This is a genomic window from Asanoa iriomotensis, assembly GCF_016862515.1.
GTDB lineage: Bacteria > Actinomycetota > Actinomycetes > Mycobacteriales > Micromonosporaceae > Asanoa > Asanoa iriomotensis.
This window is the reverse complement of record NZ_BONC01000036.1, coordinates 1-56,917: the sequence shown is the minus strand read 5'-3', so window position 1 is coordinate 56,917 and position 56,917 is coordinate 1. Positions and strand designations below refer to the sequence as shown.

Here is a 56,917-nt window from a genome sequence, read left to right as displayed (position 1 = left end):
CGCGGTGCGGTTCGCGTACGCGCAGCTCGGCAAGCCCTACGAGTGGGGCGCCTCGGGGCCGCGGGGTTACGACTGCTCCGGACTCACCGCGGCCGCCTGGCGGGCCGCCGGCGTCAACCTGCCGCACAACGCGCGGGCACAGTACGGCGCGGTCGCGCACATCGGACGCGGCCAGCTCCGCCCCGGCGACCTGGTGTTCTACTACGGCAACATCCAGCACGTCGGGCTCTACGTCGGCGGCGGCCGGATCATCCACGCACCGCAGCACGGTGAGCGCATCCGCTTCGACCGCGCCGACTACCAACCCGTCCACGGGTACGGGCGACCGCGGCGTTGAGCTGGTTAGGAACGGTCCGTTCCAATCGGATTCCGATTGGAACGGACCGTTCCTTACGTTCTAGCCGGCGACGCCCAGCGCGAACGGCAGCACGGCGGGTGCGCCCGCGGTGCGCAGCTCCCGGGCGACGATCGTCATCGTCCAGCCCGAGTCGACCAGGTCGTCCACGAGCAGGACCGGGCCGGTCACCGCCGACAGCGCGGCCGCCAGGTCCGACGGGATCTCGAAGGCGCCGTGCAGGGCGCGGACGCGCTGCGCGCTGTTGCCGCGGGCGCCGCCGCCGGACGGCGGTGCCTGCGGACCCGGCTCCACCAGCCCGAGCAGCGGCAGCCGCCCGATCTCGGCGATCCGGGCGGCCAGCGAACGGACCAACTCGGGTCGGCCCCGGGAGGCGACGCCGACGACGCCGACCGGGCGCTGCGGCCAGGGGTCGTCGCCGCGTGACCAGTCCTTGAGCACCTCGACCACCGCGCCGGTGACGTCGTCGGGCACCGGGCCGTCCGGCGCGTCCGGGCCGAGCAGGCCACGCAGCGCGGCGCCCCAGCCGAGGTCCGACAGGCGCCCGACCGCCCGGCCGGGCGCGGCCTGCTCGTCGGCGCTCAGCTTGCCGCGGACCTCGGGCAGCCCGGTCGGCCATAGCTTCTTCGGCGCGATCGTCACGCCGGCCCGGCCGAGGAACGCGTTGGCCGCCGCCAGTGCCGGCGCCGACACCTCGGCCGCGACGAACGGACCCGCGCAGTTGTCACAGCGTCCGCACGGCGCCGCGCCGGGGTCGTCGAGGCTGCGGCGCAGGTACTCCATCCGGCAGCCGGTCGTCGCGACGTACTCCCGCATGCTGTCCTGCTCGTGCGTCCGGGCGGCGGCGACCCGGCGCAGCCGCGCGGTGTCGTAGACCCACGGCTCGCCGGTGGCCACCCAGCCGCCGCGGACCCGGCGCACCGCGCCGTCGACGTCGAGCACCTTGAGCATCATCTCGAGCCGGGTGCGGCGCAGGTCGACGATCGGCTCCAGCGCCTGGGTCGACAGTGGTCGGCCGGCCGCGTCGAGCGCGTGCAGCACGTCGCGCACCTGCTGCTCGGGCGGGAAGGCCAGCGAGGCGAAGTAGCGCCAGATCGCCGCGTCCTCGCGGCCCGGCAGCAGCAGCACGTCGGCGTTGCGCACGGCCCGCCCGGCCCGGCCGACCTGCTGGTAGTAGGCGATCGGGGACGGCGGCGCGCCCAGATGGACCACGAAGCCGAGGTCGGGCTTGTCGAAGCCCATGCCCAGCGCCGACGTGGCGACCAGTGCCTTGAGCTTGTTGTCGAGCAGGTCCTGCTCGGCCTGCTGCCGGTCGACGTCGTCCGCCTGGCCGGAGTAGGAGGCGACGGCGTAACCGCGCTGGCGGAGGAACGCCGCGGTCTCGGTCGCCGCCGCGACGGTCAGCGTGTAGACGATGCCCGACCCCGGCAGCGCGTCCAGGTGGTCGGCCAGCCACGCAAGCCGCGAAGCCGGCGACTCCAGCGAGAGGACGCCCAGGCGCAGCGAGTCGCGCTCCAGCGGGCCGCGCAGCACGAGCGCGTCGCCCAACTGCTCGGCCACGTCGTCGGTGACCCGCTGGTTTGCGGTCGCGGTGGTCGCCAGCACCGGGGTGCCGGGTGGCAGGTCGGCGAGGAACGTGCGCAGCCGCCGGTAGTCGGGCCGGAAGTCGTGGCCCCAGTCGGAGACGCAGTGTGCCTCGTCGACCACCAGCAGGCCGGTGGTCGAGGCGAGCTTGGGCAGCACGTTGTCGCGGAAGTCGGGGTTGTTGAGCCGCTCGGGGCTGATCAGCAGCACGTCGACCGCGCCGGACGCGATGTCGGCGTGGATCACGTCCCACTCGTCGAGGTTCGCTGAATTGATCGTGTGGGCCCGGATGCCGGCCCGCTCGGCCGCGGCGACCTGGTTGCGCATCAGCGCGAGCAGCGGCGAGACGATCACCGTGGGGCCGGCCACCCCGCTCGACCGCAGCAACGCCGTCGCCACGAAGTAGACCGCCGACTTGCCCCAGCCCGTGCGCTGCACGCAGAGCACCCGGCGCTTCTCCTCGACCAACGCCGAGATGGCCGTCCACTGGTCGTCGCGCAGTCTCGCGTGGTCCCCCGCGAGCCGGCGCAGGATCTCCTCAGCCCGCTCCCTCACCCGGTCAGTTCTACCAGTGGTGCGGGAGCGGGCGCGAAGGTCAGTACGGCGCCCGGCCGCCAGTGAACCAGCGGAGGGCTCCCGCGAAGTCGCGGGCGTGCTCCATCAGCGTGTAGTCCTGCCGCACGGCCGACTCGCGGATCGCCGCGTCCAGGTCGTTGTCGCACTTCATCAGGACGTGGTCGAAGTCTCGCCGGAGCGGTTCGAGCAGGCCGTACCCGAATGCGTGGTGCGCCCGGGCGAACCGCGCCTTGTAGAGCCGGGCCCGTTCGTGCAGCCCGGACGAGTACGACATCGGGTTCTTCGGCCGCTGGCGGATGTAGTCGGGCAGGATGTCCGCGAACGCCTCCCGCACGATCCACTTCTCCTTGCCGTTGCGCATCTTCAGCGACAGCGGCATCCGCATCGCGAGCTCCACGAGGGCCAGGTCGAGGAACGGCACGCGCGCCTCGACGCCCTGACCCATGCTGGTGCGGTCGACCCGCTGCAGCTCCGTACGACACAGGTTGCGGATCTTGTGCAGGAACAGCCGGCGGGCCGCGGCCGGGCCGACCTCGTGATACATCGGGTAGCCGCCGAACAGCTCGTCGGAGCCGTCGCCGGTGAGCACCACCTTGACGCCGGTCTCGTGCACCCGCCGGAACAGCGGCACCGAGACCACCGCGTTGATAATGTCGCCGTACTCGGACAGCTCGCCCATCCGAATCGCTTCCCGGATCTCGCCCATCCGGATGTCCCGCGGCCGCAGCTCCACCACCTCGTGGTGCACCCCGAGGTCGCGGGTCAGCCGCTTGGCGTAGTCGAGGTCCGGGCTGCCCGGCGCGCCGACCGTGAACGCGACGCAGTCCGGGTGCATCTCGCGCACCTGGAGCAGCGTCAGCGAGCTGTCGAGCCCGCCGGAGAGCACCACGCCGACGGTGAGGTCGGTGTCGACGCGGATCCGGATGCTGTCCTGCAGGGCGGCGCGGACCAGCTTCGCCGCCTCGTCCGGGTCCTCGATCGGCACTTGGTCCTCGCCGAGCCGGAGCAGGTCGACGTACGGCGCCAGGCGCGGCCCGGTGACCGGCGTCGCCCAGCCGTGGTGGCCCGGCGGCACCTCGGTGACCCGCGCGCCGACCGGCACCAGCGCCTTGACCTCCGACGCGATGTGGATCCGCCCGCCGCGGCGCGACCAGTAGAGCGGCTTGACGCCGAGCGGGTCACGGGCCAGGAACACGCGGCCCGTGGCCCGCTCGACGATCGCGAACGCGAACTCGCCGCGCAGCTTGCCGACGGCCGCCTCGCCCCACTCCAGGAAGGCTTCGAGCACGACCTCGGTGTCGCTCTCGCTGCGCAGCTCACGCCCCGCCGCGCCGAGCTCGGCACGCAGCTCCCGGTAGTTGAAGACCTCGCCGTTGTAACAGAGCACCCACGCCTCGTCGGGCGAGACCCAGGGCTGCACCGCCCGGTCCCGGTCGACGATCCGCAGCCGCTGGGTGCCGGCGAGCAGTCCTGTCGCCGGCCCCCCACCGATGGTCCGCAGCTCCTCCGGCAGCTCCTCCTGCACGTCGCCACGCGGCGTCAGGGATTCGAGCATCCGCCGGAAGAGAGCGGGATCCGCGTCGTTGCCGACGATGAGCGCGATACCGCACAAAGTGTCGGGTCACCTTCTCCCGGTCTCGAACCGTGTAGCGAACTCCCGCTGCAGCTCCGCGACGGCGACCGGGCTGACGCAGACGTGCCAGGCCTGCCCTTCGTCGATCACGTTGACGTCGCCCGCGGTCTGCCGTTCGAGCAGGACGGTCTCCAGCGCGGCGCGCGCCGAGAACCGCTCGAACCAGGCCATCTCGACGTCGACCGCCCAGCCCACACAGTGCGCGCTCGGCGACATCGCGGCGTACCCGAGGTCGCGCAGGTGCTGCTGGTGCCGGACGCTGCGGGTCATGCTGGTCACCCAGAGCGCCGGCGTGCCGTGCGGCGCCTGCCGCTGGAAGTCGGCCGCGATCTGCCCGAGCAGCGCGATCGTCTCCGGCCGGCTGTAGGTGAACCGCAGGCCGGCCGTCCGTGGCCAGCGGTCCGGCGCGACCCGCCGGGCGACCGCCCGCACCGCCCGCGTCGCGAACGTGCGCGGCTGCCGCCGGTAGCGGAACGGCAGCAGACCTGCCCGCCGCAGCTTCTCGATGTCGACCAGGTCGGGCGAGGTGAGCACGTCGGTGGTCGTGGCGAACGGCGTCGTCTGCCCCCACCACATCGCCTCGACCTGTGCGAGCAGGAAGATCCGCACCTGGGCCGCCAGGTCGGCGGCGGAGCTGCGGGTGCTGGGCTTGTAGTTGCGGACCTCGTTGAGCAGCCATTCCACCGTTCCGGTGAGCCCGCGTGGCGTCACCGAAAGCACAGCCGAGAAGTTAGGCTCGACGAGGCGTTCGATCAGGATGGTCTCGGCCTTGGCGGTGTCACCGGGCGTGACACCTGGTCCACTGTGGCCGGCCAGTTCGATGAGCAGGCTCTCCACCGCTTCGCGGTAAGCGACCAGATCGGGCCCGTTGACCGCCGGCCGCGGCGTGGGCAACCGTTTTCGCTGTTCGTTCTTGACGGCGTTCGCGGGTATTCGAGTCGTCATGTGGGCCCCCCGTCTTTCCCCCGTAACAGGCGGGTATTCCGGATCCGAGCCTAATGACGCTTTCGTCCACAGGAGGGCGAATGATGCTTATGAGACCGTTTCATCCTTTCTGCGCCGGCCGAGCGCGGCGCTGACCAGGGCGACCCTGCCGCGAAGGCTGGCCAGACCGCCCGGGAAGAAGTAGACGGCGAGGATGAAGATGGCGCCCAGGACGAACAAGGGCTGACCCAGTGGGCCGGGCAGGTCGGCGGCCAGGGAGGTCAGGCGGTGGTCCAGGTACATGTAGAGGATGCCGCCCAGGACCGGGCCCCAGCGCGTGCCGGGGCCGCCGAGGACGACCATCACCAGCAGCGACAGGGTCAGCTCCGAGCTCGTCACGTGCGGGTTGGCGCCACCGAGGATCAGCACGTAGACCACGCCGCCGAGGGACGCGAGCCCGCCGGCCAGCGTGAAGGCGACGAGCTTGTACCGGTACGGGTCCAGGCCGAGCACCCCGACCCGGCGCTCGTCGTCGCGCAGGCCGGCGAGCACCCGGCCGGTCGGCGACCCGGCCACGCGGGCGATCACGAAGACCACGAGCGCGACGTACGCCAGCGCGAGCCAGTACAGGTTGACCGTGTTGCCGACGCCGAGCAGGAAGTCGGGCAGGCGCTCGCCGTCGATCGGCAGACCCTCCTCGCCGCCGGTCAGGCCGCCGAAGTCGCGAGCCACCAGGATCGCGCCCACCTGGGCGAACGCCAGCGTCACCATGGCGAAGGCGATGCCGGTCGTACGCAGCGCGATCGCACCGAGCAGCGCGGCCAGGATCGTGGCGCCGACCAGGGTGAACACCGCCGCCTGCCAGAGCGGCAGGTGCGCGCGGGTGACCAGCACGTCGGTGCCGTACATGCCGGCCGCGAAGTAGAGGGCGTGGCCGAACGAGAGCAGACCCGTGCGGCCGAACAGCAGGTCGTAGCTCGCGGCCAGACCGCCGAAGACCAGGCAGGTCGCGAACAGTTGGAGGTTGCCGTACGTGTTGAACGGGCCGTCGAGGATGCCGGGCAGTGGGAGCTGGAGGTAGGGCAGCAAGGCGGCCACGACCAGCGCGACCAGCGGTCCGAGGACGAGCAGCCGGCGCCAGCCCGGGCGGCGGGGTGTCTTGCCGAGCTCCGGCGGGGTCGCCGCGGGCGGCGCCTCGGCGCTCAACGGGACAGCCTGGGTCATGCCGTGACCGCCCTTCCGGCGATGCCTTGCGGCCGGACCAGCAGCACGATCGCCAGCAGCGCGACCACGCAGATGTCGCCGAGCCCGGCGGTGCCGTAGTAGTTGACGAACTGCTGCAGCAGACCCACCGCGACCGCCGCGTACGCGGAGCCGACCACCGAGCCCATCCCGCCGATCACCACGACGATGAACGCGAAGATCAGCAAAGAGCCGCCCTGCCCGGGCGACACGGATCCGAAGTAGACGCCGCCGAGCGCGCCGGCCAGCGCTGCCGCCGCGCCGCCGATCGCGAAGACCAGCGTGAACGCCTTGCGCACGTCGATGCCGAGCGCGGTGACCATCTCGCGGTTCTCGACGCCGGCCCGGATCACCAGGCCGACGCGGGTGAACCGGAGGAAGAGCAGCAGCAGCGCGAGCACGGCCGCCGCGGCGAGGATCAGCAGCAGCGACGCATTGGGGATCTGGGCGCCGAGGATGCCGGTCACGTTCCGGGTCCACTCCGGGCGCGGGAACGGTCGCGGGTCGGCACCCCAGGTCGCCTGGAGCAGCGCGACGCCGGCCAGCGAGAGGCCGACGGTGACCAGCACCTGCTCGATCGTGCGGCTGTAGAGCGGCCGGATCAGCACCAGCTCGACGACGGCCGCGACCAGCGCGCCGGCGACCACGCCGCAGGCGGCGGCGAGCACGAAGCCGAACCCGGTCGGGCCCGCGCCGGGCACGTGGCCGGCCGCCCACCAGGTGGCGTACGCGCCGACGGACAGGAACAGCCCGTGCGCGAAGTTGAGCACGTCGGCCAGGCCGAAGACCAGCGAGAGCCCGGAGGCGACCAGGAAGTAGAGCGCGGCGAGACCGAGCCCGGTCAGCGTGAGCAGCACGAACGTGGACATCAGGCGTGCACCCCTTGACTGCCGACACCCAGCAGCGCCTTGGTCAGCTCCGGCTCGCCGAGCAGCTTGTCGGCAGCGCCCGTCCAGGCCACCCGCCCGGCGGCCAGCACCACCGCGTCGCGGGCCAGCCGGCGGACGACCGCCAGGTTCTGCTCGACCAGCAGCACCGGCACCTCCTCGGCGACCGCCGCGAGCGCCTCCGCCACCTCCGTCACCACCTTGGGCGCCAGGCCCTTCGTCGGCTCGTCGACCAGCAGCAGCGTGTTGTCAGCCAACAGCACCCGGCCGATCGCGAGCATCTGCTGCTGTCCGCCGGAGAGCGTGCCCGCCCGTTGACGGGACCGCTTGTCCAGCTCGGGGAAGAGCGCGTAGACCCGGTCGTACGCGGGCGCCGCGCCGGGCCGCTCGGCCAGCCGCAGGTTCTCGGCCACCGTCAGGCCGGCGAACACGCAGCGGTCCTCGGGCACGTACCCGAGCCCGGCGCGGACCAGCCGGTGGGTCGGTGTGTGCAGCGCGTCGCGGTCGCCGAAGCGCGCCGACCCCGACACCTCGCCGCCGCGCGGGGTCAGGCCGACCAGCGCGCGCAACGTGGTGGTCTTGCCGACGCCGTTGCGGCCGAGCAGCGCGGTCACCCCGGTCGGCGCCACCGTGAACGAGACACCTTGGAGGATGTGCAGGCCGGCGATCCGTACGCTCAAATCGGTCACGGACAAGATCGGGTCGCTCATAGCCCCTCACCCAGATAAGCCTCCTGGACACCCTTGTGCGCCATCACGGCGTCGGGGGTGTCGCAGGCGAGCAGGGCGCCGTGGTGCATGACCGCGATGCGGTCGGCCAGCTCCAGGATCACGTCCATGTGGTGCTCCACCATGAGGACCGACCGCCCAGTGGCTTCCGCACCCCGGGTCAGCCCGCGGATCACCGCGACCAGCTCCGGCACGTCCTCGGCGCTGACGCCGGCCATCGGCTCGTCGAGCAGCAGCACCGTGGGCTCGGCGGCGAGCAGCAGGGCGATCTCCAGCTTGCGCTTCTCGCCGTGCGCGAGAGTGCCGGCCAGCGCCTCGCCCCGGCCGGCCAGGCCGACCGTCGCCAGCGCCTCGTCCGCGGCCGAGGCCACGTCCCGGAACGAGGCGGCCCGGCGCCACAGCGCCATCGAGCCGCCCTTGTGCGCCTGGACCGCCAGCCGGACGTTCTCGCGTACCGACAGCGAACCGAACACCGACGACGACTGGAACGTCCGCCCGAGACCGCGCCGGGCGCGGCGGTGTGGCGGCAGGGCGGTGATGTCGTCGCCGCCCAGCCACACCGTGCCCGAGGTCGCCTTGCGCAGCCCGCTGACCAGGTTGAACAGCGACGTCTTGCCCGCGCCGTTGGGCCCGATGACGCCGAGGAACTCGCCGGGGGCGAGGGCGATGTCGACACCGTCGACGATCGCTACCTCGCCCACCCGCCAGGTCAGCCCCTCGGTGCGGAGCACGGACAAGTTGGTCAGCCCTTCATCGCGGCCGCCGGCGGGGCGACCTCCTCGGCGGTGAGCGCCTTCTCGAGCTTCGCGGTGAGCTGGTCGCCGCTGCCGGTCAGGGTCGCCTGGTACATGGGCTGCAGCAGCGCGTGGTCCTCGGCGCGGACCGTCAGCTTGCCCTTGACACCGTCGAAGCTCCAGCCCTCCAGCGCGGTGACCATCTTGTCGACGTCGTCGCCGCCCTCCTGGACCGCCCGCACGACCATCTGGGCCGCGGTGAAGCCGTCCGGGTTGAACAGGTCGAGCGTGCCGCCGACCGCGCTGCGGGCCGCCTGCGCCGCCGGGTTGTCGCTGGCGCCGTCGAAGTAGTGCGACAGGAACGAGATCTTCGTGCCGGCCGCGCCGAAGGTGGGCCAGGACGCCCGGATGTCCAGGCCCGTCACGACCGTGGTCGAGGCGAGGATGCCCTGCTGGTCGAGGGTCTGCCACATGGCCGGCGCGGTGGTGCCCGCCCAGGCCACGAACAGCAGGTCCGGCTTGGCCGCCTTGAGCTGGCTCGCGAACGGCGTGAAGTCGGTGGCGCTGGCCGGGGCGAGCACGCTGCTCACGGTCGCGCCGGCGCCGCCGATGACCGCCTTGACCGCGCCCTCGTTGCTCTTGCCGAACGCGCTGTCCTGCGCGAAGACCACGACCTTCTTGCCGGCCGCGTCGCCGATGAACGACTTGGCGGTCATCACGTCCTGGTACGACTGCCGCCCGGACCGGAACGTGTACTTGTTGACCCCGGTGACCGCGTCGGTCGCGGCCGGGCCCGAGATGAACAGCACCTTGTTCTGCGCGGCCAGCGGCGCGACCTGGAGCGCGACGCCCGAGGCGGTCGAGCCCGCGATGATCTTCGTGCCCTTGCCGATCAGGTCCTTGACCGCGGACACCGCCTTGGCCGGGTCACCGGCGTCGTCGACCTCGGTCACCTCGATGGCCCGGTCGCCGACCTTGTTGGTCCCGTCGGTGGCGTACGCGAGCCCGGCCTTGAAGCCGTCGATGTACTGCTTGCCGTAGGACGCCAGTGGGCCGGTCTGCGAGTGGACGATGCCGACCTTCACGGGCGCCGCGGCGTCGCCGCCACCGGTTGCCGTCTCCTGCGGGCTGCCGCAGGCCGTGGCGGCTGCCGCCACGGCTATCACTGTCGCGGCGGTGACGAACGCCCGCCGCATCGCCTTTACCGTCATGGCGACACACGGTATGTGGGTCGATGTGACCCAGGCCATGTGGCCCGCGCCCATATATGTGCCGTGGAGATGTAAGGAACGGACCGTTCTTAACACTCGATGTTAAGAACGGACCGTTCCTCTGCGGAAAGCGTTAAGAACGGACCGTTCCTTAACGCTCCGGGCGGGCCGCGCGGGCGGCGACGGCGGTGTCCGGCTGGTCGCTGAAGACACCGTCGAGGCCGAGCGAGAAGAACAGCTCGTACTCGGCCGTGATGTCACCGCGGGCGTTCGGGTCAGTGCCGATCCGGTGGTCCGCGGCGAGGAACTGGTTCTCCACGCGGAACGTCCAGGCGTGCACGACCAGGCCGTTGCGGTGCGCGTCCCGGATCACGTTGGTCGGGGCGAGCAGCTTGCCGGTCGCGTCCCGGGGCACCAGCAGGTTCTTGTTGGCGCCGATGCCGTCGGCGTACGAGGAGATCCACTTCAGGTTGGCCGGCGAGACCAGGTCCTGGTAGGTGCGCGGGTCACCGGCCACGACGAAGTCGTAGGGCTTGCCGGCGGCGTCCAGGAGCTGGGCCAGCCGCACGTCGGTCATCCTGGCCAGCTTCCGCAGGTTGGCCGTCTCGAACGACTGGATGATCACCGGGGAGCTCTTCCGGGTGAGCCCGTTGGCGCGCAGGACGCGGACCAGCGGCTCCTCGAGCGCGAGCCCGATCGACTGGAAGTAGGTCGGGTGCTTGGTCTCCGGGTAGATGCCGATCTCCCGGCCGGTCCGCTTGCTCTCGGCCCGCGCCAGGTCGATGACCTCCTGCAGGGTCGGGATCGGCAGCTGGCCGTCGAACGCGGTGTTGGTGACCCGCACCTGCGGCAGCCGCTCCTTGGCCCGCAGCGTCTTGAGCTCGGCGAGCGTGAAGTCCTCGGTGAACCAGCCGGTGATCGCGTTGCCGTCGATCGTCTTCGTGGTGCGGCGGCCGGCGAACTCGGGGTGCGCGGCCACGTCGGTCGTGCCCGAGATCTCGTTCTCGTGCCGGGCGACCAGGTGGCCGTCCTTGGTGGACACCAGGTCGGGCTCGATGAAGTCGGCGCCCTGCCGGACGGCCAGGCGGTAGGACTCGAGCGTGTGCTCGGGCCGGTAGCCGCTGGCGCCGCGGTGGCCGATCACCAAGGGTGTGGCGTCATCCGAGCGGCCCTTGGCGGACGCGGCGGCGGGCGCGAGGCCCGGTGCCGCGATCGCGCCGGCTCCGGCCAGGGTGAGCGAAAGTGCAGTACGTCGTCGCATGCGCCGCAGTCAATCGATGTCTCACGACGGGGGCTTGGCCAGGCGGTGAACGTGGTAAGAAATGCCTGATGCGCCGCACCCTGCAGCACCCCGCCCGGCTCGTGCCGTTGGCGTTCCTCGGCGCCGTGGTGATCGGCACGCTCCTGATGATGATGCCGGCGGCGCGGGTGGAGCCGGGAGCGACGCCGTTCGTCACGGCCCTGTTCACCGCGACCTCCGCCGTCTGCGTGACCGGGCTGGCCGTGGTCGACACCGCGACCTACTGGACCGGTTTCGGTCAGGTGCTGATCACCGTGCTGAGCCAGATCGGCGGTTTCGGCATCATGGCCATGGCCACGCTGCTGGCGCTGCTGGTCTCGCAGCGGTTGGGACTGCGCAGCCGGTTGATGGCCCAGGCCGAGGACTCCGCGCTGGGGCTCGGCGACGTGCGATCGTTGCTGGCGCGGATCGCGCTGACCATGGCCGTCTTCGAGTCGGCCATCGCGGTGATCGTGGGCGGGCGGTTCTGGCTCGGGTACGACTACCCGGTCGGCAAGGCCGCCTGGTACGGCGTGTTCCACGCGGTCCAGGCGTTCAACAACGCCGGCTTCGCGCTGTTCAGCAACTCGCTCGTCGATTTCGTCGACGACGGGTGGATCTGCGTGCCGCTGACCATCGGGGTGATCGCGGGCAGCATCGGCTATCCGGTCTTGTTCGAGCTGTTCCGCCGGGCCGGCAAGCCGTCCACCTGGTCGACGCACACCCGGCTCACCGTGTGGGGCGGGGTCGTGCTGCTGGTCTTCGGCTTCGTGTCGCTGCTCGGGCTCGAGTGGGACAACCCAGGCACCCTGGGCCCGCTCGGGGTGCCCGAGAAGATGCTGGCGGCGTTCTTCCAAGACGCGATGACCCGGTCGGGCGGGTTCAACACGGTCGACGTGGGCGCCTTCCACACCGAGACGCTCGCGTTGTCGACCGCGCTCATGTTCATCGGCGGCGGCAGCGCGAGCACCGCCGGCGGCATCAAGCTGACCACGTTCTTCCTGCTCGCGTTCGTGATCCTGGCCGAGCTGCGGGGTGAGCCGGACGTGGTGATCGGCAAGCGGCGGATCGCGGAGACCACCCAGCGCCAGGCGCTCACGGTGGCGCTGCTCGGCGTCGGCCTGGTCGCGACCGGCACGTTCGCCCTGCTGGAGGCGACCGAGGGCGTCTCGTTCGAGGCGGCGCTCTTCGAGGTGACGTCCGCCTTCGCCACGGTCGGGTTGTCGACGGGCATCACTCCCGGTCTGCCCGGCACCGCGCAGGTCATTCTGGTGGTTCTGATGTTCATCGGCCGCGTGGGGACGATCGCGGTAGGGTCGGCCATCGCCCTCAACACCCAGCGCCGGCTGTACCGATACCCGGAGGAGCGACCCATCGTTGGCTGACATCGGAGGCGACGACAACGTCGTGGTGATCGGGCTCGGGCGGTTCGGCGGCGCGGTCGCCGGCTCGCTGCAGCAGCTCGGTCACGAGGTGCTGGGCATCGACATCGATCCCAAGCTCGTGCAGGAGTGGTCGGAGCGGCTGACCCACGTGGCCGAGGCCGACGCGACCGACGAGGACGCCCTCCGCCAGCTCGGGGTGCCCGATTTCACCCACGCGGTGGTCGGCATCGGCACGCACATGGAGCACAGCATCCTGACCGTGCTCGCGCTGGTCGAGCTCGGAGTGCCGCACATCTGGGCCAAGGCGATCTCGACGAAGCACGGCAAGATCCTGGCCTCCGTCGGCGCGACGAAGGTGATCTACCCGGAGTCGACGATGGGCGAGCGGGTGGCACACCTGATCGGCAGCCGGATGATCGACTTCATCGAGTTCGACGACGACTTCGCGATCGCCAAGACCCGGGTCCCACGGGGAGTGGTGGGGCAGACCCTCGCGCAGCTCGGGCTGCGCCGGAAATACGGCGTCACCGTGGTCGGCGTGAAGGAGCCGGGCAAGGAGTTCGCCTTCGCGACCCCCGACACGGTCATCCCCGAGAACGCCACCCTGATCGTTTCCGGCAAGGCGACCAAAGTGGAGAAGTTCGCCGCGACGACCTAGTCGTGGTCGCCCTTCTTGCCCTTGCCCTTGTCACCCTTGGATCCAGGGCCCTTGCCGCTCGAGTCGCCGGCCTTCGGCGGCTTGGGCTTGGGTGCCGCCGACGGCTCGCTCGTGGTGACGGTCGAGAGCTGGGGTGAGCAGTACGCGCCGTCGAGGCGGAACTCGACCGGGAACGCGTTGGAACGCGCGTAGCTGCCGGTCAGCCGCACGCCCGCCGAGCCACCGGCCGGCACCGCGGCCTTGCTGGCCGGGCGGAGCACGACCGTGCTCCCCTGTTGGTCGACGGTCGCGGAGGCGGCTCGCGTCACCTTCTGGTCGCCCGGGAAGGTGAACGCCAGCGACCAGTCGGTGACCGGCGCCGAGCCCGCGTTGACCACGGTCAGGTCGGCGTCGAAGGCCTTTCCCGAGTCGCGGCGCAGGGCGTAGCGGACCTCGCAGGCCGGTGTCTCCGCCACCCCGGCGGCCGGTGCGGCCAGCGTCGTGGTCTCGGTGGCGCCGGCCGGGTCGGCGCCCCGGCCGAAGGCCAGTCCCCCGCCCGCCACGCCGAGCAACACCACCGCCGCGGCGGTGCCGATCACCTGGCGGCGCCGGCCGGCCAGCAGGTCGCGCGCCACGATGCCGGCGGCAGGCGCGACACCGCGGGCCGGGCCCGTCAACGGGTCGCCCGTCCGCGGCAGGATGGTGGTGTTGCCGGTCTCCGCGCCGACGGCGACCGGCACCGGCGACACCGGTCGCGGCACGAACCCGCCCTCCGCGCCGAGCAGCACGACCACCTCGGCGCTGGACGGCCGCTCGCCCGGCTCTTTGGCCAGGCAGCGCATGCACAGGTCGGCCACTTCCGGCGGCAGGCCGTCGATCTCGGGCAGCGGTGCGGGCTCGGCGTAGAGGTGCGCCTTGAGCAGCTCGACGCGAGTCGTGGCGGGCCAGGGCAGGTGGCCGCTGAGGCAGCGGTAGAGCAGCAGGCCGAGGCCGTACACGTCGGCGGCCGCCGAGACCTGGCCGCCGACGAGGCGTTCCGGCGCGATGTAGGCCGGCGTGCCGAGCAGCGAACCGTCCGGGCCGACCTCCTGCTCGCCCACCACGCCCGAGATGCCGAAGTCGACGACCTTGGCACCCGTCGCGGTCAGCAGCACGTTGCCGGGCGCGACGTCCCGGTGCACCACGCCCCGGTCGTGCGCGGCGGCCAGTGCCGAGCCGATCTCGGCGCAGATCGCGATCGCGTCCCGCCACGGCATGGGCATGGTGACCGCGTTCAGCGGCACACCGTCGACGAGCTCCATCACCACGTACGGTGCGCCGCCGGACTCGCCGTAGTCGTAGACGGAAATGATGTGTGGATGGCTGAGCCGGGCGGCGGCCTGCGCCTCGGCCCGGATCCGCTCGCGGAACAGCCTGTCCTCGGCCAGCGACGGTGCCAGCACCTTGACCGCGACCTGGCGCCCGAGCACCTCGTCGTACCCGCGCCAGACCACCGACATGCCGCCCGCGCCGAGTCGTTCGACCAGCCGGTAGCGCCCACCAACCGCTGCCATGCGAGTTGTCTTGCCCGCTGAGCTGCGGTTGGAACCTGATACGTCAGATTCGGTTGGCCGAACAAGCTAGCTGAGCCGGTCAGCCACCAGTGGCCAGCAGTTGGTCCACGGGGGCGTACTCGTCGGTCAGCGGTTTCGCGTCGTCGACGAACGCGGCCAGCTCCGCGCCGCTGATGATCGTGGTCGCACCGCCGTCGTCGTCCTCGGTCAGCCGCATCCGCAGCTGGTCCATCGGCAGCGGTGCGGGCGAGGCCACGATGACGAAGTTGGAACCCTGCTCGCCGGCCAGCGACCGCTCGGGCGCGATCAGTGCGACGTGCGCGAACTCGGCCGCGACGGTGGCCACCTCGGCCTTGATGAACCGCAGCGGCGGGTAGTCGATGACGTTCTGCGCGTAGATGCCCTCGGGCCGGACCACCCGGCGGATGTCGGCCGCCATCTCCCGGGTCGCCAGGTGCCACGGCACCACGAGGTGGCCGAACGCGTCGCCGATCACCAGGTCCGCGCTGGCCGAGGCGCGCTGCCCGAGCAGCATCCGGGCGTCGCCGACCTTGGTGGTCAGGTCCGGACCCTGTCGTACGCCCAGCTCACGCTCGTCCAGCTCGACCAGCGCGCCGTCGAGCTCGTACACCTCGTTGGCGCTGCCGGGCCGGGTGGCGGTGACGTAGCGCGGCATGGTGAACCCGCCGCCGCCGAGGTGGACCGCGTCGATCCGCTCGGTGCCGGGTTTGACCACACCCGCGACCGCGCCGAGCCAGCGGGTGTACGCGAACTCCAGGTACGTCGGGTCGTCGAGGTCCACGAACGAGTGCCGGGCGGAGTTGAGGAACAGCGTGCGGCCGCCGTCCCGCGCCGGGTCGGCCTCGACCGCGGCGCAGTGGTAGGCGGTCTCGACGTCACACGGCGTGGGCGCCGCCGCGGAGAGCCCGGCGCCGGCCAGCCCGACGATCGCGAGCACCGCGCCCGCCCGGCTCGTGCCCGCCAGCGCGAGCTTGTCGGTGCGCCGCAGGTACCAGCCGATGCCGAGGCCGGCCAGGCCCAGCGCGGCCGCCAGCGCGATCAGGATGACCGAGGTGGGCAGCGCCGCCACGAGGATGAAGCCGGTGACCAGCGTGGCGGTGACCGCGCCGAGCGTGCCGACGCTGGACAGCTTGCCGACCACCTGCCCGGTGTTGCGCAGGTCGCCGAGTTGGAGTTTGACCACCAGCGGGGTGACCGCGGAGAGCAGGAACGCCGGCACGAACACCGCCAGCGCGGTGAGCAGCAGGATGCCGCTGACCGCACCGCCGCGCAGCGCCTCGCCCGCGTACCTGACCACCGGCAGCGTCACCGCGGTCGCGATGCCGGCGAGCACCAGCGCGCCCGGCAGCAGCGTGCGGGGGTCGCGCTTGTCGGCGACGCGGCCGCCCGTCCAGGCGCCGTAGGCGATCGCCGCCAGCGCGACGCCGATCACGGCGCTGGTCACCTGCAGGGTCACGCCCAGGTAGGGACCGACCAGCCGCAACGCGACGGTCTCCAGCACCAGGACGGCGCCGCTCGACAGGAACACGAGGAAGGCGGCCAGGCCGCCGGGCAGTGGGCGGCGTTCGGGCACGTCGACCGCTGTCGCGGTGGTCTGTTCCATCCGGTCAGGGTACGGGGGTCAAAGCATGGACAGGTGCACGTGGTTGGTGTGGTCGGCGGCCGGGTCGCCACCGCCGCTGTAGGACTTCCAGCCCGTGCCAGGCATCCAGATTCGTCGATACCAGATGACGTACATGACCCCGAGCGCGTTGGCGTTCTTGATGAAGTAGGACGCCAGGTTGTCGCCGTAGGCCTTGTCGCCGCCGGTGGCGCTCTTGTTCTCGAAGCCGCCCGCGGCGGCGGAGAAGTCGCAGGCCCGGCCCTTGGGATGTTCGCCGCCGCCGCCAGAGCGGAAGCACGAGACGTAGCGCTTGAAGCCGTCGGACTGTGCCTGCTGCAGCGCGTGCAGCGTGCGCGGGGTGATGCAGCCGCTGGCCGGCGTCGGGTCGTCGACCGAGCACGACTCGGACGGCCACGAGCCGTCGGAGTTGCGCGGTGCCGGCTTGGCGGCCGGCGAGTTCGGGTTGATGTAGCCGGCGGTGGTCGTGCCGCCGCCGACGCTGCGCAGCGCCCGCTCGGCGTCTTCCTTGCGCTTGGCCAGGGTGGCGACCTGCCTTGCCTGCTCACGCACCTCGTGGTCGAGCTTCGCCTTGGCCTCCTGGGCGGCCTCGTGCGCCTCGGCGTAGCCGCGCAGGGCACCGGCGTCGCGCTGCGCCATCATGTCGAGGCTGCCCGCGCGGGCCAGGAAGTCATCCGGTGAGGCGCTGCCGAGCAGAGCGGACAGCCCGGTCAGCCGGCCGGTGCGATAGGACTCGACGGCGAACGCGCCGACCTGCGCGCGCATGACCTCGACCTTCGTCTCCAACTGGTTGACCTGCGTGGTGAGGGTCACGGCGCGCTTCTTCGACGCCGCGAGCTTGCGCTGCGCCTCGACCTGTCCCTTGGCGGCGGCCTCGAGGTTGTCGCGCAACTTCTTCTCGTCGTTTTCCTTGGGGGCGGGATTCGGCGCTGCGTACGCGCCCGTGACCGGAGCACCGACTGCGACCGTCACGGCCGCGAGCAGTGCGACGAGCAAGGCTCGCCACCGGTGTCGCGTCACCGTACGAGGCACTACGATTCCCTTCCGTCACAATGGATCCCCCGCTGGCCGCCGGACAGCGTACCCGATCTGGAGTGGTCCGGCGTGCCCGCGAGAATCGCTCACGGACGGTCACGGTATGAGTGCGTCGGACACCGCCTGCCAGGTCGGTTCGTCGATGGCCGCCAAGAGCCCCTGACCCGGGTCGGGGACCACGGTGTATTCGCCGCCGTTGAGCCGGCGGACCACGCCGCCCGCCTCGCGGACCAGCAGGGCGCCCGGGGCGTGGTCCCACGGCCAGGTGCGCCAGAACATCGAGAACTGCTGGCGACCGGCGACCAGGTCGAGGTACTCGCGACCGGCGCAGTGCTGCCCGCCGGTGACCTCGCCCAGGCTGCCCCGGCCGTCGAGCACCTTGGCCCGCAGGTCGGCCGGGTAGTAGGTGGCCGGTGCGACGCCGCGCACCTGGTCCGGCGGGAGCGGGGCGGCCGGCTCGACCCGCACGTCGTTGAGGAACGCGCCGCCGCCCGCGACGGCGTACCCCATCAGGTCGTCGATCGGGTCGTAGATCCACGCCGCGGCCAGGCCCTCGGGGCGGACGAGCGCCACCATCAGGCAGAACGGCCCGCGGCCGGCGGCGTAGTTGGCGGTGCCGTCGATCGGGTCGACGATCCAGGACGGTGCCGCGCCGCCGATGCGACCGAGCACGGTCGGGTCCGCCGCGTAGGCCTCCTCGCCGACCACGACCGAGCCGGGCAGCAGTTCGCGCAGGCCCGCGGTGAGCGCCTCCTCGGACCGGCGGTCGGCGACGGTGACGAGCTCGCCGGGGCCCTTCTCGCTGATTTCCGATGCCTTCAGGTGCTGGTATGACGGCAGGACGACGGTGGCGGCGGTCTGCCGCACCAGCGCGCCGACCCGGCCGCCTAGTTGTGCGTCGATCACAAATTCGCTTTCAGTTGCGCGGGGGGAGCTTGACCACACTGACGAAGAACTCGTCGATTTGCCGTACGACCGAGATGAAGCGTTCGAAGTCGACGGGCTTGGTGACATAGGCGTTGGCGTGCAGCTGGTAGCTGCGCAGGATGTCCTCGTCGGCGGCGGAGGTGGTCAGCACCACCACCGGGATCCGGCAGAGCTCGTCGTCCTTCTTGATCTCGGCGAGCACCTCGCGACCGTCCCGGCGGGGCAGGTTGAGGTCGAGCAGGATCAGGTCGGGTGCGACCGCGTCCGCGTACTGGCCCTCGCGCCGCAGGTAGGCCAGCGCCTCCGCGCCGTCCGACACGACGGTCAGGCGGTTGCGCAGCTTGTGCTCCTCGAACGCCTCCTGCGTCATGAGCACGTCGCCCGGGTCGTCCTCGACAAGGAGCACCTCGATGGGGCTCTTGCCGTCGGCAGGTGCCGTCATGCCGCCACTTCCTTCGCCTCGGTCGTGTCATGGGTGGGTTCGGCCTGTGCCGGTGGCTGGTCTCCGCCGGGCGGGTCCTCCGCCAGCACCGGAAGGGTGAAGCGGATGACCGTGCCCTCGGCGGTGTCCACGTCGACCCAGATCCGGCCACCGTGATATTCGACGATCTTCTTGGCGATGGCCAGCCCGATGCCGGTGCCGGGGTACGCGTCCTTGGAGTGCAACCGCTGGAAGATCACGAAGATCTTGTCGGCGAACTCGGGCTCGACGCCGATGCCGTTGTCGGCACAGCTGATCTCCCACTCGTCGCCGACCCGGCGCGCGGAGACCTCGACCCGGGGCGGCACACCCGGGCGCCGGAACTTGATCGAGTTGCTGACCAGGTTGGTCAGCAGGTTCGTCAGCAAGGCTTCTTCGCCCAGCACCGTCGGGAGGTCGTGGAAGACCAGCTCACCCTCGGCGTACTCGCGTGCGCTCTCGGTCTGGCTGCTCACCTCGGCCATCACCCGGTCGAGGTCGACCTCGACGAAGCCGGTGTTGACCCGGCCGATGCGGGAGAACGCCAGCAGGTCGTTGATCAGCCGCTGCATCCGCTGCGCGCCGTCGACCGCGAACGCGATGTACTGGTCCGCCCGCTCGTCGAGCTGGCCGGCGTAGCGGCGCTGGAGCAGCTGGCAGAAGCTGGCCACCTTGCGCAGCGGCTCCTGCAGGTCGTGCGACGCGACGTAGGCGAACTGCTCCAGGTCACGGTTGGACCGGATGAGCTCCTCGGCCTGGCGCTGAAGCTGGTTGTTGACCCACTCGACGCGCTCGCGCGCCGCGCCCACCTCGGCCAGGTCGGCGGCGATCTGCTGGCGCATCGCGTCGATGTCGGCGGCGAGCCGGCTCAGCTCCGGCGGCCCGACGCCGGTGATCTTCCGCTGGTAGTCGCCCGCGCGCACGTCGCGCACCTGGTCGGCCAGGTCGGTGACGGGGCCGATCACCGCCCGGTTGAGCGACAACAGCAGGGCGACGCCCGCCACGACGATCACTGCGGCGGCCACGACCAGCAGGAACACCAGGGTGTTGCCGGTGTCACGGGCCTTGTCGGCGGCGTTGTCGCGGAGCACCAGCATCTGCCGCTGCAGCTCGTCGAGCGAGGTGCGCAGCTCGTCGAAGCGCACCCGCGCCTCGTCGTCGATGTAGCCGCGGGCGGTGGTGATGTCGGGCGCCGACAGCACCGGCTGGGCGACGCTCGACCGCCACGCGGCGGCCTGCTCCTCGACCCGCTGGAGCTGGCCGGCGATCTCCGGGTCGTCGCGCAGCAGCGGCCGCATGAACTCGACCAACTCGCGCTCGGACGCGAGACCTCTGGTGTAGGGCTCGAGGTCGCTGCGGTTGCCGCTGACGGCGTACCCGCGGATGCCGGTCTCTTGGTTGACGAGCGCGGTCTGCAGGCCGGCCGTGCTGGTCCGCAGCGGGCCGGTCTTGTCGAGCAGCGTGTCGAGATGGTTGCGGTTCTGCGCGGCGACCCCGGCGGCGACCACGGCGATCAGCACCAGCAGGACGCCGACCACGGCGGTGAGGGCCACCAACCGGCGGCGCAGGGTCCACGTCTTCACCGGCCACCGCCGGCGCTGACCAGGAGCATCGCGACGTCGTCGGCGAACGGGCCACCGTTGGCGTCCTCGGCGCGGCCGACCAGCCAGGCGGGCAGGTCGACGAGCGGCACACCGCGCGCCGCCTGGACCAGCTCGACCAGGCCCGCCACGTCGAGGCGCTCGTCGCCGGCGCCGACGCGCCCTTCGATGAGGCCGTCGGTGTACATCAGCAGGGACCAGTCATCGCTGTCGAGCTCCAGTTCGTAGGCGCGCGGCGGGCGCGGCGCGACGCCGAGCACCAGCCCGCCGGGGGCGGGCACCGGGGTGACAGTACCGTTGCTCAACAGCAAGGGTGGCGGATGGCCGGCGAGCCGCACGGTCGCCCGGTTGGCCGCCAGGTCGACCCGCACGGTGGCCACGGTAGTGAACGTCTCCGGCAGCCGGCGCTCGCTGATCAGCACCTGCTCCAGCGCGGGCAGCACGGCGTCGTCCGGCACCCGGGCCAGCACCAGCGCGCGCCAGGCGACCCTGAGCATCACGCCGAGCGCGGCCTCGTCGGCACCGTGGCCACAGACGTCGCCGACGATCAGGTCGACACGGTCGGGCGTGCTCTGCACGACGTCGTAGAAGTCGCCGCCGATCAACGCCGCGTGCCGGCCGGGCCGGTAGAACGGGTGGACCGTGATCCGGTCTGTCTCCATCAGCGGGCGGGGCAGCAGCCCGCGTTCGAGGCGGGCCGACTCGGCCTGGCGCAGCTCGACCTCGCGCAGCCGCAGCGCGTCGTCGTCGGCCCGCTTGCGCTCGACCGCGTAGCGCAGCGCGCGGGTCAGCAGCACGCCGTCGACCTGGCCCTTGACCAGGTAGTCCTGGGCGCCTTCCGCGACCGCGACGACACCGAGGTGCTCGTCCTGGCGGCCGGTGAGCACACAGACCGCGGCACCGCCGGACTGCGCGAGCACCTGGCGCAAACCGTCGAGGCCCTGCGCGTCGGGGAGCCCGAGGTCGAGCAGCACACAGTCGGCGCCGGCCATCAGCGGGCGGGCCTCGGCCAGGCTCTTGGCGTTGACCAGGTCGACGGCCGCGTCGGCCTCGTCGAGCAGCTCGCCGACCAGGAAGGCGTCGGCGTCGTCGTCCTCGATGAGCAGCACGCGCAGGCGCCGCACGGAGCGTTCGCGCCCCGTGCCGGCAGCCTGGGGCGGCACCGCGACGGCTGCCACCCTGTGGTCGGTCACGTCACCACCCTCTCGTACCGCTGCTTGCCCCCACTCAACTGACCCTGCGGTGTGCAACCGTATGGCACCGTGCACCCACCGTGCCAGGCAGACCCGCCCGCGGTTCACGCCGTGGATCTAAGGTGTTCTCACTTTGGGCGAAGGAGACGTGGGTGTCCGCAGAAACGCAGGAGCCGAGCGCGCCGGCCGCACCGGTCCGCGAGGCGGCCGACCGGGCGTTCGCCCGGCCCGCACGGCGCGCGCTGACCGCGCTCGTGGCCGTGGTTGTCCTCGCCGCCATCGGCGTCGCCTCGTTGCTCGACATCCGCCCACCCGCCCCGGCACCGGCGTCGGCGCCTCCCTCGACGTTCAGCGCCACGCGCGCCGCTACGCACATCGACACCATCGCGCGGCGGACGCACGTCGCGGGCAGCACCGCTAACGACACGGTGCGTGACTACCTGGTGCGTACGCTGTCAGGTTTCGGACTGCGCACGTCGGTGCAGGACACGGTCGGCGGCGAGGCCGGTGACCTCAGCGGCAGCTCCGGCGCGGCGGCCGTCGCGCGGGTTCGCAACGTGGTCGCCGAGTGGCCCGGCACGAACCCGACCGGCACGGTCTTCCTGGTCGCGCACTACGACTCGGTGCAGGTCGGCCCGGGCGGCAACGACGACGGCGCGGGCACGTCGTCGATCGTCGAGGTCGCTCGCGCGCTGAGCGCCGGCGTGCCGCTGCGCAACAACGTGGTGTTCGTGTTGACCGACGCGGAGGAGGCGTGCCTGTGCGGCGCGCTCGTGTTCGCCTCGGCGCACCCGTTGGCCTCCGACGGCGGGGTCGTGCTCAACCTCGAAGCCCGCGGCAGCACCGGCCCGGTGATCATGTTCGAGACCTCGCGGGACAACGCCAAGCTGGTCGACGTCTTCGCGCGCTCGGCGCCGCACCCGGTCGGCACGTCGTTCGCCGTCGAGGTCTACCGGCTGCTGCCCAACGACACCGACTTCACCGCGTTCCTGGGCAACGACTTCGTCGGCCTCAACTCGGCCTACATCGACGGCGGCGCGATCTACCACACGCCGCTGGACACACCGGCCTCCGTCGACCGGCGCACGCTGCAACAGCACGGCGAGAACGCGTTGGGGCTGGCGCGGGCGTTCGGCGGGACCGACCTCGCCGACCTGCGGGCCGGCGGCGACGCCACCTACTTCCCTGTGCCGGGCACGCTGGTCGTCTACCCGGGCTGGCTGACCTGGCCGTTGGCGGCCGTCGCGCTGCTGCTCGTGCTCGGGCTGGCGGTGCTCACCGTGCGCAGCGGGCGGGCGTCGTGGGGTCGCGTGGCGGGCGGCTTCGGGCTGGGTCTGGTGCCGATCGTGCTGGCGCCGCTGGCCGCCCAGTTGCTCTGGGTGCTGGTGACCGCGCTGCGGCCTGGGTACGCGTCGCTGCTCGATCCCTATCGGCCCGGTTTGTGGCGGCTCACCGTCGTGCTGCTCGCCGCGACCGTTCTGATCAGTTGGTACGCGTTGCTGCGGCGGCGGATCGGCCCGGCCGCGCTGGCCGTTGGCGGGCTGGCGTGGCTGGCCGTGCTCGGGTTGGTGCTGGCGGCGCTCACGCCTGGTGGGTCTTATCTCGCGGCTCTGCCGGCGCTGGCGGGGGCTCTCGGCGGCATCGTGGCGCTGCGGCTGCGCGGTGCGTTTTCGGTGGTCCCGCTGACTCTGGGCGCGGCGGTCGGCGTCGTGATCCTGGTGCCGACGGTGGTCCTGCTCTTCCCGGCGCTCGGGATGGCGATGGGCGGGGTCGGCGCGCTGTTCGCGACGCTGCTCGGCCTGGCCGCCTTGCCGGTGCTCGACCTGCTGCTGCCGGAGGGCGGCGGGCAGCGCGGGCTGGTGGCGCTGCACGCCCGCCGGATCGGCCTCGGTGTGCCGGTGCTGGCCCTGGTGGCGACGCTGGCGGTGGGTGGTTCGGCGTTCGCGGTCGACCGGTTCGACGCGGCGCACCCGATCCCGACCCATCTCATGTACGCGCTGGACGCCGACAACGGGCAGGCGCGCTGGGTCAGCTACGAGACCTCGCCGCAGGAGTGGACCGCCGGTTATGTGGGGTCCACCGAGGACATCGGGAAGGCGTTCCCGGAGGTGGGCTCCGAGCCGGTGCGGACCGGGCCGGCGCAGGCGGCTTCCCTGCCGGCCGCGGCGGTGACCGTGGTGTCCGACGCGACGTCGGGCGGGGTGCGCACGCTGCGGTTGAAGGTCGTGCCGCAGCGGCAGGTCCGGCTGGCGGCGCTGCACGTCGACGGGGCTACGGCCACTGTGGAACGGGCGTCGACCGGCGGGTTCGCGTTGCCGGTCGAGCAGTCCGGGCCGTGGTCGTTCGGGTTGATCTTCCACGCACCGCCGGCGGACGGGTTCGAGGTCGAACTGGCCCTGCGCCCGACCGGCACCGGGCCGGTCCGGCTGCGGGTCGAGGACGGCAGCGACGGGCTGGAGAGCCTGCCCGGCTTCCGCCCCCGCCCGGCCGGCGTCGGCATCGTCGGCAGCCACAGCTCCGAACTCGTGCTGGTGGCCAAGACTTACTCCTTCTAGGCGGCGCGGTGGCGGCCCATCACGCGGGGTGTGCGCCGGCGCCGGAGGAGCAGGGCCATGGCGACTCCGGCGATCGCCAGGACGGTGGCCAGCGCGGCCAGGCCTAGGCCGCTGGTGAGCTTGCCGTCCTCGGCCTTGAGGGTGACCACGGCGGGTGCCGCGCTGGCGTCTGGGCCGCCGGCCGTGCCCGACTGCGGTTCGGAGGACCGCGGCTTCGGACCGTTCTCTGTGTCCGCCGAGGTGCCCGAGCCCCAGCCGCTGGCGTTCAGGCCCGTCGCGGGGTTGGTGGCCGCCGCGATCGGATTCCCGGTAGGGGCAGTCGTCGCGGTGTCGCCGCCATCGGCGAGGTCGCCGCGGTCGCCCATGGCGCCGCCGCTGCTGTAGCCGCCGCCGTCGCTGTAGCCGCCGCCGTCGCTGTAACCGCCACCGTCGCTGTAGCTGTCGCTGTAGCCTCCGCTGCTCGGGTAGCCGCCGCCGTCGCTGTAGCCGTAGCTGTCGCTGTAGGTGCCGCCGTTGTTGTAGGCGCCGCCGTCGCCGTAGAAGCCGCTGTCGCCGGGCAAGGGGCCTGGGTCGCTGTAGACCGTGCCGCTGCCGCCCGAGTATGCGTAGGGGTCGGTCGGCAGCGCGCCGCCGTCGCCGTAGCCCATTGTCGGGCCGCTGTCGGCCATGCCGCCGATCGGCAGCTCACCGTTGGGCACCGCGTAGTCCCCGCTGCTGGGTGGAAGCTCGTTGGCCGGTGGGACGACCGGCACCGGATCCGCGTGCGGCTCGGTCAGGTCGACGGACCCGGTCGGCAGCCGGCTGGCGGTCGGCGTCGGAGTGGGTGTGGGCGTCGGAGTCGGGGTCGGCGTCGGGCTCGGTGACCCGCGCCCGGGCGCGACCCAGCTCCCGGCCTCGACGAAGGTGGGCAGCTTGACGTGCATTGTCGCGCCGACGGCGGTCGGCACCGCGATGGCGAGCCCACCAACAGCCGCTGCCGCCAACGCGACCCGCAGCGATCGTCTCCTCATCCCGTTCCCCCGAATCAGACATGAGACGCACCCATGTCCGATGGTGCCCTACTCGCGGGCCAAATGGGGGAAATCGCTTATTTCCAGCGACTCTGCCTACTTCCACCTGAAGTGCACGAAAAGGCGGCCGAAGTTCTTCGAATCCTTCTCGACCCGGTGGTAGAGCTGCTTGACGTCCTTCTGGTCGAGGAACCGCAGCACCTTCTTCTTCAGCGCGCCGGAACCCTTGCCAGGAATGATCTCGACGAGGGTGGCCTTCTTGGCCACGGCCTCGTCGATGATCCCGCGGAGCGCCCGGTCGATGTCCGTGCCGCGGTTGTAGATGTCGTGCAGGTCGAGCTTGAGCTTCACCGGGGGTTGACCTTCGATTCGACCCGCTGCAGCGCCTCGGCATAGTCGCGGTGGTCGGCGTGCATCGCCGCGGCGATCCGCAGGTGGGTCAGCGCCTCCGCCTGCCGGCCCTGGCGCTCCAGGGTGCGGCCCAGCACGTGGTGCGCGTAGTGGTCGCTCGGGTCACGCTCCACCAGCGCCCGCAACTGCTCCTCGGCGCGACCCAACTGGGCCGTCTGGAAGTAGGCGCGGGCCAGCAACTGCCGCACGGACGCGTTGTCGGGCTCCGCCGCCACGATCGGCTCCAGCAGCCGCACCGCGCCGGTCGGGTCGCCGGCTTCGAAGAACAGGGTCGCCCGGCGGTACTCCTCCAGGAGATCCATTGTCACCTCCACCTTCTCACTCAGGGTCGCCGCAGCGACCACGACCGCACACCACCGAGGATGCCGGCAGTGTTCGGCACCACGACCACGTCGTCACCCATCCGGGCCAGCTGCTCCGGGCGGATCAGCCGGGAGTTGCCTCCGCCGAGGTAGAGCCGGTCCCAGAGGAAGACCGGCCGCAGTCCCTCGACCACGGTGCGGACCCGCCGCGACCAGAACGCGTCGCCCAGCCGGCGCCGTTCGTGCTCGCCGATGTACGTGTCGTAACTCATGCCCCAACGCACCGGTGCCTGGGAGAATTCCAGGTGCGGCGCGAGCGCGCCACCGTCGAAGAGGGCGCAGCCGAGCCCGGTGCCGAGCGTGATCACGAGCTCCAGACCTGCCCCGGCGACCACACCCGCACCGTGCACCTCGGCGTCGTTGAGCACGAGCACGGGCGTGCCGAACGCCTCGGCCAGCCCGGCCTGCGCGTCGAAACCACTCCAGTCGGCGACCAGGTCCGGGTCGACCTTCGTACGCGGACCGGATTTGGTCACATAGTGCGGCGTCGCCACGACCACGCCGTGCCGGATCATGCCCGGCATGCCCACCGTGACCCGGTCGGCCGTGGGCAGCCGCGCGCCAAGATCCAGAAGGGTCTTGACGAAGAGCGCGGTCGGCAGGGGGTACGGCGTCGGCACGCGCAGCGGCCTGGCGCGCATCGTGCCCGCCTCGTCGAGCACCGAGGCCTTGATCCCGCCGCCCCCGCAGTCGATCGCCAACGTCGTCACCACCCGCTCAGTCTGCCGGTCAGCGCCGCGTCGCGCCTAAACGGAGCGGAAGATCGGTGGATGACCGCAATTCACCGCGACGCGGCAGCATCGTGACGCCTGAGGACGAACAGAGACCCAGCCGGAAGCCATCGCGACGCGGCAGCGTCGTGATACCTGAGGACGGACAAGGCCCAGCCGGAAGGCATCGCGACGCGGCAGCATCGTGATATCTGAGGACCGACAGACACCCAGCCGGAAGCCATCCCGACGCCGCAGCATCGCGATACCTGAAGACTGACAGACACCCAGCCGGAAGCCATCCCGACGCCGCAGCATCGCGATACCTGAGGACCGACAAAGACCCAGCCGGAAGCCATCGCGACGCGGCAACGTCGTGATACCTGAGGACGGACAGAGAGTCAGCCGGATAACATTTCCGCGCCATGACCACGCTGATCGCCAAAGACCTTGCCGCCGGGCACCGCGACAAGGCCCTCTTCACCGACCTTTCCCTCGTTGTCGCTCCCGGCGACGTGATCGGCCTGGTCGGGCCCAACGGGGCCGGCAAGTCGACCTTGCTGCGGACGCTCGCCGGGCTGATCCCGGCCGAGCAGGGCACCATCGCGCTCAACCCGCCGACAGCGACGGTGGGCTATCTCCCCCAGGAGCCGGACCGGCGGCCGGGCGAAACGGTCGCCGCTTTCCTGGGTCGGCGCACCGGTGTGGCGGCGGCACAGTCGGCCCTCGACGAGGCGACCGCGGCGCTCACCGAGGGCCGGGTGGGCGCCGACGAGGCGTACACGATCGCCCTTGATCGTTGGCTTGCGTTGGGCGGCGCGGATCTCGACGAACGGCTCGCCGAGATTGATCTTGGCTTCTCTCCCGAGCTGCCGATGGCCGCGCTCTCCGGCGGCCAGGCGGCCCGGGCCGGGCTCGCGTCGCTGCTGCTCAGCCGCTACGACATCTTCCTGCTCGACGAGCCGACCAACGACCTCGACCTGGCGGGCCTGGCCCGGCTCGAGGAGTTCGTCACCGGGCTGCGCGCGGGCACCGTGCTGGTCAGCCACGACCGCGAGTTCCTCGCGCGCACGGTGACCGGGGTGCTCGAGCTCGACCTGCACCAGCAGCAGGTCAACTTCTTCGGCGGCGGCTACCAGTCGTATCTCGACGAGCGCGCCGTCGCCCGCCAGCACGCCCGGGACGCGTTCGAGGACTACGCGCAGACGAAGGCCAACCTGGAGGCGCGGGCGCGTACCCAGCGGAACTGGATGGAACACGGCGTCCGCAACGCCCGGCGCAAGTCCAAGGACAACGACAAGATCGGCCGCAAGTTCCGCGCCGAGGCGACCGAGAAGCAGGCCGCCAAGGCGCGGCAGACCGAGCGCCTGATCGAGCGCCTGGACGTCGTTGAGGAGCCGCGCAAGGAGTGGGAGCTGCGGATGACGATCGCCGCGGCGCCCCGGGCCGGCGCGGTGGTGGCCACGCTGCGCGGCGCGACCGTCCACCGTGGCTCGTTCACCCTCGGTCCCGTCGACCTGCAGATCGACTGGGCCGACCGGGTCGCGATCACGGGGCCCAACGGCTCCGGGAAGTCGACGCTGCTGGCCGCGCTGCTGGGCCGCCTGCCGGTGGACGCCGGCTCCGCGCATCTCGGGCCGGGCGTGGTGGTCGGCGAGGTCGACCAGGCCCGCGGCGCCTTCGTCGGTGCTTCGCCGCTGGTCGACGCGTTCCGGGCCGCCGTGCCGGACATGGCTCCCGAGGAGTCGCGGACCCTGCTGGCCAAGTTCGGGCTGCGCAGCGACCACGTGTTGCGCCCCGCGGCCACGCTCTCGCCGGGCGAGCGCACCCGGGCCGGGCTGGCCCTGCTGCAGGCCCGCGGGGTCAACCTGCTGGTGCTCGACGAGCCGACCAACCACCTTGATCTCCCGGCGATCGAGCAGCTCGAGTCGGCGCTGGAGGGCTACCCGGGCACGTTGCTGCTGGTCACGCACGACCGCCGGATGCTGGACGCGGTGCGGGTCAACCGTCGCCTGGCCGTGTCCGCCGGGCGCGTGTCCGAACTTTAGGCTTGACTTATATAACCCGCTGCTAGACAGTCGAGACGTGCACGCCTTCGACGTCCTCGGCGACCCCGTGCGGCGGCGGATCCTGGAGCTGCTGGCCGACGGGGAGCTGGCGGCCGGCGAGATCGGCGCCGTCGTTCAGGCGGAGTTCGGCATCTCGCAACCGGCCGTCTCGCAGCACCTGCGGGTGCTCCGCGACAACGGCTTCACCACCGTGCGCGCGGCCGGGACCCGGCGCCTGTACGCGGTCGACGCCACCCCGTTGCGCGAGGTGGACGCGTGGCTGGAGCGATACCGGGGGTTCTGGTCGCAACGGCTGGACGCGCTTTCGACCGAGCTGGCGCGCGGGCGGCGGGAGCGCCGTCCCTCTTCCGAGGATCGCTAGATCCGATCTAGCGGGGCGTCTCGCGCCTTCCTTCGTGAGAGGGGAGGTGGTCACCATGATCGAGGCGCCGTTGCGGTTGGCGGTGATCATCGGCAGCACCCGCGAGGGTCGGGTCGGTGACCGGGTGGCCGGGTGGTTCGTGGCACAGGCCGGGCTGCGCCGCGAGGTGTCGGCCGCCGTCGTCGATCTCGCGGACTACGCCTTCCCCGCCGACTACCCCGCTCGGGCCACGCCGCAGATGTCGGCGTTCACCGCCGAGGTCGACCGCGCCGACGCGTTCGTCGTGGTCACACCGGAGTACAACCACAGCTTTCCGGCCTCGCTCAAGCAGGCGATCGACTTCGCGTACGACGAGTGGCACGCCAAACCGGTCGGCTTCGTGTCGTACGGCTGCCGGTCGGTCGGGCAGCACGCGGTCGAGCAGCTCCGCACGGTCTTCACCGCTCTGCACGCGGTGACGGTGCGCGACTGGGTCGGCGTCGACCTGCTCGGCCACGACGACCTCGACCGGCGGCTGGCCGAGGACACACCCGTCCAGGCCGCGCAGGTGCTGCTCGACCAGCTCTGCTGGTGGGGCGTCACGCTGCGCGCCGGCCGGGCCGCCCGCCCCTATGTCTCTTAGGCAACTCAACACGGAGGGAACCACCATGAGCGACCACCCCAGCGCCCCCGCGATCGAAGCGAAGGGCTTGGTGAAGACGTTCGGCGATACCCGGGCACTCGACGGCATCGACCTGCTCGTACCCGCTGGCAGTGTCTATGGTTTGTTGGGCCCCAACGGTGCCGGCAAGACCACCGCCGTCCGGGTGTTGGCCACGTTGACCCGCCCCGATGGCGGTTCGGCGACGGTGTTCGGGCACGACGTGGTGCGCGAGGCCAGTGCCGTGCGCGCCAAGGTCAGCATGACCGGCCAGTACGCGTCGGTCGACGAGGACCTGACGGGCGTCGAGAACCTGATCCTGATCGGCCGGCTGCTCGGGCACCGCAAGCCGGCCGCGAAGGCCCGCGCGGACGAGCTGCTCGCCGCGTTCGGGCTGACCGAGGCCGCCGACCGGCAGGTCAAGAAGTACTCGGGCGGCATGCGGCGCCGGATCGACATCGCGGCCAGCATTCTCAACACGCCTGAGCTGCTGTTCCTCGACGAGCCGACGACCGGCCTCGACCCGCGCAGCCGCAATCAGGTGTGGGACATCATCCGCTCGGTCGTGGCGCACGGCACGACGGTGCTGTTGACCACGCAGTACCTGGACGAGGCCGACCGCCTCGCGTCCCGGATCGCCGTGGTGGACCACGGCAAGGTGATCGCCGACGGTACGCCCGGCGAGCTGAAGTCGTCGATCGGCTCGGGCACGGTCCACGTGCGACTGCGGGACGCCGCGACGCGGACCAAGGCACAGGAGGTGCTGGCCCGGGCGCTGGGCGCGGCGGTCGAGCCGGATGCGGACCCGGTGTCGCTGACGGCGCGGGTCGAGGGCTCCGACTTCGAGGCGAGCACGCAGGCCGCGCGGGCGCTGTCCGAGTTGGCCGCCGCCGGCATCGTCGTCGACGACTTCTCCCTCGGCCAGCCGAGCCTCGACGAGGTGTTCCTGGCGCTGACCGACCACCCCGCTTCTGCTGAATTGGAGACCGCCCGATGAGCACCGCAGCCACCTCTTCTGACCTGCAGACCGTCTACGTGCCGTCCCCGGAGACGCTGGGTGCGGTCCTCGCGCCCGGTGCCCGACCGCCAAGGCCAAGCGCCTGGTCGTCCTCGGTGACGTTCGGCTGGCGGGCGATGCTGAAGATCAAGCACGTACCGGAGCAGCTCTTCGACGTCACGGCGTTCCCGATCATCATGACGCTGATGTTCACCTATCTCTTTGGTGGCGCGATCGCCGGCAGCGCGTCCGCGTACCTCCAGTTCTTCCTGCCCGGCATCATGGTCACGAGCGTCGTGATGATCACGATGTACACAGGCATCGGCCTCAACACGGACATCGAGAAGGGCGTCTTCGACCGCTTCCGCACCCTGCCGGTCTGGCGCCCATCAGCCCTGGTCGGCATGATCTTCGGCGACGTCCTCCGCTACATCCTGGCGGCCCTGGTCATCCTGGGCGTGGGCTTGATCCTGGGCTTCCGCCCAGACGGCGGCGTGATCGGCGTACTGGCCGGCATCGGCCTGCTGGTGGTCTTCTCGTTCGCGTTCTCGTGGGTCTGGACGATGTTCGGCCTGATCCTCCGCAGCGAGAAGTCCGTCATGGGCGTCAGCATGCTGGTCCTGTTCCCACTGACCTTCCTGAGCAACGTCTTCGTCGAGCCGTCAACTATGCCGGGGTGGCTGCAGGCGTTCGTGAAGGTCAACCCGATCACTCACCTGGTGGACGCGATCCGCTCGGTGATGAGCGGCTCCCCGGACGCGACGAGCATCATGTGGACGTTCCTGTGGAGCGCCGGCTTCGTGGTGGTCTTCGGTTTCCTCACGATGTACCGCTACAACCGCCGCTGACCGGGCCCCTTGGAGCGGCCTCGCGCTTGGGCGCGGGGCCGCTCTTTGTTTGTCCGGTGGGGGTCCGCGGTAACCGGGACCGGTAGCCGCGCCGCCCACCGCCTTGGTCTGCCGGGTCCGCGTGGGCACGGCCCACGGCCGAGGCCGCTGGCCCGCATTCGCTTGCTTGCCGGGTCCGCGGAGGCCCGGACACACTCGCTTGCATGCCCGCTCCGCAGAGCCGAACCCACAACCCACCCGCCAGCCCACACCCAGTTATTCGCCCCGCACCGTAGAGGCCTGTACCCACAACCCACGCCGCCAGCACGCGCTCGCTTGGGCGTTCGGTCCGCGGAGGGCCGGGCCGACGACCGACGCGGCGACAGCCCGCGTTCGGCGTCTCTACAACCGCCAGGTGGTGGGGGTGGATGGGGCGTAGCGACAGGTTGAGCCCGTTGAGACCGCGTCGCGGAGGTGGAGGGCCAGGTCCGGGTGGCGTTCGTCGATCTTGCGTAGGGTGTCGCGGATGCGGGCCGTTACCGTTTTGCGGGCTCGTTCTGCCTCGTCGCCCAGGTTGCGGGTGCGGCCGCCCAACCCCGCCGCGGCGCGGAGTTCCTCGATCAGCGCCCGGCGTTCCCGGTCGAACAAGGCCAGCTTGGCGTTGTCGCCGCGGTCGGCGGCCAGGTCGATTGCCTCGTCGAGTTCGCTCAGGCGGCGCTTGTAGCGGGACTTCGCCTCCTCGTCGAGGATCGGGTCGCTGCCCATACGGCGGGCTGCCAGCAGCTCCGGGCCGGCTGCGGGGTCGAGCAGCACGACCGCGGCGATGTCTTCGCCTGGGTGGGTGAGCAGCTCGTGCAGGTCGCGCAAGCCCTTCGCGTCGGGCAGATGGACCACGCGGCCGGCGAACGCCAGGCGCCACACGTCGCCCTCCCGGCGGAACTCCGAAGCCGGCGCCGCTGCACGGCCGGCCGAGGAGGTTGCCGAGCCGCTACCGTCGCGAGCGCCGCCTGGATTTGAATCAGCGAGACCACCCCGATCCAGCTCAACCGGATCATCGCGGTGGCCGGCCCGAGCGTCGGCTCGGCTCAACCCGTCCGGGCCGACCCTGCGATCGCCGCTCGGGTCTTCCGCACCTTGGCCGTTGCCAACGGTTCGTTGGTCTGCGGGTTGCGATAGGTCGGCAGCGGAGGAGCCGACACCCGACCGCACGCCATGCGCGGAGGTCGGACGGCGGCTGGTCGTCGGTGGGTCGGCCTGGCCGTTCGCGCCCCGGTGGGCCGCCGGCAAGTCAAAGTCGTCCGCCGGCCGGTCCGAGCCGTCGGCAGGCCGATCCGAGCCCCCCGCAGGCCGATCCGAGCCATCCGCCACCTGGTCTACCGACGGCAGCGAAAACACCCCGCCCGCTCCCCGCGATGCCGCGGGAGTAGGCCGCGTGGCCAGTGCGCGAGCATCCTCGGCCACGTGCGGCATGTCCAGGGCCGTCGCCTCGCGCTCCACCTCGGACAGCAACCCCGCCGCCGGCTTGCCGCGGGCCAGCAGCGTCGCCGCCAGGTCCAGCCGGGCCAGGACCGACCACGGCCGCGCGCCCAACGCGTCAGCCGCCTGATAAGCCCTGGTGAAACCCTCCTCCGCCGACTCCCAGCGCTCCTCCGCCGCCTCGACGCGGGCCAGCCACAGCTCGACCGGGCCGCTCACGTCGCACCCGTACAACGCCACCAGCCACTCGGCCCGGTGCGGCGCGAACGCAGCGCGGGTCTGGGCGCACAGGTCCGGATCGCGGGTCAGCACCGCCAACTCTGCCACCAAACGCAGGTAGAGCGGCTCCAGCCACCGCTTGTAGGCGCCGTCGCGGTGATCCACCTCGGCCAGGAGGCGCAGGCCTGGGCCAGGGTCGCCCTGTGCCACCGCGGTCAGGGCCGTCACCAGCGGGTAGTAGGGCGCGTGCGCGGCCTCGCGGACCTCCAGCAACCGGGCCGCGTCCGCGAAGCGGCCCCGCAGCATCAGCAGCGCCCACTGCAGGTGTTGGCCCATGTAGGCGTTCTCGTCCTGCGAGCCGTCCATGAAAACCGACAGGTCGCGTTGCAGCGTGGCCGCCTCGGTGAACTCGCCGCGTAGCGTCGCGATGATGCTCCGGTCGATGTTGGACATCATCCGCGCCATCGCCACGTCGATCTGCTCGGTCATCGCGTGCAGCGCCTGCAACTGCTCGTAGTAGGCCGGGTCGCCCATCTCCAGCAGCGCGACCCACCGCAGCGACGCCGCGAAGGCTGCCGTCTGCCAGTCGCGGCTGCGCCGGGCGACGATTTCCATCTCGGACATCAGCGCCGCGCGCTCGCGGGCCGAGCCCAAACCCCAGATCGAGTCGTGCCGGCTCCACAGGCTGAACGCCAGCGCCTCGTCGTTCTGGTCGGCTCGGGCCGCCATCTCGGTGCGGGCGATCAGGTCGGCGACCAGGCGCTCCCGTGGCAGGTCAGCGTCGCTGTCGGCAGCTCCGTAGCCGGCGTGCGCCTCGCGGAGCACCGCCTCGATCTGTGGGCCACGGGTGCTGCGCGGGCCGCGGTGCCGCTCGGCGACCAGCGCCACCCGAGCGAGCGCGCCCGGGTCGTCCAGGGACCGCGCGACCTCGGCCGCGGCCCAGATCTGGGCCCACGCGTCTTCGCGGGTGATGCCGTGGAAGAGCTGCATCGCGAGGTCGAGGTGCAGCATCACCCGCCGCGCCGGGTCGTCGGCGGCGCGCTCGAGCGCGCGGCGGAAATGGTTGTGCGCCTCCTCCGGCGCCAGCCGGCCCGCCGCGTCGCGTGCCGCGGTCACCAGATGGTCGACGGCCAGCGAGGCCGGCACCGCGTCGCCGGCCGCGTAAGCGTGCCGGGCCAGGTCGGCCGGGAACAGGCGGCCGCGCAACCCCGAGGTCTCGTCGACCGCCAGCACCACCGCCGCGTGCCGCGTGCGCCGGGCCGGGTCGGAGAGCGCGTCGTAAAGCGTCTCGCGGACCAGGTCGTGCCCGAACGCGAACCGCCCACCGCCCCGGCCTACCACGAGCCGCGCCGCGATCGCCTGGTCGAGCAGGCGGTCGACCTGCGGCACCGGTGCGGCAACGACCGCGGCCAGCAACTGCCGGTGGAACTCGTGCCCGAGCACGGACGCTGCGGTCAACAGCTCGACCAGCGCTGACGGCAACAGCTCGAGCCGGCGGCGCACGGTGTCGCGTACACCTGGCGGAATGGCCGTCAAAGAACCGTCGACCCGCCACAGCCGGGCGGTCTGCTCCACGAAGAACGGGTTGCCCCCGGTGCGGCGGTGCACCTCGGCGACGACGTCGGCGCCGGCGCCGCGCCCGGCGACTCGCTCGATCAGCGTGCCCACCTCGGCGGGCTCCAGGCCGGTCAGCGTGACCGTGGTGGCCTTGGCCTGCAGCCCCGACAGCAGCGGGCGCAGCGGGTGGGCGGTCGACTCGACCTCGACGTCGCGGTAGGTGCCGATCAGCAGCAGCCGCTCGAACCACGTGTGCTGCGCCGCGAACTCGAGCAAGCGCAGCGACGCCGCGTCGGCCCAGTGCAGGTCGTCGAAGACGACCATGACCGGCGCCTGCTGGGAGGCGGCGACGAGCGCGGCGGTGACCTCGTCGTAGAGCGTGAACGCCTCGTCGTCGGCCTCGGTCGTCTTGCCGAGCAGCACCGCGAGCGCCCCGCCGCCCGCCTCCTGGATCGCCGCCCACTGGTCGGGGTCGACGTGCCGGCGCAGCGCACGCAGCGCCTGCACCCACGGCCAGTAGCCGGGCGCGCTCTCCGAATCCCAGCAGCGCCCGCCGATCACCGTCACGCCGCGCGCCCGGGCCTCGTCGACCGCGCCGGTCACCAGCGTGGTCTTGCCGATCCCCGCCTCGCCGGTGACCAGGACCAACCCGCCGTGGCTCTCCGTCACCCGGTCGATCTCGGCACGCAGCACCGCGGCGGGATGCTCCCGCCCGATGACCGTCTCCCCCACCCGGGTCCCCATGACCCATAGACGGTATCGGACCCCACCGACACTTTCGGTTACGCGAGGTGTCCGGGGTAGAGCAGGGCGAGCTGATGCGGGTACGCGGCGATGAGGCGCAGCTCGTCGTCGGTGAGCGGCCGCCCGGTCGCCGCGTTGCACAGCTGCACCAGCTTGAAGGTCAACTCCGGCTCCGTCACCTCGACGCCCAGCCCGTCCAGGACGTGCCGGAAGCCGGCCATCCCGCCGTACTCCCCCGTCAAGACGACCCGCCCGGCCGCCGCGTGCCAGTCCGAAGGGAACGGCCCGAGCACGTCCTCGTCGTACAACTCGTAGTTTCGATGGTCCTTGAGCGCCCCGTCCGCGTGGATGCCGGACTCGTGCGCGAAGGCGTTGCGCCCGACCCCCGGCTGGTTGATGGGCAAGGGCTGGCCGAACGCGTACGCGGCCCAGAAGGCGAACCGCCGCGCCCACGAGAGGTCCAACGAGTCGCCGATCTCCACCTCGTCGGCCACGCCGAAGCCGTTGCGCAACGCCAGGATCGTCGAGACCAGGTCGGCGTTGCCCGAGCGCTCGCCGATCCCGTTGACGCACGTGTTGATCCAGGCGTCCTGGCCCGCGTCAAGGTCGCCGAGCGCACCGGCAACGGAATTGGCAACGGCCATGCCGAGGTCGTTGTGGCAGTGCGTCTCGACCGGCATGCCGACCGCGGTGGCCAACTTGGCGAACCGCTCCCCGATCCGGCCCGGTGTCTCGCCGCCGATCGTGTCGCAGTAGCGCACCCGGTCGGCGCCCGCCTCCTTGGCCGCCAGCGCGAACTCGGTGAGGAAAGCGAAATCGGTGCGCGACCCGTCCTCGGCGTTGACGCCCACGGTCTCGACTCCGGCCTCCTTCGCGGCGCGGACCGCGGCGACCATCTCCGCGATCACGGCAGCGCGGTCGAACTTGCCGCGGAACTTGTTGCGCAACATCTGGTCGCTGGTCGAGATCGAGAGGTTGTAGTGCTTCAGCCCCAACGGCGCGGACGCCACCACGTCGCCGGCCACCGCCCGGGTCCAGCCCGACAGCCGCAGGTCGCCGAACGCGCCGGCCTCGGCCAGCGCCACCTGCGCCCGCACGTAGGGCACCTCGTGGAACAGGAACGGGAAGCCGATCTCGGACTGCGCGACGCCGAGCCGCGCCAGGTAGAAGTTGACCATCGTCTTGCCGAACTTGGACAGCCCGGTCCGGGCCGTCTGGACGCCGTCGCGGTTGGTGACGTCGAGGAAATGGATACGTGGCATAACCTCAGGTTGACATCACGGGTTGCGAACGGTCAACGTTGACTAAAATCAACATTCACGCTGGTACGGAGGCACGATGGAGCAGCTCACGGGCTGGTTGACGGCGACCGAGGCGGCCGAACGGCTGGGTGTGAAGCCAGCCACGCTGTACGCGTACGTCAGCCGCGGCGTGCTCGCCCGGCGGCGATCTCCAGCCGGCCAGAGCCTGTTCGACCCCGCCGAGGTGGAACTCCTGGCCCGGCGCGGCCGCCCACGCCGGGCCACGGGCGCCTCCGAGGTGGTGATCGAGTCGGGCATCACCGCGCTCGGCGCGGACCACCCGTTCTACCGCGGCCGCGACGCGCTCGACCTCGCCGCCCTCGCGTCGTTCGAGGAGGTCGCCGAAGGGCTCTGGACCGGTTCATTCGAAGCCGGTCCACGGAACTGGCGGGCCGGGCCCGCGGCAGTCGAGACCGGTCGGGCGGCCGCCGCCGCACTGCCTGCCAACGTGCTTCCGCTCGACCGGATCCAGGCGATCGTGCCGGCGCTCGCCGTCGCGGATCCGCTTCGCGGCAACCTCGATCCGGCGGCGGTGGTCGACATCGGCCGGGCGCTGATCGCCGGGATCGTCGACTGCCTGCCCGCGCGGGGTCCGGCCGCGGACGACAGCATCGCGGCCCGGCTCGCCGCGCGGCTGGGTGCGGAGAACCGGTTCATCGACGGCGTCCGCGCGGCCCTGGTGCTGCTCGCGGACCACGAGCTGGCCGCCTCGACGCTGGCCGCCCGGGTGGCCGCGTCGGTCCGCGCCGACCCGTATGCGGTGGTCGTCACGGGCCTGGCCACCGTCAGCGGCGCCCTGCACGGCGGCGCCTCGCTGGGCGCCGAGGCGCTGCTCGACGCCGTCACGGACCCGGGTGGGGCCGACGAGGCGATCGGACTGCGGCTGCGCCGTGGCGAGCGGATCCCCGGGTTCGGCCACTCGGTCTACAAGTCCGGCGACGGCCGGGCCGGCGCCCTGCTTAACCGGATCACCTCCGCCGCGCCGGACCATCCCGTGCTGGCCACCGCCACGGCCCTGCTCGATGCCGCCCGCCGGCGCCGCCTGCCGGCACCCAACATCGACTTCGCACTGGCCACGCTGACCCGGGCCGCCGGACTGCCCAAGGGATCCGGCGAGGCGATCTTCGCGGTCGCCCGCATCGCCGGGTGGCTCGCGCACGCGATGGAGGAATACGAGCGGCGCACGCCGTTGCGGCTCCGTGCCGTCTATATCGGACCGACGAGCTAGCGATCCCCGGCCCGGGCCGCACGGACTTAACCCCTTGGCGAACCGGTTGAGTCGGGTTACGGTGATCGCTCGGAACCAGACTGAGAGGGGCAGGCCGATGCGGATCTGAGGTTGTCGACGCTTTCCGACAACCCTGGAGGACCGCCATGTCTCCTGCCGTTCTTATTTCCGATCTCTCTTTCTCCTGGCCCGACGGCGAGCCCGTGTTCGACGGTCTCGACCTGACCATCGGCACCGGCCGCACCGCGCTGGTCGGCACCAACGGATCAGGCAAGTCCACATTGCTACGCCTGGTGACCGGGGCGCTCGCACCGAGCCGCGGCACCGTCCGGGTCGAGGGCACCCTCGGCTACCTGCCGCAGGACCTCACACTCGACGCCGCCCGGACGGTCGACGACGTGCTCGGCATCGCCGCCACGCGGAGGGCGCTCGCGGCGATCGAACGCGGCGGCGCCGACCCGGCGCTGTACGCGACCGTCGGCGACGACTGGAACGTCGACGACCGCGCCCGGGAGACGCTCGACCGCCTCGGACTCGGCCACGTCGGCTTGGACCGGCCCGTCGGCGCGCTCTCCGGCGGCGAGGCCGTGCTGCTCGGGCTCGCGGGCCAACTGTTGCGGCGGCCGCACGTACTCCTGCTCGACGAACCGACCAACAACCTCGACGTCGCCGGGCGGCGCCGCCTGTCCGAGACCGTGGCCGCGTGGTCCGGGGTCCTGCTCCTGGTCAGTCACGACCGCGAGTTGCTCGACCTGGTGGACCAGGTGGTCGACCTGCGGGACGGCGGGGTGCGGGTGTTCGGCGGCACGTTCAGCGAGTACGAGGTCGCGCTCGCCGTCGAACAGGAGGCCGCGCAGCGCGCCGTGCGGGCCGCCGAGGGCGATGTGCGGCGACAGCGGCGCGAGTTGGCCGACGCACACGTCAAGCTCGCGCGGCGGGTCCGCTACGGGCAGAAGATGTGGGACAACAAGCGCGAGCCGAAGGCGGTGATGTCCGAACGCAGGCGGCAGGCACAGGTGTCCGCCGGCAAGCACCGCGGCCTGCACGAGGACCGGCTCGCGGACGCCCGCGAGCGGCTGGCGTCGGCCGAGGAGGCGGTCCGCGACGACGCGCCGATCCGGATCGACCTCCCGGCGACGGCCGTACCCGGGGCGCGCCGGGTGCTCAGCATCCGCGACGCCGTTCTGCGCAATGGTGCACCGATCAACCTCGACGTGTACGGCCCGGAGCGGGTCGCGCTGCTCGGGACCAACGGGTCGGGCAAGACCACGCTGTTGTCCGCGCTCGCCGGCCGGTTGCCGGCCGACGCGGGCATGGTCGACGTGGCGGTGCCGGTGCGGTTGTTGCCGCAACGGCTCGACGTACTCGATGACGATCTGTCGATCGTTGCCAACGTGCGGCGGCTGGCGCCGACGGCGGACGAGAACGCGATCCGGGCGCGGCTGGCCCGGTTCCTGTTCCGTGGTGCGCGGGCCGAGCGTCCGGTGGGCACGCTTTCGGGTGGCGAGCGGTTCCGGGCGACGCTGGCGGCGCTGCTGCTGGCCGAGCCGGCGCCGCAGTTGCTGCTGCTCGACGAGCCGACGAACAACCTCGACCTGGCCAGCGTGCGGCAGCTGTCCGAGTCGCTGGCGGCCTATCGCGGTGCGCTGATGATCGCGAGCCACGACCTGGGCTTCCTTCGTACGCTCGGCATAAACCGCTGGTTGTACCTCGACGGCGTGTTGCGCAACGCCTCGCGATAGGGCTCGTCGTGAGCCAGGGTGGTGCTCGGCGGAGTGCCACCCTGGCCCGCGCGAGGGCCCCTAAGCTGGTGTGGTGATGCGGTTTCGAATCAGCGAGGCGGCCGAGCTGCTCGGGGTCAGCCCCGACACGGTGCGGCGGTGGATCGACGCCGGCCGGCTGCCCGCCGACCGGGACGAGCACGGTCACCGGCTGATCGACGGCGCGGAGCTGGCGGCGTTCGCCCGTGCGCAGCACGAGCAGGCCGAGGGTGGCGAGACGTCCGCGCGCAACCGGCTGCGCGGCATCGTCACCGCGGTGGTCAAGGACGGCGTGATGGCCCAGGTCGACATCCAGGCGGGTCCGTTCCGGATCGTCTCCCTGATGAGCCGTGAGGCGGTCGACGAGCTCGACCTGCGGGTCGGCTCGGTCGCGACCGCGGTCATCAAATCGACCACCGTCGTAGTGGAGAAGGCTCCTTCCCGGCGTTAGAGTCGTCGATGTAGAGCGGCGGCGCGCTCACCCCGAGCTGGGAGGAGAGCCTTGTGCCGTCCATTTCTCGTCGCACCCTGTTGCGGGTCGGCGGCGCCACCGTCGTCGCCAACGGTTTCGCCCGCCAGATGCTGGCGGCCCCCGTGGTCTCCGCCGATCTCGTCGTCTACGGCGCCACCTCGGGTGGGTTGGTCGCCGCGATCCAGGCGCGCCGGATGGGTCGCACAGCCGTGGTGTTGGAGCCCTCCGCGCATCTGGGCGGCCTGACCACCGGCGGGCTCGGCCAGACCGACAGCGGAGTGGCGGCGTCCATCAAGGGCATCGCGGGTGAGTTCTATCGGCGGATCCACGGGGTGTACGCGGGGACGCCGGTGACACCGACCTCGCCGGCCCGGTTCACCTTCGAGCCGCACGTGGCCCGGGCGGTGTTCGACGCGATGCTCGCCGAGGCGGACGTGCCTGTCTACTTCGGATTGCGGCTCGCTTCTGTTGCGAAGTCGGGCAATCGGCTCGTGGAGGTGGTGGGCACCAACGGGCAGGCGTTCCGGGGTGGGATGTTCGTCGATGCGTCGTACGAGGGTGACCTGATGGATCGAGCCGGGGTGGCTTGGACGGTCGGGCGGGAGAGCAACGCGACCTACGGCGAGACGATCAACGGCGTTCAGCTCCGAAGTGGACATCAGTTCAACTTCCCGGTTTCGCCGTACGTGGTGGCGGGGAACCCGTCTTCGGGGCTGTTGCCGGGCATCTCTGGCACGCCGGTGGCGCCTGGCGGGTCCGGGGACGGGCTGATCCAGGCCTACAACTACCGGATGTGCCTGACGCAGGCTTCGTCGCGGATCCCGTTCCCGCGGCCCGCCGCCTACGATCCGGTGGCCTACGAATTGCTGCTGCGGTATATCCAGGCGGGTTGGAACGGGCCGTTCTTCACCACGCACGGGGTCGGCGGCGGCAAGACGGACTCCAACAACAACGGCGCGGTGTCGACCGACTTCATCGGCGGAAACTATGCGTATCCGACCGCTTCCTACTCCGCTCGGGAGAGCATCGCGGCCGCGCATCTCGCTTACCAGCAGGGTTTGATGTGGTTCCTGGCCAACGACCCGCGGGTGCCGGCGCCGATCCGGGCGGCGACGGCGTCGTGGGGGCTGGCGGCGGACGAGTTCACGGCCACGGGCGGTTGGCCACCGCAGTTGTACGTGCGCGAGGCGCGGCGTCTGCTGTCCTCCTATGTGATGACGGAGCGGGAGTGTCGGGGGCAGTCCTCGGCGCCGGACCCGGTGGGTCTCGCGAGCTACACGATGGACTCGCACAACTGCCAGCGGGTGGTGGTCGGCGGTGTGGTGCGCAACGAGGGCGATGTGCAGGTCGGTGTGCCAGGGCCCTACGGGATCAGTTACCGCTCGATCGTGCCGGTCGAGGCGCAGTGCGCCAACCTGCTCGTGCCGGTGTGCCTGTCGGCCAGCCATATCGCGTACGGCTCGATCCGGATGGAACCGGTGTTCATGATCCTCGGCCAGTCCGCGGCGACGGCGGCCGTCCTGGCCCTGGCCGCGTCGTCATCGGTGCAACAGGTCCCTTACGCGACGCTGCGGGCGCGCCTGCTGGCCGACGGCCAGTTGCTCCAGTGGCCGCCGCCCGCGGGCCCGGGCGAGGTGATCGTCGACAGCCACGACCCGTCGGTGACCCGGGCGGGAACGTGGGTGTCGAGCACGTCGATCGGCGGCTACTGGGGCACGGACTACGAGCACGACGGCAACACGGCCAAGGGAGTGAACCGGTTACGCTTCCGCCCGAACCTGCCGACGGCGGGCACCTACGCGGTGTACCTGCGCTGGACCGCGGACCCGAACCGGGCCAGCAACGTCCCGATCGACATCGTCCACAATGGCGGCGTGACGACCCGCGTGGTCGACCAGCGCGGCAGCGGGGGCCAGTGGGTCTCGCTGGGTTCTTATGCGTGCGCGGCCGGCACGACCGCGAGCGTGCTGATCCGCACGGAGAACACGAACGGCTACGTCATCGCCGACGCGGCCCGCTGGGTACTCTCCGCTTGACCGGTCAAGCCACCGAACGACAATTCGGTGATTCGGTACTCTTTCCGGGATCGACCACCTCCAGGAAGGGCAGCCCGGATGCCCCGCAGGACCGAGCCCGTGACCCGAAAGGTCAAAGCGGCCCAGACCCGCGCGGCGCTACTGACCGCGGCCCGCACCCTCTTCGCGGAGCGCGGCTACCTGAACACCAAGATCACCGACATCACTGCGGCGGCCGGGCGCTCGACAGGCTCGTTCTACGAACATTTCGCGAGCAAGGACGAGTTGCTGGGGGCGCTGCTCGCGGAGTTGGAGAGCGCGGCCGATGACCGCTTGCCTTTCGACGCGCACGCGCGGGATCACGACCTGACCGACCGGTCCCAGCTCCGCGAACATCTGGCGATCGCGTGGTCGGTGATGACGGACCACCGCCCGGTCACGGTGGCCCTCTTTCAGTCGATGATCGCCGCTGATCCGGCGTCGGGCCGGGCGTGGCAGGACCTGACCACCCGGTCGGAGACGCTCCGCGACCACCTGGCCCACTTACGCGACCGCGGCCATCCACTCCCGGGCGACCCGGAGCTTGTCGGTGCGGCGATAGCCGCGATGCTGTCGACCCTCAACTACGCCCTCCCGGACGCCAACGCGGACACGGTCATCGACACGCTCACGGACCTGCTCCTGACCGGCTTGGCTGGCGACCAAGTCACGTAGTGCCTCGGATTTGATGGCCCGGCTTGCTCGCGGGCATCGACGCACGACCAGCCGCACGGACCGAGTCCAACGCGGGGCTGCGCAACCGCCAATTGACCGGCCCCAGCGACAACCCCAACCCACCGGGCTCGACTGCGGTTGCCCCCAGCAAAGCGCGCCACCCCGGTTGACCGTTTGAGCCACCACCCACCGACCCCAGCAGAAACCGCCCTAGCACCGATCGACCGCCTCAACCAACACCCACCGAGCCGGCCAGCAACCGCCCCAGCACCGATCGACCACCTCAACCAACACCCACCGAGCCGGCCAGCAACCGCCCCAGCACCGATCGACCACCTCAACCAACACCCACCGAGGCCGGCGGAGGCGGCGCCAGTGTTGGTTGGCCGGTTCAGTCGCTGCTCGTGCGAGGCGAGGTCGGTGCCGCTTGGTCGGACCTCGTCGCCCGATGGTCGGGGGCGGACGCCTTCGAAAGAGGTGGGCGGCCCGCCGCTTGGGGTCGACCAGCAGGCCGCTTGGCCAGGCCGCTGCCGGAACGGTGGCCCCCGACTTCGGCGACCCGAGCAGCCTTTGTTCCCTCTGCGTGACCAGGTGCGGGCCTGGCTTGCCCGGCGGGAGCGACGGTCTGGACCACCGCGGACCCGGGACAAAGAAGAAAGGCGCCCCGCGAGGGGAGCGCCTTTCCGACAGCCGAACCGATTCAGTGAGCGGCGGTCGTCTCCGCGGCCAACCGCTCGTCGCCCGTCAATGTGGACAGTGGCTTTTCCTTGATGAACAGGACGGCGATCACCGCGAGGAAGGCGATCGGTGCGCCGATCAGGAACAGCTCCGCGGTTGCCGAGCCGTAGACGTCCGCGATGATGTGGCGGACGGGCTCCGGCAGGGTGGCCAGGTCCGGGACCGCTGCGGTGCCCGAGCCGCCGCCCGCCGGGGTGCCCAGCTTCTCGGCCAGGCCGCTCGTCACCTTGTTGGCCAGCACCGCGCCCAAGGCGCTCACGCCGATCGCGCCGCCCATGCTGCGGAAGAACGTCAGGACCGACGTGGCCGCGCCCAGCTCGTTGGCCGGCACGTCATTTTGCGCCGCCAGCACCAGGTTTTGCATGAGCATGCCGACGCCGATGCCGAGTACCGCCATGAAGACCGAGATCAGCACCACGCTCGTGTCGGCGCCGATCGTGCCCAGCAGCAGCATGCCGACGGTCATGATCAGGGCGCCGGCTACCAGATAAGCCTTCCAGCGGCCGTGCTTCGTGATGAGCTGACCGGCCACTGTGGAGGACACCAGCAGGCCGAAGATCAGCGGCAGGCTCATCAGGCCCGCGACCGTCGGGGACTTGCCGAGAGCGACCTGAAAGTACTGCGCCAGGAAGACGGTGCCGCCGAACATGGCTACGCCGACCAGGATCGAGGCGACCGTCGCGAGCGAGACCGTGCGGTTGCGGAAGATGTCCAGCGGGATAATCGGTTCAGCGGCGCGCGACTCGACGAACACCGCCAGCGCCAGGATCACGACGCCGGCGGCCACCAGGACGCCCGTCTGCCAGGACGCCCACGCGAACTTGCTGCCCGCCAGGGTGGACCAGATCAGCAGCGTGGAGACGCCCGCGGTGATCAGCAGGGCGCCGAGCCAGTCGATCTTCACTTGGCGGCGTACGACCGGCAGGTGCAGCGTCCGCTGGAGGAGGAAGATCGAAAGGAGCGTGAAGGGTACGCCGAGCAGGAAGCACCAGCGCCAGCCGAGCCAGCTGGTGTCGACGAGTACGCCGCCGATCAGCGGGCCCGCGATCGTGCCGACGCCGAAGACGGCGCCGAAGATGCCCGAGTAGCGGCCCAGCTCGCGCGGCGGGATCATCGCGGCCATCACGATCATGGCGAGCGCCGTCATGCCGCCGGCGCCGACGCCTTGGACGACGCGGCTGACGATGAGTACCTCGACGTTGGGCGTGAAACCGGCGATCAGCGAGCCGGCGACGAACAGGCCGAGCGAGAGCTGGATCAGCAGCTTGCGGCTGTAGAGGTCGGCCATCTTGCCCCAGAGCGGCACGGTCGCGGTCATCGCGAGCAGCTCCGTGGTGACGATCCAGGTGTAGACGGACTGGCTGCCGTTCAGGTCGGCGATGATCCGCGGCAGCGCGTTGCCGACGATCGTCGAGGCCAGGATCGACACGAAGAGGCCGACCATGAGGCCGGAGAGTGCCTGGAGCACTTCACGGCGCGACATCCGCGCGGGCGAGGCGCCGGGGGCCGTGGGTTCGGATGGCGGCTCTGCCGGTGGCGACGTTGACGAGGTGGTGACGTCGGTGGTCATCGAGTGTCCTTACTGGAGGGATGTGCGGTGACGCTTTGCGCGGTGCGTGGGTGGTCGCGCGTCGATCGGGGTTACGAAGCAGTTGTCGTTGGCTTCGTTGGAAGCCGGCCCGTGGGTTGGACCGACGCCCTAGGGAGGCCGGCCATCCAAGACGAGCAGCCCCGTGGAACCGGCGGTTGTCGTCCGCGGCGATCGAGGCGAACGAGAAGCCATGGGCCGACAGAAGTCCGCCTCTGGCAAGCGGCCATCGCTTAGGCCAAGTCGCGGGCCGCCGTCCGCGCGGAACCGAAGCCCACCAGGACCACAGCCGCTGAAGAGCGACGCCAGCCGACGTCGGTCTCCGCGGAAGCCATTCCCCGAGGTCGGGCGGTCGTGCCTTCATGATCCACTAGGCATCACCTCGGGCAGCGACGGTTTGCGGGGTCGGCTCGGTCAGGCCGCTGGCGACCATGTCGAAGGCGTCGTCGACCAGCTTGGCCAGCGTCGCCTGCCCGGCGCTCGGGTCGTCGTTGGCCCACCGCATGAGCGCCACCCGGAACGCCGCGCCCGTGACGGCGGCCGCGACGGCCGGGAACGGGTGGTCGGCCGGCAGGTTCAACCGATCGGCGACCGCGGCCGCGACCGCCATCTCCGACTCGACGCCCGTGGCCAGCAGCCGCGGCAGCAGTTGCGGGTTCTCGGACACGACCCGCATCCGCAACGCGACCGTTTCGCGGTGGTCCTCCATCTGGTGGATCACCGGGATGAACGCCAGCCGCAACGCCTCGACCAGGCTCGTGCCGGCGGGCAGCGCACGGAACATCTCCAGCGCGTGCCCGATCTCCGTGTCACCGCCGAGCAGCGCGTCGTCCTTGCTGGCGAAGTAGTTGAAGAAAGTCCGCGACGACACATCGCACGCTTCGCTGATCTGCTCGACCGTCACGTTGTCGAGCCCGTGCTCCGCGACCAGGCGCAGAGCGGCGGCGGACAGCGCGGCGCGGGTCGCCAGCTTCTTCCGGTCGCGACGGCCGAGCGCGGGTGCGGTGCTCACCGTTGCACCCTACCAAGTGATCTTGCACAGCACGAAAAGTTTTAGGATGTGAAGCAGGGCACAGATCAATCAGGGGTACGTCAAGACGTGCGCACCACGCATAGTGAAGCCGTCAAGATCGTGGATGGTCCGTCGCGCCCGCGCTGAGCTGGGCACATGGCAACAACTCGGCACCCGACGACCCCCCGGGTGACCCCCGGCATCGAGCTGGGAATCGGCACCGTCGCGGTCGTCGTACTCACGATCATGCTCGCCTCCGCACCCCTGATGCTCGGCCTCGCCGGCCTCGTGGCCGCAACCATCGTCGGCGCGGTCCTCATCCCGGACTGGCGCTACAGCCTCGGCCTCGCCGTGATCACGTACTTCCTGTTCGTCGGCTTCATCGCGGGCGACATGGGCATGCTGTCCTGGCGCGGCCACGACGCGATGTGGCAGCTCGGGGCCTTCGGCCTCGCCTACATCGCCGGCCTCACCCTGCGATGGGTCCTACACGCCCCACCCGCCGACTGACACGGGCGGACTCCGCCAGCCGGCAGGCCCGCGCTCCACAAGCCGACAGGCCGGGGCGGGCGCGGCAAGCCGCGGGCTCGGGAAGCCGACCGACTCCGGCTGGCTCAGCAGCCGGCAGGCGCGGGCAGGCTTCGCACGCGGCCAGGCCGCGCACGCTCCGCAAACCGACACGCCCGGGCGGGCGCCGCCAGCCCGGCAGGACCGGCAAGCCGGCCGGCCCGGGCGCGCTCCGCAAGCTGGCCGGCGCGATCCGTCATTGTCCGGGGCCGCCGGCGGCGCCGATGCTCAAGTTATGCGCTTCATGACCTGGTTCATCCGCGCCGCCGGCTTGTACAACGCGAGCGCCGTGATCGTTTTCCTGACGCCGGGCGCCTTGGAGGCGTTCGGTGTCGCGCTGCCGTACTCCGACTTCTGGGTCTGGCTGCCCGCGCTGATGGGCCTCTTCGCCGGGATCGTGCTGCTGCTGTCCGCGATGGACCTTCAGCGGTACGGCGCATTCCCGTTCTGGAACGGGGTTATCCGGTTAACCTTCGTGGTCGTGACGTTCGCGCTCGGGTTCGGCGAGACCGCCGGCACGTTCGTCACCCTGCTTGCCGCCGGTGACGTCGTCCTCGTGGTCGGTCAGCTCGTCGGGCTCCCGCTGGCGCTCGGCCGGACACCCTGGCAGCTCCTCACCAACCAGCCGGCCACGGCGGCGCGACCGGTGCCGGCATGAACCGTTTAAGCCGCGTGCTCACCGTCGTTGCGATCGTGGAGGCCGCGTACGCGGTCGTCGCGCTCACCCCGCCGAGCCTGGTCGAGCCGCTGTTCGGGTTCCGGCTCAACGCCGACGGACACTGGGCGCTCAAGCTGCTCGGCGTCTCGCTGGCCGTCCAGGCGGCCGTCGCGTGGCTCCTGCGCGGTCAGCCGCATCGCGGGATCGCGGGGGCGCTCGCCGCCTATCAGTTCGGCAGTGCCACAGTGGACTGGATGATGTGGCTGGCGCTGCGCGACGACGGCATCTTCGCGACCACGCAGGCGCGGGTCGCGATCGTCGCCGCGATCCCGAGCCACTACCTGCTCGGCGCGTTGCTGACCGCCGCGGTCGTGGCCGCCGGACGGCCGGTGACCAGTGACGTCCGCACGCTGTAAGCCGCCGGTCGGGCTCGCCGCGGCGCTCGCCGAACAGGGCGTCGCGGTGGCCGACGTGCTGGCGCTGGCCGGCCTGCCGGCCCGGCTGCTGGACGTGCCGGGGGCGCGGCTGACCGTGCCCGACTACTTCGCGCTCTGGCAGGCGGTCCGCGACGCGAGCGGTGATCCGGCGATCGGCATCCGGCTGGCGCGCTCGTTGCGGGCCGACCACACCGAGCCGCTGTTCCTCGCGGTGTTCAGCGCCGCCACGGTGGGTGCGGCGCTCGCGACCGTGGCCGCGTACAAGCGGATCCTGACTCCCGAGTCGCTTGTGTTGTCCACTTCGGATGGCCTGGTCACACTGACGTGGCAGTGGCCGGAGCAGCGGCCGCCGCCGGTGCTGGTCGATGCCGAGCTGGCGTTCCTGGTGGAAGCGTCGCGCCGGGCCACCCGGGTGCCGGACCTGGCGCCGCGCCGCATCGAGCTCACGGCGGCCGCGGTCGGCCCGACGCACCACGACTACTTCCGCTGCCCGATCCGCGTCGGCCGGCCGGTCACCACGATCGTGTTCGGCGCCACCGACGCCGCCCGACCGTTCCTCAGCCACAATCCGGACCTGTTGCGCGCGCTGCTGCCGTACCTGGAGAAGCGCACACCGACCCGGACGGACGACGCGCTCGCCCACGTGCGCCGCGCCATCGCGGACCGGCTGCGTGGCCAACGGCCGACCGTCGACGCCGTCGGCCGGGACCTCGCGATGAGCGGGCGCGCGCTGCAACGACTGCTCCAGGACCACGGCACGACGTTCCGCCGAGTGTTGGACGAGGTGCGCAACCAGCACGCCCGCAGCTACCTGGCCGACACCGGGTTCAGCGACGGCGAGGTGGCGTTCCTGCTCGGTTTCGCCGACCCGACCTCGTTCTACCGGGCGTTCCGGGTCTGGAACGGGGTGTCGCCGAGTGAGTACCGGCGGCGCGCGGTCGTGGAAACATAGGGCGCATGGCTGGTGAAGAGCGCGACGGAGTGCCGCTGACCAACCTCGACCAGGAGCTGTTCGACGGCGCCGGTGCCAACAAACGCGACCTGGTCGACTATCTCGACGCGGTGCACAACCGGTTCATCCCGGTGCTGCGGGACCGACCGCTGTCGGTGATGCGGGTACGGCCCGGGCAGCCGCCGTTCATGCAGAAGAACCTGCCCAAGTACACGCCGGACTGGGTCGCCCGGGCGGACGTGTGGGCGGACCGGTCGCGGCGGATGGTGAGTTACGGGCTGTGCAACGATCGGCGGACGCTGATCTGGTTCGCCAACCAGCGGGCCGTGGAATATCACCCGGGTCTGGCGGTCAGCGACGACTGGGCGCACCCGACGCACCTGATCCTGGACCTCGACCCACCTCCGGGTGGCGCGTTCCGATTGGCCGCGCAGGCGGCGCTGTTGGTTCGCGAAGTGCTCTCCTCCTGCGGCATGGCCGGTGCGGCGAAGACCAGCGGCGCCAAGGGCGCGCACGTGTTCGTGCCGCTGGCCGCCGGGCAGGCCCACGATGACGTGGCGGCGGCTACGCGGGCGATCGCGGCGCGGGCCGAGCGGCTGGACCCGGCGCTCGCCACGACGGCGTTCATCGTCGAGCAGCGAGAGGGGAAGGTGTTCCTCGATTCGACGCGGGCCGGCGGGGCGACCGTCGCGGCCGCCTACAGTCCGCGGCTGCGGCCCGGGGTTCCGGTGTCGTTCCCGTTGCCTTGGGACGAGCTGGAGGCGGCCGTGCCCACTGATTACACGGTTCACACGGCCGCGGCTGCACTCGGCGAGGGCGATCCGTGGGCGGAGTTGATGCCGGCGCCGCAGCGGCTTGACCCCGGGTTGGTCGAGGAGGGGCACACGATTCCGATCGCGCGCGTGGTCGCGATGCACGAGGGCAAACGGCGGGCGCGGGAACGGCGCTCCGAGGAGTGACGCCCTTCCGGGCTCATTCGACGACTCAGTGCGAGCCGAGACGTGGTGGCCCGGGTGCCGTCGTGATCGCGCGACACCGCCTTGTGGCGGCTGGGCGTGGCTGACGGGCCAGACGGACCAGGTCCCGTCTCGCATCCGAGGTCGAGGGCGGCGGTGGGGCGGCGTCGAGGTCGCGGATGAGCCCGTCACGGTAGAGGTCGCCTTGGCGCGGTGGCAAAGGACGATGCGAGACGCAGTCGCGGAGTCGCCTGGGCACGGCATCTGGTCGCCCAAGGTCGGTGCGCCGGCCGGGCGGCTTTGGCCGAATATCGGTGTTGTACCCGGTCAAAGCCTGTCGCACCCCGGCCCGGATACGAAACAGGGTCTAGCGGCCAATCGGGGTCATGTCGGCGTAGCGGTCGCCGATCGGCGGGTGGATCGCGCTCAACCGGTCAAGCTGTTCCTGCGTCAGCGTGCGGGCCTCCGCGGCCACGTTCTCCTCCAGCCGCGAGACCCGGGTCGTGCCGGGGATCGGGACGATGTCCGGGCCCTGCGCGAGGACCCAGGCGAGTGCCACCTGCGCCGGGGTGGCATCGGCCTCGTCGGCGACTGCCCGTACCTCCGCGACGATCTTCATGTTCTGCGCGAAGTTCGCGGCACTGAACCGGGGCAGCGAGGCGCGGAAGTCGTCGCTGCGCAGGTCGTCGGGCTTGGTGAAGCGGCCCGTCAGGAAGCCCCGGCCGAGCGGCGAGTAGGCGACCAGGCCGATGCCGAGCTCGCGCAGCAGCGGCAGCACCTCGTCCTCGGGGTCGCGGGTCCACAGCGAGTACTCCGACTGCAAAGCCGCGATCGGGTGGGTGGCGTGGGCGCGGCGGATGGTCTCGGGCGCGGCCTCGGAAAGTCCGATGTGGAGCACCTTGCCCTCGGCCACCAACCGGGCCATCTCGCCGACGGTCTCCTCGATCGGGACGGCCGGATCGACCCGGTGCTGGTAGAGCAGGTCGATCCGATCCGTGCCGAGCCGGCGCAGCGAGCCCTCGACGGCGATCCGGATGTTCTCGGGCGAGCTGTCGAGCTTGCGCGTGACCTCACCCGCACGGTGGGTGAGCTGGCCGAACTTGGTGGCGATCACGTAGTCGTCACGGTTCTCCGCGACCGCCCGCCGCACCAGCTCCTCGTTGATGAAGGGGCCGTACACCTCGGCGGTGTCGAGCATCGTGATGCCGAGCTCGCGGGAACGCCGGATGGTGCGCACCGACTCGTCGTCGTCGCCGAAGCCCTCGTAGTAGGCGGACATGCCCATGCAGCCGAGGCCAAGTCGGGCGACGTCGAGCCCGCCGAGCGTCACATGTCTCATGTCCCGACCCTAGCTCCGATGCCCGCTCAACCTGTCGTAGCCAGGTGTGATGCTGTGCCGGTGAGGTTCTCTTTCGACGCCGAGCTGTGGTTCTGGGATGCGCGGCGCGACGACGCCTGGGTGTTCGTCACGCTGCCGGTCGACGCGTCCGCCGAGATCCGCGACCGCACGGGCGGCATCCGGCGCGGCTTCGGTTCGGTGCGGGTTCGCGTGGCCGTCGGGGGCAGCGCCTGGCGCACGTCGGTCTTCCCGGACAGCGCGAGCGGGTGTTACGTCCTGCCGCTCAAGAAGGCCGTGCGCCGGGCCGAAGGCCTCGACGCTGGTGACGTCGCGACGGTGAGTGTCGAGCTGGTCGACGTCTGAGCCGGGGCGGGGCTCGGTCGGATACCCGTGGTGTATCCGACCGAGCTCCGCGCGCGGTCAGGCCCGGGTCAGGCTGGCGATCTCCGCCTGCGACAGCTCGAGGTCGAGGGCGGCCAGGTTGTCTTCGAGGTGCGCGAGATCGCCCGTGCCCGGGATGGGCAGCATCGACGACGACCGGCCGAGCAGCCAGGCCAGCACGACCTGCCGGGCCGACGCGTTGTGGCGCTCGGCGATCTCGTGAATGGTCTGGTTCTTGTCCAGGTCCTGGATCGGCGCCCACGGCAGGAACACCATCGACTCCTGCTCGCACAGGTCGACGATCGTCTCGGACGCGCGGTCGTCGACGTTGTACCGGTTCTGGATCGAGACGATCGGCGTCAGCCGCTGCGCCGCGCGGATCTGCTCCTCGTCGACGTTCGAGAGGCCGATGTGCCGGATCTTGCCCTCGTCCTTGAGCTTAACCAGTTCACCGATCGAGTCCTCGAACGGCACATTCGGGTCCGGCCGGTGGAACTGGTACAGCGGGATCTGCTCGATCCGCAGCCGGCGCAGTGAGCCCTCGCAGACCTCGCGCAGGTGCTCGGGGCGGCCGTCGGCGGGCCACGGCACAAACGGTTCAGGCCGGAGCAGGCCACCTTTGGTGGCGATGACCAGATCGTCCGGGTACGGGTAGAGCGCCTGGGCGATCAGCTCCTCGCTCACGCTCGGGCCGTAGGAGTCGGCGGTGTCGATGAAGTTGACCCCGGCGTCGACCACGCGGCGCAACACCGCGATCGCCTGGTCCTTGTCGGCCGGCGGCCCCCAGATGCCCGGCCCGGTGATGCGCATCGCGCCGTAACCGAACCGGTTTACCGTGAGATCCCCGCCGACGTCGATCGTCCCCGCAGAGCTGGCATTGGGCATGGTGCAGACACTCCAATCAGACGTCGGAGGCAAATGCGACGCGCATTCGCCTCCTCGTTCTCCTGGAGCCTAATCTTCAGATCGTCAACCGCCGAGGTTCGTGAGCGTCGCCACCTCGGCCTGGGTCAGGTGCACGTCGACGGCGGCGAGGTTGTCGTCGAGGTGCGCGGGGTCGCTCGTACCCGCGATCGGCAGCATCGCCGGCGACCGGGCGAGCAGCCAGGCGAGCGAGATCTGCCGCGGCGTGGCCGCGTGCCGCTCGGCGATGTCTCGAACCGCCGGGCTGTCGTCGGACGGGATGATCGGCGCCCACGGGATGAACACCATCTGCTCCTGCTCACACAGGTCCACAATGGTCTCCGAGCTGCGGTCGTCAATGTTGTAGCGATTCTGGACCGAGACGATCGGCACCATCTCCTGTGCGACGCGGACCTGCTCCTCGGTCACGTTGGAGACACCGACGTGCTGCACCTTGCCCTGCTCCTTGAGCTGGACCAGAGCGCCCATCGACTCCGCGAAGGGCACCTTCGGGTCCGTCTTGTGGAACTGGAACAGCGGGATCTGCTCGAGGCGGAGCCGGCGCAGCGACCCTTCGCACGCCTCGATGATGTGCTCGGGCCGGCCGTCCTTGGGCCAGAACCCGTCCGCCTCGCCGTCGTCGGGACCGGTGCGGTACATACCGGCCTTGGTGGTGATGACCAGATCATCGGGGTACGGATAGAGCGCCTCGGCGATCAGCTCTTCACTGACGTTGGGCCCGTAACTGTCGGCGGTGTCGATGAAGTTGATGTCCTCCTCGACGGCCCGCCGCAAAGTCGCGATGGCGTCGTCCTTGTTGACCGGTGGCCCCCAGATCCCCGGCCCGGTAATCCGCATGGCCCCGAAACCAAACCGGTTAACCGTAAGGTCTCCCCCGACGTCGATCGTCCCCGCAGCAGTCGCCGTAGCCATGGCGCACGCCTCCCATCGTCTGGCGTCCGGGAGGCGGCCTGCCCCCTTTCGGAGCCTAGCTCCGCAGAACCGGTACGCGGCGTTCGAGAAAATCGAGGCTTTTGCGCATGACTGATCCGGTTGAGAGCGTGTCTGATGCCTGTGCGGTCTGTGCGATCAACGCCGGCCGACGCGAGACGGCCGAATCTTGCGGTGGGCGGGCCAGTCGAGCGACAGAGTCCCGCCGACCGGAACCGCCCGCCAGCGTTCCGCAGCGTCGTGCAACGCGGTGACGGCGGCCCGCACCGCGTCGGGCGGCGGCGCGTTCTCGGGCCGGGTAGCGAACCATTGGGCGATGAGTTTCGCGAGGTCAGCCCGGGGTTGCATCGCCACAGCTTCGACGAAACCGCCGAGGAGCTCGGCGTGCTGAATGCGGTCGCGATACTCGCGGATCAGCGCGGCCGATCTGTCCGCGCTGTGGGGCGGCCGGCGGCCGGACTGGTGGGTCATGCTCTTGAACACCACGCCGCCGGCGATCGCACCCCAGATCCCGTCCGCGACGCGCATCGCATCCTCGACGGTGAAATGGACCAGGTCGTGCGGCAACTCGGCGGTGATCGGGCCCGCACTCATGCGGTAGACGACGTGATCATCACGCTCGATCAGAATCGAGCCCCACACATGGTCCGCAGGACGATCGAACGTCACCCGCATGACACCGAGCGTCACCCACCGACCCACCACTACTCAACCGATTAACCGCGTCCGCTCGAACGACCCGCGCCCCAGCGGGTCTGACCGTGCCTCCCGGACGCGGATGGGTGCACCGCGAGGTGCCGGTGAAGCCAGACATAGACCACCATGAGTGCGCTGATGGGCGCACGCCCCACCCCAACGGACCGCCACCACACGGCCGGATCACGGATGGGCAGCCTGCCGCGTAGTCGTTTTCTGCCAGGCTGAGCTGGCGTCAAGGGCCGGATCGGCGTCAAGGCCGGACAACGAGGCCGGGCAGGACGCGGTCCGGGGTTTCCGTGAGTCGTAGCGGCAGGTGAACGCCAAGACCGCGTCGGGCCCTAGCGGCGGGTGAGGCCGCGGTCGCGGGCCAGGCGGGAAAGGATCGGGCGAATGCTCAGGCCCGTGCCGCCCAGGGCGACCATGCCGACGCCGAGATCGACCGAGACGCGGCCCTGGCTTGCCCAGTAGACGTCCTTCAGGTCAAGGAGCAGCGCGAACTCGTCGACGATCAGTGCCAAACCGGACCCGTAGACCACGCCCGTCAATGGGTGGCGGCGTTTGCTTTCGCACCCGGCTACCGCGAGGCCGCCGACGGCGCTGACCATGCCGATGCCCCACATGTAGTGATGGAGGTGGATGCCGCCGATGCTGACGTTGTGGAATCGATGGCCGCCGCTGCGGATGCTGTAGGTGATCGCCCGGACGGCCGCGAACGTCACCGTGAAGCCGAGCCACGACCAGAGCACCGAGCGTTCGGCCGGCTGAAGCTCTTGGAGGTACGCCCGGCGGAGCTCGGCGGGCGTGGGCACGGCCGACTTCGACGTCGGACTGTCGTGAGAGCCGTCGGCCATGCGGCCAACGTACCGCCAAATGGACCTTTTTCGTGTTTAATCGCCCGAAGCGGCTCGACCCGTCCACAGGTCGGACGCCGTGCCCTCGGCCAGGCGCTTCTCGTACACCCGGACCTTGTAGCTGATCATGCTCAGGCCGACCGACAGCGCTTCCATCTGCGCCTCGATCCGTTCCTGGTGGGCTTGGAGCAGCGCGAGCCGGTCGGGCTCGTTGCCGGGACCCTCGCGGACCAGGTCGGCGTACTTGCGGATGGCATCGATCGGCATGCCCGTCTCGCGCAGTCGCGCGCAGAGCTCGACCCACTCGATGTCGTCGTCGGAGTAGACGCGCCGGCCGCCCGGGTCCCGGACGATCGGGCCGGCGAACAGCCCTTCCCGCTCGTAGAAACGCAGCGCGTGCACGCTCAACCCGGTGCGGGCCGCGACATCGCCGATTCCGTGCGCCATGCACCGCAGGCTAGCGCTTGAGCTAGAGCGGGCTCTAGCTCTTATGGTCCGCGCCATGACAGTCACCCTGATCACTGGAGGGTCCGCCGGCATCGGCGCCGCCACCGCCCGCCAACTGCTGGCCCTCGGTCACCACGTCGCCGTCACCGGCCGGCGGGCCGACAAGCTTGACCGGTTCGGCAGCGAACACCCCGAGGCGCTGACCCTCGTGTCCGACAGCGGCGTGCCCGCGGAGGTCGAGGCCGCCGTGGACAGCACGGTGGCCAAATTCGGCCGGCTGGACAACATCGTCGCCAACGCCGGGTACGCCACCCACGACGGCCTTGACGACGGCGACCCCGACGGCTGGCGCGACATGGTGCTGACCAACGTGCTGGGCCCGGCGACGCTGATCCACGCGGCGCTGCCCCACCTGACCGCCGCCCGCGGCCGGATCGTGCTGGTCGGCAGCGTGGCAGGGGTGCTGCACACACCCGGCAACATCTACGGCGCGACGAAGTGGGCGATGACCGGGCTGGCCGGCAACACCCGGATGATGGTCACCGACCAGGGGGTAGGGGTCACGCTGGTCTCGCCGGGCGGCACGGAGACCGACTTCTTCGATCCGATCGGCGGAGCGCCGGCCGACCGGCCCGGCGGCTACCTGACCGCCGACCAGGTCGCCGGCGCGATCGTCTGGGCCCTCACCCAACCGGAGGGCGTCGACATCAGCACAATCACAATGCGCCGAATCGGTTCACCTTGGTGAGCCGATCCGAATAATGCCGTGGCCGCCCGCGCGGGTCCCGTGTGGGCCCGCGCGGGCAACTGGTTCAGACGAGCAGAAGCCCCAAGACCCCGGCGGCACCGACTTCGACCTTGGGCGGCCCGTGCCGGTGCATCACCACCAGCTCACCTCGTGGTGTCCCACTCGCCTGCCCTGTAGCCCGCGGGGGTTTCCTTGTGGATCCGCGCGGGCGACCGGTTCAGTTGAGTAGGAACCGTTGGACGGCGGCGTCGCCGATGGGGTTGCGGCCCTGGATCGAGTGGCCCATGCCAGGCACGACCACCAGTTCGCCCCGCGGGGTCTGGCTGGCCTGTTCCTGTGCCCACGCCAGCGGCGTCGAGAGGTCGCGGTCGCCGGCTAGCAGCAGCACCGGCATCGTCAGTCGGTGCAGTGGTGGCGTTGGGTTCGGGCGGCTCGGCGGCCACGACTCGCAGGTTTGCACGATGCCCTGGGCACCGGCCACCTCCGTCGGGAACGGCCATGTCGATGTTGCCGGCAGCTTGGCCACCACCCGGGCCGTTGCCTTTTCCCGGACCGTTAGCGGGGCGCGCGGCGTGACCCACGGCAGCTCATCGACGTCCGCGCAGAAGGTCGCGGCGTGCAAGCCCGCGCTGAACGCCTGGTACGGCGCTCCGTCGCTGCGTAGCGCCTCCACCGC

The 56,917-nt window shown here is 71.2% G+C and carries 52 protein-coding genes (1 of these 52 cut by a window edge); 21 read left to right on the top strand and 31 right to left on the bottom strand.

The window, feature by feature from the left end:
- Positions 1–337, top strand: partial view of a C40 family peptidase gene (locus tag Air01nite_RS24225; protein WP_203705463.1) — the 3' end only. 599 nt of this gene lie to the left of the window's left edge; only the last 337 of its 936 coding nucleotides appear in the window; its start codon lies beyond the left edge, outside the window; its stop codon occupies positions 335–337.
- Between the two features lie 60 nt (positions 338–397).
- On the opposite strand, the gene Air01nite_RS24220 is transcribed toward Air01nite_RS24225, so the two are convergent.
- From Air01nite_RS24220 to Air01nite_RS24180, 9 genes are all read right to left on the bottom strand, one after another.
- A complete protein-coding gene (locus Air01nite_RS24220) occupies positions 398–2,494 on the bottom strand; it encodes a RecQ family ATP-dependent DNA helicase (protein WP_203705461.1) in 2,097 nt (698 codons plus the stop codon).
- A gap of 40 nt (positions 2,495–2,534) precedes the next feature.
- Positions 2,535–4,127 (bottom strand): asparagine synthetase B family protein, encoded by a 1,593-nt coding sequence (locus Air01nite_RS24215; protein ID WP_203705460.1) that lies wholly within the window; start codon positions 4,125–4,127, stop codon positions 2,535–2,537.
- Positions 4,128–4,136: 9 nt separating this feature from the next.
- Entirely contained in the window at positions 4,137–5,093 is a 957-nt protein-coding gene (locus Air01nite_RS24210) for a DUF5715 family protein (RefSeq protein WP_239090926.1), read from the bottom strand.
- A gap of 87 nt (positions 5,094–5,180) precedes the next feature.
- The gene (locus Air01nite_RS24205) at positions 5,181–6,296 is read right to left on the bottom strand and encodes a branched-chain amino acid ABC transporter permease (RefSeq protein ID WP_203705459.1); all 1,116 of its coding nucleotides are present in this window, start codon (positions 6,294–6,296) and stop codon (positions 5,181–5,183) included.
- Complete coding sequence (locus Air01nite_RS24200; RefSeq protein WP_203705458.1) at positions 6,293–7,183, bottom strand: branched-chain amino acid ABC transporter permease; 891 nt, start codon at positions 7,181–7,183, stop codon at positions 6,293–6,295. The genes Air01nite_RS24205 and Air01nite_RS24200 overlap by 4 nt, the downstream gene beginning before the upstream one ends.
- On the bottom strand, positions 7,183–7,911 hold the full coding sequence (locus Air01nite_RS24195) for an ABC transporter ATP-binding protein (RefSeq protein ID WP_203705457.1): 729 nt from the start codon (positions 7,909–7,911) through the stop codon (positions 7,183–7,185). The genes Air01nite_RS24200 and Air01nite_RS24195 overlap by 1 nt, the downstream gene beginning before the upstream one ends.
- Positions 7,908–8,660 carry an ABC transporter ATP-binding protein gene (locus Air01nite_RS24190; RefSeq protein ID WP_203705456.1) on the bottom strand — a complete coding sequence of 251 codons (753 nt, stop codon included), beginning with the start codon at positions 8,658–8,660 and terminating at the stop codon, positions 7,908–7,910. Before Air01nite_RS24190 ends, Air01nite_RS24195 begins: the two co-directional genes overlap by 4 nt.
- 11 nt (positions 8,661–8,671) lie before the next feature.
- Positions 8,672–9,874 (bottom strand): substrate-binding domain-containing protein, encoded by a 1,203-nt coding sequence (locus Air01nite_RS24185; protein ID WP_203705454.1) that lies wholly within the window; start codon positions 9,872–9,874, stop codon positions 8,672–8,674.
- 151 nt (positions 9,875–10,025) lie between these two features.
- Complete coding sequence (locus Air01nite_RS24180; RefSeq protein ID WP_203705453.1) at positions 10,026–11,135, bottom strand: glycerophosphodiester phosphodiesterase; 1,110 nt, start codon at positions 11,133–11,135, stop codon at positions 10,026–10,028.
- A gap of 68 nt (positions 11,136–11,203) precedes the next feature.
- On the opposite strand from Air01nite_RS24180, the gene Air01nite_RS24175 reads away from it, so the two are divergent.
- Both Air01nite_RS24175 and Air01nite_RS24170 read left to right on the top strand, forming a co-directional pair.
- Positions 11,204–12,538: a TrkH family potassium uptake protein gene (locus Air01nite_RS24175; protein ID WP_203705452.1), complete on the top strand. Its 1,335-nt coding sequence runs from the start codon at positions 11,204–11,206 to the stop codon at positions 12,536–12,538.
- The gene (locus tag Air01nite_RS24170) at positions 12,531–13,196 is read left to right on the top strand and encodes a potassium channel family protein (RefSeq protein WP_239090925.1); all 666 of its coding nucleotides are present in this window, start codon (positions 12,531–12,533) and stop codon (positions 13,194–13,196) included. Before Air01nite_RS24175 ends, Air01nite_RS24170 begins: the two co-directional genes overlap by 8 nt.
- On the opposite strand, the gene Air01nite_RS24165 is transcribed toward Air01nite_RS24170, so the two are convergent.
- The 7 genes from Air01nite_RS24165 to Air01nite_RS24135 all read right to left on the bottom strand — a co-directional run bounded on the left by Air01nite_RS24165 (position 13,193) and on the right by Air01nite_RS24135 (position 21,571).
- Positions 13,193–14,728 (bottom strand): serine/threonine-protein kinase, encoded by a 1,536-nt coding sequence (locus tag Air01nite_RS24165; RefSeq protein ID WP_203705451.1) that lies wholly within the window; start codon positions 14,726–14,728, stop codon positions 13,193–13,195. The genes Air01nite_RS24170 and Air01nite_RS24165 overlap by 4 nt on opposite strands.
- A gap of 79 nt (positions 14,729–14,807) precedes the next feature.
- Positions 14,808–16,352 (bottom strand): fused MFS/spermidine synthase, encoded by a 1,545-nt coding sequence (locus Air01nite_RS24160; protein WP_203705450.1) that lies wholly within the window; start codon positions 16,350–16,352, stop codon positions 14,808–14,810.
- A gap of 18 nt (positions 16,353–16,370) precedes the next feature.
- Positions 16,371–17,402, bottom strand: coding sequence for a coiled-coil domain-containing protein (locus Air01nite_RS24155; RefSeq protein ID WP_203705449.1), 1,032 nt, complete (start codon positions 17,400–17,402; stop codon positions 16,371–16,373).
- Between the two features lie 99 nt (positions 17,403–17,501).
- Entirely contained in the window at positions 17,502–18,308 is an 807-nt protein-coding gene (locus Air01nite_RS24150) for an inositol monophosphatase family protein (protein ID WP_239090932.1), read from the bottom strand.
- A 13-nt stretch (positions 18,309–18,321) separates the two neighbouring features.
- Positions 18,322–18,774, bottom strand: coding sequence for a response regulator (locus Air01nite_RS24145; RefSeq protein WP_203705446.1), 453 nt, complete (start codon positions 18,772–18,774; stop codon positions 18,322–18,324).
- Complete coding sequence (locus Air01nite_RS24140; RefSeq protein ID WP_203705445.1) at positions 18,771–20,375, bottom strand: sensor histidine kinase; 1,605 nt, start codon at positions 20,373–20,375, stop codon at positions 18,771–18,773. The genes Air01nite_RS24145 and Air01nite_RS24140 overlap by 4 nt, the downstream gene beginning before the upstream one ends.
- Positions 20,372–21,571, bottom strand: a complete 1,200-nt coding sequence (locus tag Air01nite_RS24135) for a PP2C family protein-serine/threonine phosphatase (protein WP_373310457.1) — start codon at positions 21,569–21,571, stop codon at positions 20,372–20,374. Before Air01nite_RS24135 ends, Air01nite_RS24140 begins: the two co-directional genes overlap by 4 nt.
- A 167-nt stretch (positions 21,572–21,738) precedes the next feature.
- Between Air01nite_RS24135 and Air01nite_RS24130 the strand changes: the two genes are divergently transcribed.
- Positions 21,739–24,141, top strand: coding sequence for a M28 family peptidase (locus tag Air01nite_RS24130; protein ID WP_239090924.1), 2,403 nt, complete (start codon positions 21,739–21,741; stop codon positions 24,139–24,141).
- Here Air01nite_RS24130 and Air01nite_RS41635 read toward each other — a convergent pair.
- The 4 genes from Air01nite_RS41635 to Air01nite_RS24110 form a co-directional block, all read right to left on the bottom strand.
- Positions 24,138–25,151 (bottom strand): hypothetical protein, encoded by a 1,014-nt coding sequence (locus tag Air01nite_RS41635; protein ID WP_275408304.1) that lies wholly within the window; start codon positions 25,149–25,151, stop codon positions 24,138–24,140. The genes Air01nite_RS24130 and Air01nite_RS41635 overlap by 4 nt on opposite strands.
- 96 nt (positions 25,152–25,247) lie before the next feature.
- Positions 25,248–25,502: a Smr/MutS family protein gene (locus Air01nite_RS24120; RefSeq protein WP_203705444.1), complete on the bottom strand. Its 255-nt coding sequence runs from the start codon at positions 25,500–25,502 to the stop codon at positions 25,248–25,250.
- Positions 25,499–25,864: a tetratricopeptide repeat protein gene (locus tag Air01nite_RS24115; protein WP_203705443.1), complete on the bottom strand. Its 366-nt coding sequence runs from the start codon at positions 25,862–25,864 to the stop codon at positions 25,499–25,501. The genes Air01nite_RS24120 and Air01nite_RS24115 overlap by 4 nt, the downstream gene beginning before the upstream one ends.
- Before the next feature lie 20 nt (positions 25,865–25,884).
- Positions 25,885–26,637: an ROK family protein gene (locus Air01nite_RS24110; RefSeq protein ID WP_203705442.1), complete on the bottom strand. Its 753-nt coding sequence runs from the start codon at positions 26,635–26,637 to the stop codon at positions 25,885–25,887.
- Between the two features lie 422 nt (positions 26,638–27,059).
- On the opposite strand from Air01nite_RS24110, the gene Air01nite_RS24105 reads away from it, so the two are divergent.
- From Air01nite_RS24105 to Air01nite_RS24085, 5 genes are read left to right on the top strand one after another with little or no spacing between them, the layout of a single operon-like run.
- A complete protein-coding gene (locus Air01nite_RS24105) occupies positions 27,060–28,682 on the top strand; it encodes an ABC-F family ATP-binding cassette domain-containing protein (RefSeq protein ID WP_203705440.1) in 1,623 nt (540 codons plus the stop codon).
- 37 nt (positions 28,683–28,719) lie between these two features.
- The gene (locus tag Air01nite_RS24100; protein ID WP_203705438.1) at positions 28,720–29,064 is read left to right on the top strand and encodes an ArsR/SmtB family transcription factor; all 345 of its coding nucleotides are present in this window, start codon (positions 28,720–28,722) and stop codon (positions 29,062–29,064) included.
- Positions 29,065–29,119: 55 nt separating this feature from the next.
- Complete coding sequence (locus tag Air01nite_RS24095; RefSeq protein ID WP_203705437.1) at positions 29,120–29,686, top strand: NADPH-dependent FMN reductase; 567 nt, start codon at positions 29,120–29,122, stop codon at positions 29,684–29,686.
- Between the two features lie 25 nt (positions 29,687–29,711).
- Positions 29,712–30,701, top strand: coding sequence for an ATP-binding cassette domain-containing protein (locus Air01nite_RS24090; protein WP_203705435.1), 990 nt, complete (start codon positions 29,712–29,714; stop codon positions 30,699–30,701).
- Positions 30,698–31,549, top strand: coding sequence for an ABC transporter permease (locus Air01nite_RS24085; protein WP_203705433.1), 852 nt, complete (start codon positions 30,698–30,700; stop codon positions 31,547–31,549). The genes Air01nite_RS24090 and Air01nite_RS24085 overlap by 4 nt, the downstream gene beginning before the upstream one ends.
- 381 nt (positions 31,550–31,930) lie before the next feature.
- Here the strand turns inward: Air01nite_RS24085 and Air01nite_RS24080 are convergent, their stop codons facing one another.
- Positions 31,931–35,524 (bottom strand): AAA family ATPase, encoded by a 3,594-nt coding sequence (locus tag Air01nite_RS24080; protein ID WP_203705431.1) that lies wholly within the window; start codon positions 35,522–35,524, stop codon positions 31,931–31,933.
- Between the two features lie 38 nt (positions 35,525–35,562).
- Entirely contained in the window at positions 35,563–36,786 is a 1,224-nt protein-coding gene (locus Air01nite_RS24075; protein WP_203705429.1) for a LeuA family protein, read from the bottom strand.
- Positions 36,787–36,862: 76 nt separating this feature from the next.
- Between Air01nite_RS24075 and Air01nite_RS24070 the strand changes: the two genes are divergently transcribed.
- The 5 genes from Air01nite_RS24070 to Air01nite_RS24050 all read left to right on the top strand — a co-directional run bounded on the left by Air01nite_RS24070 (position 36,863) and on the right by Air01nite_RS24050 (position 43,014).
- Positions 36,863–38,053: a citrate synthase gene (locus tag Air01nite_RS24070; protein ID WP_203705426.1), complete on the top strand. Its 1,191-nt coding sequence runs from the start codon at positions 36,863–36,865 to the stop codon at positions 38,051–38,053.
- Positions 38,054–38,199: 146 nt separating this feature from the next.
- Positions 38,200–39,795 (top strand): ABC-F family ATP-binding cassette domain-containing protein, encoded by a 1,596-nt coding sequence (locus Air01nite_RS24065; RefSeq protein ID WP_203705424.1) that lies wholly within the window; start codon positions 38,200–38,202, stop codon positions 39,793–39,795.
- A 73-nt stretch (positions 39,796–39,868) separates the two neighbouring features.
- Positions 39,869–40,264, top strand: a complete 396-nt coding sequence (locus tag Air01nite_RS24060) for a TOBE domain-containing protein (RefSeq protein ID WP_203705423.1) — start codon at positions 39,869–39,871, stop codon at positions 40,262–40,264.
- 53 nt (positions 40,265–40,317) lie between these two features.
- The gene (locus tag Air01nite_RS24055) at positions 40,318–42,321 is read left to right on the top strand and encodes an FAD-dependent oxidoreductase (protein ID WP_239090923.1); all 2,004 of its coding nucleotides are present in this window, start codon (positions 40,318–40,320) and stop codon (positions 42,319–42,321) included.
- Between the two features lie 99 nt (positions 42,322–42,420).
- A complete protein-coding gene (locus tag Air01nite_RS24050; RefSeq protein ID WP_239090922.1) occupies positions 42,421–43,014 on the top strand; it encodes a TetR/AcrR family transcriptional regulator in 594 nt (197 codons plus the stop codon).
- 700 nt (positions 43,015–43,714) lie between these two features.
- Here the strand turns inward: Air01nite_RS24050 and Air01nite_RS24045 are convergent.
- Together Air01nite_RS24045 and Air01nite_RS24040 are read right to left on the bottom strand one after the other, a co-directional pair.
- Positions 43,715–45,322 (bottom strand): MDR family MFS transporter, encoded by a 1,608-nt coding sequence (locus Air01nite_RS24045; RefSeq protein WP_373310456.1) that lies wholly within the window; start codon positions 45,320–45,322, stop codon positions 43,715–43,717.
- Between the two features lie 388 nt (positions 45,323–45,710).
- Positions 45,711–46,352, bottom strand: coding sequence for a TetR/AcrR family transcriptional regulator (locus Air01nite_RS24040; RefSeq protein WP_203705419.1), 642 nt, complete (start codon positions 46,350–46,352; stop codon positions 45,711–45,713).
- 156 nt (positions 46,353–46,508) lie between these two features.
- On the opposite strand from Air01nite_RS24040, the gene Air01nite_RS24035 reads away from it, so the two are divergent.
- From Air01nite_RS24035 to Air01nite_RS24015, 5 genes are all read left to right on the top strand, one after another.
- Positions 46,509–46,862, top strand: coding sequence for a hypothetical protein (locus Air01nite_RS24035; protein WP_203705418.1), 354 nt, complete (start codon positions 46,509–46,511; stop codon positions 46,860–46,862).
- 292 nt (positions 46,863–47,154) lie between these two features.
- Positions 47,155–47,577, top strand: coding sequence for a hypothetical protein (locus tag Air01nite_RS24030; RefSeq protein ID WP_203705417.1), 423 nt, complete (start codon positions 47,155–47,157; stop codon positions 47,575–47,577).
- Between the two features lie 14 nt (positions 47,578–47,591).
- On the top strand, positions 47,592–47,993 hold the full coding sequence (locus Air01nite_RS24025; RefSeq protein WP_203705416.1) for a hypothetical protein: 402 nt from the start codon (positions 47,592–47,594) through the stop codon (positions 47,991–47,993).
- Positions 47,974–48,966: an AraC family transcriptional regulator gene (locus tag Air01nite_RS24020; protein ID WP_203705415.1), complete on the top strand. Its 993-nt coding sequence runs from the start codon at positions 47,974–47,976 to the stop codon at positions 48,964–48,966. The genes Air01nite_RS24025 and Air01nite_RS24020 overlap by 20 nt, the downstream gene beginning before the upstream one ends.
- A 5-nt stretch (positions 48,967–48,971) precedes the next feature.
- Positions 48,972–49,925: a DNA polymerase domain-containing protein gene (locus Air01nite_RS24015; RefSeq protein WP_373310455.1), complete on the top strand. Its 954-nt coding sequence runs from the start codon at positions 48,972–48,974 to the stop codon at positions 49,923–49,925.
- A gap of 364 nt (positions 49,926–50,289) precedes the next feature.
- Here the strand turns inward: Air01nite_RS24015 and Air01nite_RS24010 are convergent, their stop codons facing one another.
- Positions 50,290–51,261 carry an aldo/keto reductase gene (locus tag Air01nite_RS24010; protein ID WP_203705414.1) on the bottom strand — a complete coding sequence of 324 codons (972 nt, stop codon included), beginning with the start codon at positions 51,259–51,261 and terminating at the stop codon, positions 50,290–50,292.
- Positions 51,262–51,279: 18 nt separating this feature from the next.
- On the opposite strand from Air01nite_RS24010, the gene Air01nite_RS24005 reads away from it, so the two are divergent.
- Positions 51,280–51,624, top strand: a complete 345-nt coding sequence (locus Air01nite_RS24005) for a DUF1905 domain-containing protein (RefSeq protein ID WP_373310454.1) — start codon at positions 51,280–51,282, stop codon at positions 51,622–51,624.
- 57 nt (positions 51,625–51,681) lie between these two features.
- Here the strand turns inward: Air01nite_RS24005 and Air01nite_RS24000 are convergent, their stop codons facing one another.
- The 5 genes from Air01nite_RS24000 to Air01nite_RS23980 form a co-directional block, all read right to left on the bottom strand.
- Positions 51,682–52,527, bottom strand: coding sequence for an aldo/keto reductase (locus Air01nite_RS24000; RefSeq protein ID WP_203705410.1), 846 nt, complete (start codon positions 52,525–52,527; stop codon positions 51,682–51,684).
- Between the two features lie 84 nt (positions 52,528–52,611).
- Positions 52,612–53,478 (bottom strand): aldo/keto reductase, encoded by an 867-nt coding sequence (locus Air01nite_RS23995; protein WP_203705409.1) that lies wholly within the window; start codon positions 53,476–53,478, stop codon positions 52,612–52,614.
- Between the two features lie 156 nt (positions 53,479–53,634).
- Complete coding sequence (locus tag Air01nite_RS23990) at positions 53,635–54,171, bottom strand: hypothetical protein (protein WP_203705408.1); 537 nt, start codon at positions 54,169–54,171, stop codon at positions 53,635–53,637.
- Between the two features lie 362 nt (positions 54,172–54,533).
- Entirely contained in the window at positions 54,534–55,046 is a 513-nt protein-coding gene (locus tag Air01nite_RS23985; protein WP_203705407.1) for a hypothetical protein, read from the bottom strand.
- Positions 55,047–55,082: 36 nt separating this feature from the next.
- A complete protein-coding gene (locus Air01nite_RS23980; RefSeq protein ID WP_203705406.1) occupies positions 55,083–55,493 on the bottom strand; it encodes a MerR family transcriptional regulator in 411 nt (136 codons plus the stop codon).
- 55 nt (positions 55,494–55,548) lie between these two features.
- Between Air01nite_RS23980 and Air01nite_RS23975 the strand changes: the two genes are divergently transcribed.
- Positions 55,549–56,241, top strand: a complete 693-nt coding sequence (locus Air01nite_RS23975) for an SDR family oxidoreductase (RefSeq protein WP_203705405.1) — start codon at positions 55,549–55,551, stop codon at positions 56,239–56,241.
- Positions 56,242–56,458: 217 nt separating this feature from the next.
- Here Air01nite_RS23975 and Air01nite_RS23970 read toward each other — a convergent pair.
- Positions 56,459–56,917, bottom strand: a 459-nt coding sequence (locus Air01nite_RS23970) for an alpha/beta fold hydrolase (protein ID WP_203705404.1), incomplete at its 5' end; no start/stop codon positions are given.

Excerpts from the sequence above, each read along its gene's own strand:
- Air01nite_RS24210 (WP_239090926.1), bottom strand. The coding sequence starts at position 5,093 with ATGACGACTCGAATACCCGCGAACGCCGTCAAGAACGAACAGCGAAAA.
- Air01nite_RS24205 (WP_203705459.1), bottom strand. The coding sequence starts at position 6,296 with ATGACCCAGGCTGTCCCGTTGAGCGCCGAGGCGCCGCCCGCGGCGACC.
- Air01nite_RS24200 (WP_203705458.1), bottom strand. The coding sequence starts at position 7,183 with ATGTCCACGTTCGTGCTGCTCACGCTGACCGGGCTCGGTCTCGCCGCG.
- Air01nite_RS24195 (WP_203705457.1), bottom strand. The coding sequence starts at position 7,911 with ATGAGCGACCCGATCTTGTCCGTGACCGATTTGAGCGTACGGATCGCC.
- Air01nite_RS24185 (WP_203705454.1), bottom strand. The coding sequence starts at position 9,874 with ATGACGGTAAAGGCGATGCGGCGGGCGTTCGTCACCGCCGCGACAGTG.
- Air01nite_RS24180 (WP_203705453.1), bottom strand. The coding sequence starts at position 11,135 with ATGCGACGACGTACTGCACTTTCGCTCACCCTGGCCGGAGCCGGCGCG.
- Air01nite_RS24175 (WP_203705452.1), top strand. The coding sequence starts at position 11,204 with ATGCGCCGCACCCTGCAGCACCCCGCCCGGCTCGTGCCGTTGGCGTTC.
- Air01nite_RS24165 (WP_203705451.1), bottom strand. The coding sequence starts at position 14,728 with ATGGCAGCGGTTGGTGGGCGCTACCGGCTGGTCGAACGACTCGGCGCG.
- Air01nite_RS24160 (WP_203705450.1), bottom strand. The coding sequence starts at position 16,352 with ATGGAACAGACCACCGCGACAGCGGTCGACGTGCCCGAACGCCGCCCA.
- Air01nite_RS24145 (WP_203705446.1), bottom strand. The coding sequence starts at position 18,774 with ATGACGGCACCTGCCGACGGCAAGAGCCCCATCGAGGTGCTCCTTGTC.
- Air01nite_RS41635 (WP_275408304.1), bottom strand. The coding sequence starts at position 25,151 with ATGAGGAGACGATCGCTGCGGGTCGCGTTGGCGGCAGCGGCTGTTGGT.
- Air01nite_RS24115 (WP_203705443.1), bottom strand. The coding sequence starts at position 25,864 with ATGGATCTCCTGGAGGAGTACCGCCGGGCGACCCTGTTCTTCGAAGCC.
- Air01nite_RS24105 (WP_203705440.1), top strand. The coding sequence starts at position 27,060 with ATGACCACGCTGATCGCCAAAGACCTTGCCGCCGGGCACCGCGACAAG.
- Air01nite_RS24095 (WP_203705437.1), top strand. The coding sequence starts at position 29,120 with ATGATCGAGGCGCCGTTGCGGTTGGCGGTGATCATCGGCAGCACCCGC.
- Air01nite_RS24090 (WP_203705435.1), top strand. The coding sequence starts at position 29,712 with ATGAGCGACCACCCCAGCGCCCCCGCGATCGAAGCGAAGGGCTTGGTG.
- Air01nite_RS24085 (WP_203705433.1), top strand. The coding sequence starts at position 30,698 with ATGAGCACCGCAGCCACCTCTTCTGACCTGCAGACCGTCTACGTGCCG.
- Air01nite_RS24080 (WP_203705431.1), bottom strand. The coding sequence starts at position 35,524 with ATGGGGACCCGGGTGGGGGAGACGGTCATCGGGCGGGAGCATCCCGCC.
- Air01nite_RS24075 (WP_203705429.1), bottom strand. The coding sequence starts at position 36,786 with ATGCCACGTATCCATTTCCTCGACGTCACCAACCGCGACGGCGTCCAG.
- Air01nite_RS24070 (WP_203705426.1), top strand. The coding sequence starts at position 36,863 with ATGGAGCAGCTCACGGGCTGGTTGACGGCGACCGAGGCGGCCGAACGG.
- Air01nite_RS24065 (WP_203705424.1), top strand. The coding sequence starts at position 38,200 with ATGTCTCCTGCCGTTCTTATTTCCGATCTCTCTTTCTCCTGGCCCGAC.
- Air01nite_RS24045 (WP_373310456.1), bottom strand. The coding sequence starts at position 45,322 with ATGACCACCGACGTCACCACCTCGTCAACGTCGCCACCGGCAGAGCCG.
- Air01nite_RS24035 (WP_203705418.1), top strand. The coding sequence starts at position 46,509 with ATGGCAACAACTCGGCACCCGACGACCCCCCGGGTGACCCCCGGCATC.
- Air01nite_RS24030 (WP_203705417.1), top strand. The coding sequence starts at position 47,155 with ATGCGCTTCATGACCTGGTTCATCCGCGCCGCCGGCTTGTACAACGCG.
- Air01nite_RS24015 (WP_373310455.1), top strand. The coding sequence starts at position 48,972 with ATGGCTGGTGAAGAGCGCGACGGAGTGCCGCTGACCAACCTCGACCAG.
- Air01nite_RS24010 (WP_203705414.1), bottom strand. The coding sequence starts at position 51,261 with ATGAGACATGTGACGCTCGGCGGGCTCGACGTCGCCCGACTTGGCCTC.
- Air01nite_RS24005 (WP_373310454.1), top strand. The coding sequence starts at position 51,280 with ATGCCCGCTCAACCTGTCGTAGCCAGGTGTGATGCTGTGCCGGTGAGG.
- Air01nite_RS24000 (WP_203705410.1), bottom strand. The coding sequence starts at position 52,527 with ATGCCCAATGCCAGCTCTGCGGGGACGATCGACGTCGGCGGGGATCTC.
- Air01nite_RS23995 (WP_203705409.1), bottom strand. The coding sequence starts at position 53,478 with ATGGCTACGGCGACTGCTGCGGGGACGATCGACGTCGGGGGAGACCTT.
- Air01nite_RS23990 (WP_203705408.1), bottom strand. The coding sequence starts at position 54,171 with ATGCGGGTGACGTTCGATCGTCCTGCGGACCATGTGTGGGGCTCGATT.
- Air01nite_RS23985 (WP_203705407.1), bottom strand. The coding sequence starts at position 55,046 with ATGGCCGACGGCTCTCACGACAGTCCGACGTCGAAGTCGGCCGTGCCC.
- Air01nite_RS23980 (WP_203705406.1), bottom strand. The coding sequence starts at position 55,493 with ATGGCGCACGGAATCGGCGATGTCGCGGCCCGCACCGGGTTGAGCGTG.
- Air01nite_RS23975 (WP_203705405.1), top strand. The coding sequence starts at position 55,549 with ATGACAGTCACCCTGATCACTGGAGGGTCCGCCGGCATCGGCGCCGCC.